The sequence below is a fragment of the Pseudomonas sp. GD03944 genome, from assembly GCF_029839275.1.
In the GTDB taxonomy this organism is placed as follows: Bacteria; Pseudomonadota; Gammaproteobacteria; order Pseudomonadales; family Pseudomonadaceae; genus Aquipseudomonas.
The window spans coordinates 55826-111913 of record NZ_JAOCAH010000012.1 but is presented as its reverse complement, the minus strand read 5'-3'; the positions used below and the strand labels follow the sequence as shown (position 1 = coordinate 111913).

The following is a 56088-nucleotide window of genomic DNA, read 5'->3' as shown; positions in this document are numbered from 1 at the left end:
CAAACGTACGACTCCAACAGTATTAAGGTCTTGAAAGGCCTGGATGCCGTACGCAAGCGACCAGGTATGTACATCGGTGACACTGACGATGGCAGCGGTCTGCATCACATGGTCTTCGAGGTGGTCGATAACTCGATTGACGAAGCCCTGGCTGGTTATTGCAGCGAAATCACCATCACCATCCACCCGGACGAATCCATCAGCGTGCGCGACAACGGCCGCGGTATTCCGGTGGACATCCACAAGGATGAAGGTGTGTCCGCGGCAGAGGTCATCATGACCGTCCTGCACGCCGGTGGTAAGTTCGACGACAACAGCTACAAGGTCTCCGGCGGCCTTCACGGCGTAGGTGTGTCGGTGGTGAACGCCCTGTCCAAGGAGCTCGTTCTGACCATCCGCCGCAGCGGGAAGATTTGGGAGCAGACCTATGTCCATGGCGTGCCTCAGGCGCCTCTCGCGGCCGTGGGCGATACCGAAGGTTCCGGTACCCAGATTCACTTCAAACCGTCCGAAGAAACCTTCGCCAACATTCACTTCAGCTGGGACATTCTGGCCAAGCGCCTGCGTGAGCTGTCCTTCCTGAACTCGGGCGTCGGCATCTTCCTGAAGGACGAGCGCACCGGTAAAGAAGAGCTGTTCAAGTACGAGGGTGGCCTGCGTGCCTTCGTCGAATACCTCAATATGAACAAGAGCACCGTCAACCAGGTGTTCCATTTCAACGTTCAGCGTGATGACGGCGTAGGCGTTGAAATCGCCCTGCAGTGGAACGACAGCTTCAACGAGAACCTATTGTGCTTCACCAACAACATCCCGCAGCGCGACGGTGGTACTCACCTCGCGGGCTTCCGCTCGGCACTGACCCGTAACCTGAACGCCTATATCGAGCAGGAAGGCCTGGCCAAGAAGCACAAGATTTCCACCACCGGCGATGACGCCCGTGAAGGCCTGACCGCGATCATTTCGGTGAAAGTACCCGACCCGAAATTCAGCTCCCAGACCAAGGACAAGCTGGTTTCTTCCGAGGTGAAAACCGCGGTCGAGCAGGAGATGGGCAAGTACTTCTCCGACTTCCTGCTGGAAAACCCGAACGAAGCCAAGGCCGTTGTCGGCAAGATGATCGATGCGGCCCGCGCCCGTGAAGCGGCCCGTAAGGCCCGTGAAATGACCCGCCGCAAAGGCGCATTGGACATCGCAGGCTTGCCGGGCAAACTGGCGGACTGCCAGGAAAAGGACCCTGCCCTATCCGAACTGTACATCGTGGAAGGGGACTCCGCGGGCGGCTCTGCCAAGCAGGGACGTAACCGCAAGACCCAGGCAATCCTGCCGCTCAAGGGCAAGATCCTCAACGTCGAAAAAGCACGCTTCGACAAGATGATTTCCTCCCAGGAAGTCGGCACGCTGATCACCGCCCTGGGCTGTGGCATCGGCCGCGAGGAATACAACATCGACAAGCTGCGCTACCACAACATCATCATCATGACCGATGCTGACGTCGACGGTTCGCACATTCGTACCCTGCTGCTGACCTTCTTCTTCCGTCAGCTGCCGGAGCTGGTCGAGCGCGGCTACATCTACATTGCCCAGCCGCCGCTGTACAAGGTCAAGAAAGGCAAGCAGGAGCAGTACATCAAGGACGACGAGGCCATGGAAGAGTACATGACCCAGTCGGCCCTGGAGGACGCTAGTCTGCACGTCAACGAAAGCGCCCCAGGGCTCGCGGGCGAGGCGCTGGAGCGCTTGGTCGGTGACTACCGCCTGGTGATGAAGACCCTCAGGCGTCTGTCGCGCCTGTACCCGCAGGAGCTGACCGAGCACTTCGTCTACCTGCCGGCCGTCAGCCTGGAGCAGTTGGCCAGCAAGCCGCTGATGGAGAACTGGCTGTCGCTGTTCGACGCCCGTCTGAAGACCATGGAGAAGTCAGGTCTGGTCTACAAGACCAGCCTGCGCGAAGACACCGAGCGCCACCTGTGGCTGCCGGAAGTCGAGTTGATCTCCCACGGCATCTCCAGCTACATCACCTTCAACCGTGATTTCTTCTCCAGCAACGACTACAAGACGGTCACCAGCCTCGGCGATCAGCTCAACAGCCTGCTGGAAGACGGTGCCTATGTGCAGCGTGGCGAACGCAAGAAGCCGGTAAGCACCTTCAAGGAAGGCCTGAACTGGCTGATGACCGAAAGCACCAAGCGCCACAGCATCCAGCGATACAAAGGTCTTGGCGAGATGAACCCGGACCAGCTGTGGGAAACCACCATGGACCCGGAAGTGCGCCGCATGCTCAAGGTGCGTATCGAAGACGCCATTGCCGCTGACCAGATCTTCAACACCCTGATGGGTGACGAAGTCGAACCGCGCCGTGACTTCATCGAAACCAACGCCCTGGCGGTGTCCAACCTGGACGTCTGACGGTCTCGCTCCAATAAAAAACCCGGCCTAGGCCGGGTTTTTTGTTTTTAATCAGTGAGTTACGCAACGTGTCTTCAGGCCCACCAGTAGCGCACCATGTGGAAGAACACCGGGGCGGCGAAACACACCGAATCGAGGCGATCGAGCATGCCGCCGTGGCCCTCGATCATGTGCCCCCAATCCTTCACGCCGCGGTCGCGTTTGATCGCCGACATCACCAGGCCACCGGCAAAGCCGAGCAGGCAGACCAGCAGGGCGAACAGCCCGGCCTGCCAGAAGGCAAACGGCGTGATCCAGCACAGCGACGCGCCAATCAGCGTGGCCAGCGCTACCCCACCGACGAAGCCTTCGACGGTCTTGGAGGGTGACAGGTTGGGCGCGATCTTGGTTTTCCCGGCGAGCTTGCCGCATACGTACTGCAACACGTCCGACAGTTGCACCACGATCACCAGCCAGGCGATCAGCAGCAACTGCCGCCCTTCGTAACCCGGGATCTCCAGGGTCAGCAGCGCCGGTACGGTGGAGATGCAATACACCGCGATCATCAGTCCCCACTGCACCTTGGACGTTCGCTCGAGGAAGCGCGTGGTGTCGCCGCCCAGGGACGACAGGATTGGTAGCAGCAGGAATAGGTAGACCGGGATGAAGATGGCGAACAGGCCGTACCAGCCGATGCCCACCAGCAGGTACTGCATCGGCAGCGCGAAGTAGAAGGCGGCTACCAGCGCCGGGTAGTCACTGCGCCGGGTCGGTGTCAGGGTCATGAACTCGCGCAGGGCGTAGAACGACACGCAGTAGAACAGCACCACCACGCCGACGTTGCCGAACAGAAAGGCGAAGCCGATCACCAGCACCATCACCCACCAGGCGTTGATGCGCGCGTTGAGGTTGTCGATGACCGGGTGGGGTTCGTTGCCTGCGCGGAATTTCAGCACGCGCCCGATGATGCTCGCCAGGAGCAGGATGCCGCCGATACCGGCGAACAGCAGAAGGGTATTGCGATCCATCTCAGACCTCCTCGGGCGCCATGGCCAGCAGCGTATCGCGGGCACGTTCGAGGTACGCCTCTTTGCCCTCCTCTTCACCCATGCCCAGCGGAGCGCCGAAGTTCAGGGTGCACAGCAGCGGCAATGGCAAAGCCCTGCCCTTGGGCATGACGCGGTTGAGGTTGGCAATCCACACCGGGATCACCTCGACATCGGGGCGCGCCCTGGCCAGGTGGTAGAGCCCGCTCTTGAACGGCAGCAAGCCCTCCTCCAGGTTGCGCGTACCCTCCGGGAACACGATCAGTGAATCACCCTGCTCCAGGGCGTCGAGCATGGCCTGCAGTGGATTGTGGTCGGAGGAACTGCGTTGCCGGTCCACCAGCACACCGTTGAACACGCGCTGAATCAGGAAGCTGCGCAGCCCACCCTTCATCCAGTAGTCCGAGCCGGCGACCGGGCGGGTGCGCTGACGCAGCTCGGGAGGCAGCGAAGCCCAGAGCAACACGAAGTCGCCGTGGCTGCTGTGGTTGGCGTAATAGATGCGCTGCACCGGCAGCGGTGTGCTGCCGAGCCACAGCGCGCGGGCGCCGGTGAGCAGACGCGCGCCTGAGGTGATGAGGAATGCAACGAAAGAAGCGAGCATGAGCGTGGTCCTTATCCGTTCGACAGCCAGGGCATCAGCAGCACGGCCGACACCGCGACGAGCAATTGCAGGCCGCACCACAGGGCCTGGCGCCGCAACAAACCCAGTGCGCCCTGGCTGCGTTGTGCCCAGGAGCGTCCGGCATTGGCGGCAGGTTGACCAAGGCCGAGCAGCGCCTGGTCGAGTTCCGCGGTGCGCCGCTCTAGCTGATCGGGCGCCTGGGACAGGTGCTGAAACAGCTCGGCATCGATGGCTACCCGGATGGCATAGAACTTCTGTACGCCACCCAATACCACCAGTGCCGTGCACAGCCCGGCGGCAAGCAGTGATGTTGCTACACCGAGCAATGGCGACAGGCCGATGGCCAGGGCCAGCAAGAGCACAGCGCTGGACAGCCGGTCGATGGCCTTGCCCCGGCGTAACAGGGTCGCCACGAGTTGCAGTTGCAGGTCACTGGCCATGGACGACCTCACCGGTAACAGAAGGCGCCGGAAGCGCCAGCAAGGCCTGCAGAGCGCGTTGGTGAGCCTCTCCCAGGACAACCTGAGGGCGAGCCTGGCGCAGGCGATCGAGCGCCTCTGCGACGCTCGTGCAGCGGTCTGTGTGCAGCAACCAGGCTGCCACCGCGGTGGCGCTGCGCGAATACCCCAGGGCGCAACACACCAGGACCGGCCCATGTTGACGCAGGTCTTCGATGGCCACAGCGGCATCCAGGCAGTGCTGAGGGCTGGGAGCGATCAGGTCCAGGGTTGCCAGTTCCCGGTACACACGCCCTTCGGCCTTGCAGGGCAACTCGGCGCAGAGGTCGGCGATGGCCGCGAATGAATGGCCCTCCCCGGGCGCCGGGATGCGCCCGAGCCAGATGCCGTCGGCGACTTCATCAGGCTGCGGGTGCCGCCGGGTCCAGGCCCGGGAGTTGATCCAGGCGCCGAGCAGGTAGGGCGCCAACAACCAATTGCTGGCCGCGCTCAGGCGGCCATCGGCACGTTTCTGAAACCCCCGGGCATCGAACAGCGCATAGTTCAGCGCCACCAGCAGCAGAGACAGGGCCGGCCACAGCAGCCACAACGCCGCGCCACCGATGTTCACCGCCAGCACGCTGCACAGCGCCGCTCCAAGGCTGTAGCGCAAGGCCAGGCGCCACCGTCCGGAATCGCGCGCCAGGCGCCAGGCCAGCAACGGGCTGCGCCCTTCGCTCGGCCACAGCCACAGGCAGAGGAAGCCGGCGAGCAGGCCGGTGGGCACATCGATGAAGTGGTGCTGCCAGGTGGTCAGCACCGAGAGCCCGATGAGGAAGAACCAGGTATGCAGCACCACACGCCACAGGCCGGTGGCGTAGTGAGCGAAGCAGGCCCAGAGCACCACCAGCAGGGTGATATGCAGCGATGGCGCCTGGTTGAAGGGTTTGTCGAAGCCCATCAGTACGTCGAACATCAGCCCGAACAGGCCGTCCAGTTCCGGCCGTTCGAAGGTGAAGCGCAGGGGCCAGAGCAGGAAGCAGGCGATGCAGATCACCTGGGCGGTGAGCAGGCGCAGGCCATGCCGGTCCATCTCGCCGCGGCTGGCCGGCAGCAGGAACGACAGGCCGTAGAGCAGATCGATCGACCAGTAGGGAATGATCGTCCAGGGCCACAGCGGCATGTGCCGTTCCCAGCCGAACACCAGGCTGCCGACGTCATCGCGCTGGCCGGTGAACCAGTTGGCGAAGCCATAAGTGCTGAAGAACAGCGGGGCGAGCAACAACAGCCAGAGTACGCCGCGCTTCCATAATCCGGCTTCCCGGAGAACCACGGCGGGCGTCATCAGGACACCCGCTGCGCCAGGGACACACTGAAGATGCCCCACTCATCGATGCGCTGGGTCAGCTTGCGGAAGCCGGCGGCTTCCACGAGCTGGTCCATTTCCGCCTGGCTGCGACGGCGCATGACCCAGGCCTGGCCACCGCGGTGGCTGGTGAGGGCGCGGGCGATCAGTTCCAGCTGCGGGTGCCACGGCTGGCCGGTGTAGACCAGGTAGCCACCCTCCTCCACGGCGGCTGCCAGACCGGCCAGGGAGTCACCCACCATCTGGTTGCTGCCGAACAGCTCATACAGGCCGGATACCACCGCCAGTGTCGGCTTGGGATCAAGCGTTGCCAGGTCCGCCTTGTCGAAGGCATCGCCTTTGACGAAACGGGCGATATCGCCCAGGCCCTTCTGGGCGATCAGGGCCGCGCCGTCGCGCACGTTGATATCACTGTAGTCGCGCAGCAGGATCGAATCGGGCTTCTCTGTGCCCTGCTCCAGCGCTTCGAGGATGTAGCGGCCGTGGCCGGCGGCGATATCGACGATGCGCACCCCCTGGCCCTGCTCCCGCAGCCTGGCCATGGCCAGACGCAGCAATTCCTCGGCATGCACCTTGCGCTGGCGGATGCCGCGCCAGCCGATGGAGTTGAGGTAGTTGCGGTCGATCAGCCTGCCGATCGGCGATGTGCCGGTGGGGGTGTTGCGGTACACATAGTCCAGGGTGCTGCCGGAGTCGAAGCCGGTGTCAAAACCCAGTTTCACGCCGGCGGAAAGACCGCTACCGAACTTCATGCTGGCCCGGGTGGCGCGCCAGTAAAGGTCACGCGGCGAGTTCTTCGGCAGCGGAGCGGCCAGCTCCTCGGCTTCTGCGCAGCTCCAGCCCAGTCGGTCGGCATCCAGCAACGAGGGGCGCTGCAGCGGTTCCTCGAAGGTTTTCAGGACGAAACGGCGGATGCGCGCCAGGGCATGTTCCCGATCGCGCTCGCCCAGGGTGTCGTGGAAGAACCCGGGGAGCACATGCAGCTCCTTGCGCAGGCTGCCCAGGCGCGCGAAGAACTGCTCCTGGGGTTTGCGGTGCACCACGAAGTCGCTGCCGGATACCAGCAGCTGGGTAGGGATCTGGATGGCCTGGGCATCGGCCACCACCCGATCGGCGGCTTCGTAGAGGCCCAGCAGCATGTTCACAGAAATAGGGCGGGTGATCAGCGGGTCCGCCTCGAACGACGCGATGCGCTGCGGATCGTGGCTCAGGAACCTGGCCTTGACGTAGCTGTTGACGAAGAAGTTGCCGCGCCAGGCGCGCATCAGCTTCAGGCCGGGGCGAGCGAAGGGCACGTAGAGCTTGACCTTGAAGGCCGGCGAGGCGAGCACCAGGGCGCGGACCTTGGGAGCGTAGTCATGGGCCCAGGTGGACACGATCACCGCGCCGACGCTCTGCGCCAGGACCACCATGTCTTCGGTGGCGAGGCCGTGGGTGGCGGCGATATGGTCGATGAAGGTCTGTACGTCTCGCACGCTGGTGGCGAAACTCGGGCTGTCGCCCCGCTCGCCCGGCGATTCGCCATGGCCGCGAGCGTCCCAGGCGAAGAAGTCGAAACCGCCCAGCTGCAGTTCATCCACCAGGTGGGCCATCCGGCCGCCGTGCTCGTGGCCGCGGTGGAACAGCACGATGGCGCGCCGGGGTGTGCCGGCCGGGGCATCCGTGGCGGCCCAGTGGCGGTAGAACAGGTCGACCCCGTCGTGGGTGGTGAAGTGCTGGGTGGTGGCTTCGCTCATCGGGTTTTCCTTACTCCGAGACAGAGGGGGCAACCGCTTCGGCCAGACCCTGGCGCACGCGGTTGTACAGCGTATAGAGCAGCAGTGCGGTGATCAGCAGCAGCAGCGCATCGATCCAGCCCAGGGGCAGCAGGCCGCTGGCCACGCCGGCGCCGAGCACGCCGAAGCAGAAGGCGCGGTCGCTCTTGCCCATGGGGCCGTCATAGCGGCGCGACACACCAATCATCGGCCCCATCACTCCGGCGTATTCGCTGACAACCGCCAGCAGCACCAGGATCACCACCAGCACCGGCGATACGCCGGGCAGCAGGGCGAAGGGCAGATAGAGCGCGGCGTCGGCGATCACGTCGCTGAGTTCGTTGAGGTAGGCGCCCAGTTTCGACTGCTGGCCGAATTCCCGGGCCAGCATGCCGTCCACCGCGTTGAGCGCCATGCGCAGCAGCATCCACAAAGGAATCAGGGCGAACAGCCAGAGCTGGCTGACGAACACCGCGAGCAGCAGACCCAGCAGCACGGAGACGACGGCAGCGGTGAGGGTGACCTGGTTGGCGGTGACGCCGTGGGTGTAGAGCTGCTGCACCAGGGGGCGCAGCAGCGCCTGAAAGCGGGGTTTGAGCTGGTAGATCGAAAGCATGGCGAACTCCGTTTCATCGCGGCTTAACGACTGGATCGTGCCAGCTTAGCCGTTTGCGCCTCCTGGCGGCTCTACACCGTGCGTGAACTGCGTCATGCAACGGTGCGAAGAAAACTTATGCCCAATTTATCGACAAACAGGGTGCAACATAAAAATTCGTTAAATCAGACAGTTATAAGCTTTTTTTCTAAAGAAAATTAAATTCCTCAACAGGTTATCCACAGCGCGGTCAGGCGACCTCGACCGACTCCACCGGGGCGGTTTCGGGCGGCAGGTGACCGATTTCCCGTTGTGCCTGGCTGACCCAGGCAAATGCCCGGTCGTTGAGTTCGGCAATGGCCCGCGGGCCGGTGCCTTCGGCGTACATCGCCGGGCCGATCACCACCTGCACGGTGCCGGGGTACTTGGCCCAGCCTTCCTTCGGCCAGAACTCGCCGGCGTTGTGAGCGATGGGCAGTACCGGCAGGTTGGCGTTGACCGCCAGGGCGGCGCCACCACGGGAGAACTTGCCGATCTGGCCCGGCGGAATGCGCGTGCCTTCCGGGAAGATCAGTACCCACACGCCCTGCTCCAGGCGCTCATGGCCCTTGCTGGCGAGTTGCTTGAGGGCGGCCTTGGGGTTGTCCCGATCGATGGCGATCGGCCTGAGCATGGCCATGGCCCAGCCGAAGAACGGCACGTACAGCAGCTCGCGCTTGAGCACCTGGGTCATGGGCTCGAACAGCGCCGAGAGGAAGAAGGTTTCCCAGGTGCTCTGGTGCTTGGCGAGGATCACGCAGGGCTTCTGCGGGATGTTTTCCAGGCCGCTGATCTCGTAGCGGATGCCCACCAGGACCTTGGCCAGCCAGATCGCCCAGGCACACCAGGCCTGGTTGACGAAGCGGTAGCGCGCCCGGAACGGCAGGAACGGCGCAACGAACATGCTGATCACGCTCCAGATGCACGCACTGGAGGACAGGAGCAGATAGAAGAGGATGGTTCTGAGGGTCTGCACTGTCGACATGGGCACGTTTACCGTCGCAGGCGGAGCCTGCCTTATGAATGAAGAAGGTGTGCGGCAACTGCCGCCAGATCATCGAATACCAGGGTTCCTGCTGGCAATGCCTTGCCGGCGGTGATCATGCCTTTCCCGGTCTTTACCAGGACTGGCTGACAATCGACGGTGCACGCGGCTTCCAGGTCACCACTGCTGTCGCCGACGAACCATACCCCGTCGAGGGAAACGCCGTAGTGCGCGGCGATCTGCCGGAGCATGCCCGGCTTGGGCTTGCGGCAGTCGCAGCCGTCGTTGGGGCCGTGGGGGCAATGCACGATCAGGCCCACTTCAGCGCCCTGCTCGGCCACCAGCTCGCGCAACCGCGCGTGCATCGCTTCGAGTGCTTCAGGGCCGTAATAGCCGCGGGCCAGACCGGATTGGTTGGTGGCCACGGCCACGGTCCAGCCGGCCTTGGACAGGCGAGCGATCGCCTCGATGGAGCCGGGGATCGGAATCCATTCCTCGAGGGATTTGATGTACGCGTCGGAGTCCTGGTTGATGACACCGTCGCGGTCGAGAATCAGCAGCTTCATAACGACTCCGTGGCGGGCACCCGCCTGGCGGCAGGCCCCCTTACCGGACTAACCGACCGTGGGTTACCCCGACGGCCGGTTATCCGACGATCAGCCCAGCACCGAGATATCGGCGACACCCAGGAACAGACCGCGCAGTTTGGCCAGCAAGGCGTAGCGGTTGGCCCGGACGGACGGGTCCTCGGCATTCACCAGCACCGCCTCGAAGAAGCTGTCCACCGGCTCGCGCAGGCTGGCCAGGTGGGCCAGCGCCGCGCTGTACTCACGGGCCTGGGCCATCGGCTGGACGGCCTGGTCGGCTTGCTGGATCGCGGCGTTGAGGGCGAACTCGGCCGGCGTGTCGAAGTAATGGGCTTCGATGCTCGGCGCGACATTGCCGTCGGCCTTGCTCAGCAGGTTGGACACGCGCTTGTTGGCGGCAGCCAGGGCGTTGGCTTCCGGCAGCTTGCGGAAGACCTGCACGGCCTGCACGCGCTGGTCGAAGTCCAGTGGCGACACCGGGTTGACCGCACGCACCGCCTGGTAGACGGCCACGTCTACGCCTTCGTCTTCGTAACGCGCACGCAGGCGGTCGAAAATGAAATCCTGCACCTGCGGAGCCAGGCCCGCGGCTTTGACCTTGTCGCCGAACTGGGAAATGGCGAAACCGATGGTCGCGACCAGGTCCAGGTCCAGCTGCTTCTCGATCAGGATACGCAGCACACCGAGGGCAGCGCGGCGCAGGGCATAGGGGTCCTTGCTGCCGGTGGGCAGCATGCCGATGCCGAAGATGCCGACCAGGGTGTCGAGCTTGTCGGCCAGGGCCACCGCGGAACCGGTGAGCGTGCTTGGCAGCTCGGCGCCGGCGCCACGGGGCATGTACTGCTCGTTCAGGGCCAGGGCCACGTCGTCGGCTTCGCCGTCATGCTTGGCGTAGTAGTAGCCGGCAATGCCCTGCATCTCCGGGAACTCGCCGACCATCTCGCTGGCCAGGTCGCATTTGCACAGCAGGCCGGCGCGCGCCGCACGGGGGGCGTCGCCGCCAACACGTTCGGCGATGAATGCCGCCAGGCCGGACACGCGTTTGGCCTTGTCGTAGACCGAGCCCAGCTGGGCCTGGAACACCACGTTGGCCAGGCGCTGGTTGAAGGTTTCCAGCTTCTGCTTCTTGTCCTGCTTGAAGAAGAACTCGGCGTCGGTCAGGCGCGGGCGCACGACTTTCTCGTTGCCGTGGATGATCTGCGCCGGGTCCTTGCTCTCGACGTTGGCCACGGTAATGAAACGCGGCAGCAGCTTGCCGTTGGCGTCCAGCAGGCAGAAGTACTTCTGGTTGTCCTGCATGGTAGTGATCAGCGCTTCCTGCGGCACTTCGAGGAAGCGTTCCTCGAAGGAGCAGACCAGCGGCACCGGCCATTCGACCAGGGCGCTGACTTCGTCGAGCAGGGCCGGTGGCACGATGGCACTGCCCTGCTGCTCGGCGGCCAGCTGGTCGACGCGGGCGGAAATCTGCGCGCGACGCTCGGCGAAATCGGCGATCACATAGGCGCTGCGCAGGTCTTCGGCGTAGCTGGCCGGCGCACTGATGCGCACCTCGTGGTTGGCGTGGAAGCGATGGCCGCGCGACACCCGGCCGGCGGTCTGGGCGAGGATCTCGCAGTCGATCACCTCGTCGCCGAACAGCATCACCAGCCACTGGCTCGGGCGGACGAATTCGGTCTTGCGCGCGCCCCAGCGCATGCGCTTGGGAATCGGCAGTTCGTTCAGCGAGGCTTCGACGATGCCTGGCAGCAGGCCGGCAGCGGCCTGGCCCGGGATGTTCTGGCTGAACTTGAGCTTGGGACCGCTGCGGTCGATCTCGGCCAGGTCCACGCCGCACTTCTTGGCGAAGCCCAGGGCGGCCTGGGTCGGGTTACCGTCGGCGTCGAAGGCGGCCTGGATCGGCGGGCCGTCGAGGTTCACGGCGCGGTCCGGCTGCTGGGTGGCCAACTGCTCGACCAGCACGGCCAGGCGGCGCGGGGCGGCGTAGTAGCGGGTGGCGCTGTAGGACAGGCCGGCGGCCTTGAGGCCTTTCTCGATGCCGGCGAGGAACGCCTCGCCCAGGGTCTTCAGGGCCTTGGGTGGCAGCTCTTCGGTGCCCAGCTCTACCAGGAAATCACGTGCACTCATTCTGCTGCCTCCAGCTTGGCCAATACTTCATCACGCAGGTCGGGGGTGGCGAGCGGGAAGCCGAGTTTGCGGCGTGCCTGCAGGTAGCTCTGCGCCACGGCGCGAGCCAGGGTGCGCACGCGCAGGATGTACTGCTGGCGCGCGGTCACCGAGATGGCGCGGCGGGCATCGAGCAGGTTGAAGGTGTGCGACGCCTTGAGGACCATTTCGTAGGTCGGCAGCGGCAACTCCAGTTCGATCAGGCGGTTGGCTTCGGACTCGTAGAAGTCGAACAGCTCGAACAGCTTGTCGACGTTGGCGTGTTCGAAGTTGTAGGTGGACTGCTCCACCTCGTTCTGGTGGAACACGTCGCCGTAGGTGACCTTGCCGAACTGGCCGTCGGTCCAGACCAGGTCGTACACCGAGTCCACGCCCTGCAGGTACATGGCCAGGCGCTCCAGGCCGTAGGTGATCTCACCGGTCACCGGGTAGCACTCGATGCCACCCACTTGCTGGAAGTAGGTGAACTGCGTGACTTCCATGCCGTTCAGCCAGATTTCCCAGCCCAGGCCCCAGGCGCCGAGGGTCGGCGATTCCCAGTTGTCCTCGACGAAACGGATGTCGTGCACCAGCGGGTCGATGCCGATGGCCTTCAGCGAGCCGAGGTACAGCTCCTGAAAGTTTTCCGGGTTCGGCTTGAGCACCACCTGGAACTGGTAGTAGTGCTGCAGGCGGTTGGGGTTCTCGCCATAGCGGCCGTCGGCGGGACGGCGGGACGGCTGCACGTAGGCAGCGTTCCAGGTCTCCGGGCCGATGGCGCGCAGGAACGTGGCGGTGTGGAAGGTGCCGGCGCCCACTTCCATATCGTAGGGCTGCAGCACCACGCAACCTTGCTCGGCCCAGTACTGCTGCAGGGCGAGGATCAAGTCTTGGAAGGTGCGCACGGCAGGCGTAGTCTGGCTCACGGAAAATTCACCTGTTGAGGCTGGCGACGGAAAAGGCGGGAGTATACCCCAATCCGCGCGGCCTCCGCCGCCCTGGAAGGCCCTATGCCCCGCTGTTTCTGGTGTACCGACGACCCGCTGTATCAGACGTATCACGACGAGGAATGGGGCGTGCCGCAACGCGACCCCCAGGCGCTGTTCGAAATGCTCCTGCTGGAAGGCTTCCAGGCCGGCCTGTCGTGGATCACCGTGCTGAAGAAACGCGAGCGCTACCGCCAGGTGCTGTTCGGCTTCGACCCCGAACGCCTGGCGCGCCTGACCGATGAGGAGATCGAGGGGCTGATGCAGGACCCCGGCATCATCCGCAACCGCCTCAAACTCAAGGCCGCCCGGCAGAACGCCCAGGCCTGGCTGAAGCTGGACGACCCGGTGACCCTGCTCTGGTCGTTCGTCGGCGGCCGGCAGAAGGTCAACCACTTCGCCCAGCGCAGCGAGGTGCCCGCCGTCACCCCGGAGGCCGAAGCCATGAGCAAGGCCCTGAAAAAGGCCGGCTTCACCTTCGTCGGCCCGACCATCTGTTACGCCTACATGCAGGCCACGGGCATGGTCATGGACCACACCCGGGACTGTGACCGTTATGCCCTTCTGCAACAGGAACGCCGTGCATGACCACCATTAATACCCTGGAGCAGCTCGACGCCCTGTATGGCCAGCCCCACGAGCGTTCCCTGCGCAAGGAACTCGATCACCTCAGCGCGCCCTACCAGGAACTGGTCAGGGCCGCGCCTTTCGTGGTGCTGGCCACCGCCGGGCCGGACGGTCTGGATTGCTCGCCCCGTGGGGATGCACCGGGTTTCGTCCAGGTGCTCGACGAGCGCACCCTGCTGCTGCCCGACCGCCCGGGCAACAACCGCATCGACAGCCTGCGCAACATCGTCGCCGATCCCCGGATGGCGCTGCTGTTCATGATCCCTGGCGTGGGCGAGAGCCTGCGGGTCAATGGCCGGGCTAGCATTTCGCTGGAGCCCGAGCTGCTGGAAGCCTGCGCCGTGCAGGGCAAATTGCCGCGCAGCGTGCTGCGGATATCGGTGGAGCGCTGCTACTTCCAGTGCTCCAAGGCCATCGTTCGTTCGCGCCTGTGGGACCCGGAGCACCAGGCCGACCGTTCGCAGCTGCCGTCCGCCGCCGACATGATCAAGGCGGTCAGCGATGCGGATTTCGATGCCGTCAGCTACGAGCGCGACCTGCAACTGCGGATCAAGAACGGTCTCTACTGAGCGGAGTTGGTACACTGTCGCCTTTTGCGCTTCGGAGGCGTTCGTGGAAAAACTCAAAGGCGCGCTGGTGGTCGGTTTCCTGCGCTTGTTCGCCCTGCTGCCCTGGCGGGCGGTACAGGGTCTGGGTGCCGCCATCGGCTGGCTGATGTGGAAGCTGCCGAACGGCTCGCGCAATGTCACCAGCATCAACCTGCGCAAGTGCTTCCCGGAGCTGGACGACCAGGCCCATGACCGGCTGCTGGGGCAGACGCTCATGGACATCGGCAAGACCCTGACCGAAAGCGCCTGCGCCTGGATCTGGCCGGCGCAGAAGTCGATCGACCTGGTGCGCGAAGTCGAAGGCCTGCATGTGCTGCAGGAGGCCCTGGCCAGCGGCAAGGGCGTGGTCGGCATCACCAGCCACCTGGGCAACTGGGAAGTGCTCAACCACTTCTACTGCTCGCAGTGCAAACCGATCATTTTCTACCGCCCGCCGAAGCTCAAGGCGGTGGACGACCTGCTGCGCCAGCAGCGGGTGCAGCTGGGCAACCGCGTGGCGCCGTCGACCAAGGAAGGCATCCTCAGCGTCATCAAGGAAGTGCGCAAAGGCGGCGCGGTGGGCATTCCCGCCGACCCGGAGCCGAGCCTGTCGAGTGGCGTGTTCGTGCCGTTCCTTGGCACCACCGCGCTGACCAGCAAGTTCGTGCCGGGCATGCTGGCCGGCGGCAAGGCGGTCGGCGTGTTCCTGCACGCCCTGCGCCTGCCCGACGGCTCCGGCTACAAGGTGATCCTCGAGGCGGCCCCCGAGGCGATGTACAGCGAAGACGCCACCGTCTCCGCCACGGCCATGAGCGGTGTGGTCGAGCGCTACGTGCGCGCCTACCCGAGCCAGTACATGTGGAGCATGAAGCGCTTCAAGAAGCGCCCCGAAGGCGAAGCGCGCTGGTACTGATGGCGGGCTGTCGCGCCCTGTTCGAGGAGTCCCCTGAACGCATCGCCGCTGAAGCGCCTCCCACGGTGTGTGCGTGATCCACCCTACGGAGCTTTTCAAGCCCCTTCTGCGAATCCCGAAAAAGCGCCCGCACCGGCGCTTTTTTCGCTTATGGCTGGGCCTTGGCGAAAATTTGCGCTATTAACGGCACACCACCTGCCAAGGATCGCTTTGTCCATGTCCTCGAATCAGCGCCAACACCCGCGTACGCCGATGAAATGCCGGATCAAGATCTGTCACCCGAGCTTTGGCGAGGTGGTGGCGCAGACGCGTGACCTGTCCGATGGCGGGGTGTACGTCAAACACCCGGATCTGGCGGCGCTGCCCCAGGGCACCTGGGTCACTGGCCAGGTGCAGGACCTGCCGATCGAGGCGCCGGTGCTGCAGATGGAAGTGATGCGGGCCGACGCCGAGGGCGCCGGCCTGCGGTTTCTCCTCGAGGATTGATACGCGCCTCAGTGCGCCTCGTTCACCGCGCTGAGGAAGCTCTGGGTCCGTTCTTCCTGTGGGTTGCCGAACAGTTCGGCGGGCGTGCCCTGTTCGTGGATGCGGCCCTGGTGGAAGAAGCACACCCGGTCGGCGAATTCCTTGGCGAAGCCCATCTGGTGGGTGACCATCAGCATGGTCAGGTTGTGCTCGCTGCCCAGGCGGCGGATCACGTTGAGCACTTCGCCGCACAACTCGGGGTCGAGCGCCGAGGTCACTTCGTCGAACAGCATCACCTTGGGGCGCATGGCCAGGGCCCGGGCAATCGCCACGCGCTGCTGCTGGCCGCCTGAGAGTTGCGAGGGGTAGTGGCCCATCTTCTCGCCCAGGCCGACCAGGTCGAGCAGCTCCTTGGCCCGCTCCGTGGCTTCCTGCTTCTTCATGCCCAGCACCTGGATCGGCGCTTCGATGACGTTCTGCAGCGCGCTCATGTGCGGGAACAGGTTGAAGGATTGGAACACCATGCCGATCTTGCCGCGCACCCGGCGCTGGTGGCTGGCGCTGGCGCGTACCAGTTTGCCGTTGCGTCCGGGCATGTGAGTCAGGGGCTCGGCATCGACCATGATTACCCCTTCGTCGATGGTTTCCAGGGTCATCAATGCACGCAGCAGGGTGGATTTGCCCGAGCCGCTGGGGCCGATGATGGCGACCTTTTCGCCCTCGTTCACCTCCAGGTTGAGGTTGTTCAGGCAGGTGAAGTTGCCGTAACGCTTGGTCACGTTGTCGAAGCGGACGATGGGCTGAGACATGGGCGTACTCCCGGCGTGGGCGGACGAAGTGAGGTCGAAGGTGGGACTGGAGAGTGTGGTCATTGCGGTTTCAACTCCATGCGGTCTTCGAGGCGGCGCACGCACCAGGCCAGGGCCAGGCTGAGCAGCAGGAAGAACAGGCCGACCAGGGTGATGGGTTCGAGGTAGCGGAAGCTCTCGGAGCCGATGTTCTTGGCCTGCTGCATGATTTCCACCACGGTGATGGCCGACAGCACCGGGGTGTCCTTGAGCATGGCCACCAGGTAATTGCCCAGCGCCGGGAGGATCGGCCGCAGCGCCTGGGGCAGGATGATGTCGCGGTACGCGGTGGTCGGCGCCATGTTCAGCGCCGTGACCGCTTCCCACTGGCCGCGTGGCACGGCATCCAGGCCGGCGCGGTAGACCTCGGCGGTGTAGCAGGCGTAATGCAGGGCGATACCGAGGATGCCGGCCTGCAGCGCGGTGAGGTTCAGGCCGTAGTTGGGGAACACGTAGAACAGGAAGTACACCTGGATCAACAGTGGCGTGCTGCGGATGAACTCGATCAGCCCGGCCACCGGCCAGGACAGCCAGGCATGCCGGCTGCGACGGGCGATGGCCAGCAGTAGGCCGAGCACCACGGCGATGGCGAAGCCGGCCAGGGTGATGATCACGGTGTTCAGCGAGGCGCGCAGCAGGTCCGGAAGGATGCTCCAGGCGAACTGCCAGTCGAAGAAATTCATGACAGGCCTCCCTGCATCCGGCCCCGGGCGAGGCGACGCTCCAGCAGGCGCATGCCGAGGTTGATCGCCTGGGCCATGACGAAGTACATCAGCAGGGCCATGGCGAAGATTTCCAGGGTCATGAAGGTTGCCTGGTCCAGTTGCCGGGCGCGGAACGCCAGGTCGGACAGGGTGATCAGCGACACCAGCGAGGTGTTCTTCAGCAGCTCGATCAGCAGGTTGGTGCCGGGCGGGATCGCCGCCAGCAGGGCCTGCGGCAGGATGATCCGGCGAAAGCGCGCCAGGGGCGTCATGTTCAGCGCCAGGGCGGCCTCGTACTGGCCCTTGGGCACCGAGCGGATCGCCCCGCGCATGACTTCGGCACCGTACGCGCCGATGTGCAGGCCAAGGCCGACCACGGCCACCATGAAGGCGCTCATCTCGATGTTGAACGGCGGCATCGGCAGCACGAAGTACAGCCAGAACAGCTGTACCAGCAGCGAGGTGCCACGGAAGATTTCGATGTAGACGATGGACAGCCAGCGCAGCGGACGGATCGGCGACAGCCGTCCGAGGGCGGCGAGCACGGCGGATACGATCGCCAGCAGCGAGCCCCAGAAGGTCACCTGGATGGTGACCCAGGCGCCCTGCAGGAGAAGGGGGATCAATTCATTCATAACTCACACCGATCAGGGCCTCGCGGCCATCTGGTGAACCCGCACGCGTAACCCACCGCGTGCGGGACTGCTCAGCGATTCACTGGCCGCACAGCTCGGCGGCGGTCTTCTCGGTGATGTTCGACTGGTCGAAGCCGAAGGGTTTGACCGTGGCCAGGTGCTCTTCGCTGCCGATCCACTTTTTCAGCTCGGCATTGACCGCGTCGCGCAGGTCCTTGTCTTCCGGGCGGAACGCCAGGGCACCGTAGCCGGTGTGGGCCGGGTCGTCCTTGAAGTCGGCAATAGCTTCGACCTTGTCGCCGCCCTTCTCCGCCAGGCCCTTCATGGTCAGCTGGGTGCCGACCGCGGCATCGGCGCGGCCGCTGCGCACGGCCTGCAGCTGCGCGGTGGTGTCGGGCACCTGGAGGATCTGCGAATCCTTGATCCCTGCGTTGCGGGCGTAGCCCAGGTTCACCGTGCCGGACATGATCGCCACCTTGGCGCCGCTCTTGGCGATGTCGTCATAGCTGCCGAGGTTCTTCGGATTGCCACTGGCCACCAGCAGGGTGTCGGGCAACTGGTAGTGCGGGTCGGTGAACAGCACTTGTTTGCAGCGCTCGGGGGTGATGTACATGCCGGCGGCGATCAGGTCGAAGCGGCTGGCGCGCAGACCAGGGATCAGCGAGCCCCATTCGGTGAGCACCGGGTTGATCTTCTGCGCGCCCATGCGCTCGAAGATCTTGGTGACGATTTCCGGGGACTCGCCAGTGACCTTGCCGTCGAGGGCGGTGTAGGCGAACGGTGTTTCGTTGGCGTAGCCGATGCGTACGCTACCGCTGTCCTTGATCTTGTCCAGGGTCGAGGCCTGGGCCAGGGTGCTGGCGGCGAGCAGACCGCAGGCCAGCGCGAGGTGGCGAAAACGAGGTGGGGTAACGCTACTCATCTTGGTGTTCTCCTGTTTCTTGTAGTCCGCCGTTGGCGGCGTGATGTGTTAGGAGGCAGGTGAATCAAGCGCGTTGGGCGCCGCGTGGCGCCGGGTGGGTAGTTGTTGTGGGGTGCCGAGTGGGCACCTTTTTTTCCACCCTGGGTTCGAGCATACAAAGGCTTTTTTGGCTGCGGCATTGCACTAGGACAATTGAATCGCCGCGCCTCGCGCGGGATGCTGTGCGCTGCCAGCCGCCAGATGGATACCGTCGATGCAGAACTGGAAGAACGCCCTGGGCAATGCGCGTCAGGGTGAATCGAAGTACAAGCTCCTGGTCCAGGCGATCACCACCGACATCGAACAGGGTACCCTGAGCGACGGCCAGCGGCTGCCCCCGCAGCGCCAGGTGTCCGATGCGCTCGGCATCAGCGTGCAGACCGTGACCAACGCCTACAAGGAGCTGGAGCGCCAGGGCCGGGTGCGTTGCGAGGTGGGGCGTGGCAGTTTCGTGTCGCGGCGCACCAGCGAGCGGGTCGCCACCTCGATGCTCGACCGCGACGAGCAAGCGCTGATGGATTTCTCCAATGCGCGCATCCTGCACACCGCCGAGCATGACCGGCTGTGGCGACAGACCTGCCTGGAGCTGGCGCAGGAGCCGGACCAGCCGTGGATTCACGCTTTTCGCCCGATTGCCGGCCTGGAACACCAGCGCGACGCGGCGGTGCGCTGGCTGGCGCGCCTGGGCATGGATGTCGGCATCGAGGACGTGCTGCTGACCAACGGCGCCGCCCATGCGATCTTCCTCGCCCTGGCCACGCTGGCCGGGCCGGATGACGTGGTGCTCTGCGAAGGCCTGACCGACCACGGCGCCATTGGCAGCTCGCAGGTACTCGGCTTCACCCTCAAGGGCCTGGAGATGGACCGCTACGGCCTCAACCCCGAGCACTTCGAGGACATGTGCGGCAACGAGCGGATCACCGCGCTGGTCTGCACACCCAACCTGAATAATCCCACCAGCGCACTGATGCCCGACGAGCGCCGCCGGGAGATCGCCGAGATTGCCCGGCGCTATGGCGTGTACATCATCGAGGATGACGTCTACGGCCCGCTGCTCGCCGGCCAGCAGGCCACGCGGCCGCTGAGCCACTATGCGCCGGAGCTGTCGTTCTACTGCACCAGCATGACCAAGTCGGTGCTTACCGGCCTGCGCATCGGCTACCTGGTGATGCCCAAGCGCCTGGCGTTGCGCACCGAAAGCATCCTGCGGGTGAACAGCTGGATGGCCACCTCGCTGATGGGCGAAGTGGCGGCGCGCTGGATCGACTCCGGCGAAGCCGAGGACCTGGTGCAACTGCAGCGCCAGCTCCTGGCCAACCGTCAGGCGCTGGTGGAGCAGGCGCTGGGCGAACACTTGATCGGCAGCCACCCCTACTCGCTCAACAGCTGGTTGCGGGTGCCCGACGGCTGGGAGATCGACGGCCTGCTGCGCGAACTGCGCCGCCGCAACGTGGCGCTGACCCTGCCCGATCCCTTCATCCCGCCGGGCATGCCCCGGCCCCGCGCCGTGCGCCTGTGCGTGGGCGCCGAGTGCAGTGAAGCGAAAATGCGCCAGGGTGTGCAGGTGGTGCGCGACGTGTTCGGCCAATACCCCAAGGTTCACGACTTCTAGCCTGCCGGCTGCCCCGTGGGAGGCGCTTCAGCGGCGATGCTTTCAAGGCAGTCGCGGCTAAAACTCCTCCCACGGGTGAGGACAGATTCGGGACGCGCTTTAGGGTGGACGTCGCTCTTCACGTCCACCACTTTTTTAGTGGATCGGTAAGCGTGATCACCTAAAGGCACCCGCTTGTGGGAGGCGCTTCAGCGGCGATGCTTTCAAGGCAGTCGCGGCTAAAGCCCCTCCCACAGGTGAGGACAGATTCGGGACGCGCTGTAGGGTGGACGTCGCTCTTCACGTCCACCGCTGCAGTGGATCGGTGAAGCGTGATCCACCCTACGGCACGCGCTTGTGGGAGGCGCTTCAGTGGCGATGCTTTCAAGGCTTTCGCGGCTAAAGCCCCTCCCACGGGCGAGTACAGATTCGGGACGCGCTGTAGGGTGGACGTCGCTCTTCACGTCCACCGCTGCGGTGGATCGGTGAAGCGTGATCCACCCTACGGGCACGCGCTTGCAGCAAGCCGAACAAAAAATCGTCCTAGTACATTCAGCCGCTCAATTTCCCGCTCATACACTCGGTCGCACCTCTTCACGGAATGTGCGCCATGCCCTCCATCCCGTTCGATGACCTGCTCCAGGCTCGCCAGCGTATTGCCGGCCTGGTGCGCCAGACGCCGCTGGAGCATTCGCCCAGCCTGAGCCGTCGGCTCGGTGTGCCGGTGTGGCTCAAGCTGGAATCGCAGCAGACCACCGGTAGCTTCAAGCTGCGCGGTGCGAGCAATGCCATCGCCCAGTTGAGTGCAGAGCAGAAGCGCCTGGGCGTGGTCACCGCGTCCACCGGCAACCACGGCCGCGCGCTGGCCCATGCGGCCGCGCAGCAGGGGGTGAAGGCGATCGTTTGCCTGTCCGAGCTGGTGCCCCAGAACAAGGTGCTGGCGATCCGCGAGCTGGGTGCCGAGGTGCGCATTGTCGGGCGCAGCCAGGACGACGCCCAGGTCGAGGCCGAGCGGATTGCCCGGGAGCAGGGCGCGACCTTCCTGCCTGCCTTCGACCACCCGCACATCATCGCCGGCCAGGGCAGCCTGGGCCTGGAGATTCTCGAACAGTGCCCGGATGTCTGCGAGGTGCTGGTGCCGTTGTCCGGTGGTGGCCTGTTCGCCGGCGTGGCGCTGGCGATCAAGGCGGCCAGCCCGGCGATCCGCACCCACGGCATCAGCATGCGCCGTGGTGCGGCCATGCACGCCAGCCTCGAGGCCGGTGAGCCGGTGGAGGTGGAAGAGCTGGCCACCCTGGCGGACTCCCTCGGCGGCGGCATTGGCCTGGACAACCGCTACACCCTGGCGATCACCCGTGAATGCTGCGACCAGGTGCACCTGCTCGACGAACCGGCCATCGCCGCCGGCATGCGCCACGCCTACCGCGAGGAGCGGCTGGTGGTGGAAGGCGCGGCGGCCGTCGGCATCGCCGCCCTGCTCGACGGCCTGATCGAACCCCGCGGCCCTGTGGTGGTGGTGATCAGCGGCCGCAACGTGGACATCGACCAGCACCTGCGGGTGCTCAACGGCGCAGACGCCTGAGGAAAGCCCGTGACCAAGACCCTGATTCTCAACCAGGCCGACCTGCGCGATTGCGTCGGCCTCGACACCGACAGCCTCGAGACCGTGGAAAACGCCTTTCGCCTGCTGGCCACCGCGGCGGTGGCCATGCCGCCGATCCTGCGTCTGGATGTGCCCGAGCACAACGGCGAGGTGGACGTGAAGACTGCCTACCTGCCGGGGGTGGACCACTTCGCCATCAAGGTCAGCCCCGGTTTCTTCGACAACCCCAGGCTCGGCCTGCCCAGCCTCAATGGCCTGATGATGCTGTTCTCGGCGCGCACCGGCCTGGCCGATGCGCTGCTGCTGGACAACGGCTACCTCACCGCCGTGCGCACCGCCGCCGCGGGTGCCGTGGCCGCCAAGTGGCTGGCGCGCAAGGATGCTGGTGTGGTCGCCATTCTCGGTGCCGGCGAGCAGGCACGGTTGCAGCTGCAGGCCCTGCGCCTGGTGCGTGAGGTGCGCGAGGTGCGCATCTGGGCACGCGAAGCGGGCAAGGCCCGGGCCATGGCCGCCGAGCTGGATGATGCCCGCGCCGTGGACAGCATCGACGCTGCCCTGGACGGCGTCGACATCGCCATCACCACCACACCGAGCCGCGAGCCGCTGATCCAGCCGCAGCACCTGCGCCCCGGCCTGCACATCACCGCCATGGGCTCGGACGCCGAGCACAAGAACGAGATCGCCCCGGCCGTGCTGGCGCAGGTCGATGCCTACGTCGCCGACCGCCTGAGCCAGACCCGGGTGCTGGGCGAGCTGCACCACGCCATCGCCGCCGGCCTGGTCGATACCACCGCCGAGTTCGCCGAACTCGGCCAGGTGATCGCCGGCCAGCGGCCCGGTCGCACCACGGACGAGCAGATCACCCTGTGCGACCTGACCGGCACCGGCGCCCAGGACACCGCCATCGCCAGCCTCGCCTACCAGCGTGCCGTCGCGACGGGCAAAGGCCTCAGCTTCGACTCCTGAATCCGTTCCATCACGAGGGCAACTGCAATGTCCGACATCGTCGTCAACCTCCCTTTCACCCGGGAGGAATATGCCCAGCGCATCGCCAAGACCCGCGTGGCCATGCAGGCCCAGGGCATCGAGCTGCTGATCGTCACCGACCCGTCCAACATGGCCTGGCTCACCGGCTATGACGGCTGGTCGTTCTACGTGCACCAGTGCGTGCTGCTGGCGCTGGACGGCGAGCCGGTGTGGTTCGGCCGGGGCCAGGATGCCAACGGCGCCAAGCGCACGGTGTTCATGGAACCGGACAACATCATCGGTTACCCGGACCACTACGTGCAGTCCCGCGAGCGCCACCCCATGGACTACCTGTCCAGCGCGGTGATCGCCGCCCGCGGCTGGGACCGGCTGAGCGTCGGCGTGGAGATGGACAACTACTACTTCAGCGCCGCGGCCTTCCGCTCGCTGCAGCAGCACCTGCCGGCGGCGCGCTTCGTTGACGCCACCGCGCTGGTCAACTGGCAGCGCGCGGTGAAATCGCCGACCGAGATCCAGTACATGCGCGTGGCGGCGCGCATCGTCGAGCAGATGCACAGCGCGATCCTCGAGCGCATCGAGCCGGGCCTGCGCAAGAACGAGCTGGTGGCCGAGATCTACCGCAGCGGCATCCTCGGGGCCGACGGCCATGGCGGCGACTACCCGGCCATCGTGCCACTGCTGCCGACCGGCGCCGACGCCAGCGCGCCGCACCTGACCTGGGACGACACGCCGTTCGAACGCGGCGCCGGCACCTTCTTCGAGATCGCCGGCTGCTACAAGCGCTACCACTGCCCGCTGTCGCGCACCATCTACCTGGGCAAGCCGCCGCAGCACTTCCTCGACGGCGAGCGGGCCGTGGTCGAAGGCATCGCTGCCGGCCTGGAGGCGGCCAAGCCGGGCAACACCACCGGCGACATCGCCCGGGCGTTCTTCAAGGTCCTGGAGAAGTTCGGCATCCACAAGGACAGTCGCTGCGGCTACCCCATCGGTATCAGTTATCCGCCGGATTGGGGCGAGCGCACCATGAGCCTGCGCCCGAGCGACGACAGCGTGCTGCAACCGGGCATGACCTTCCACTTCATGCCCGGCCTGTGGCTGGACGACTGGGGCCTGGAAATCACCGAGAGCATCCTGATCACCGACAGCGGCGTGGAGACCTTCTGCGACGTGCCGCGCCAGCTATTCGTGAAGGATTGATCCCGTCGTAATCCGTAGGGTGGAAAACCGCGAAGCGTTTTCCACCAGTCTCTGACCTCGACGGCGGACAAGGAGCGTTGGTTATGCGCTCCGGTCCACCCTACGTGGAATTCTGTAATGACCACTCTGCGCGACAACCCCATCAGCCCCACCGTCGACTTCGACCGTGACGGCGTGCAACACGGCTTCCTCAAGCTGCCCTACTCCCGCGACGACTCGGCGTGGGGCGCGGTGATGATTCCGGTCACCGTGGTGAAGAACGGCAGCGGCCCCACCGCGCTGCTCACCGGCGGCAACCACGGCGACGAATATGAAGGCCCGCTGGCCCTGAGCAAACTGGCCCAACGCCTGACGGCGAGCGACGTACAGGGGCGGGTGATCATCATCCCCTTCATGAACACCCCGGCGGTGCATGCCGGCAGCCGCACCTCGCCCATCGACAAGGGCAACCTCAACCGCAGCTTCCCCGGCAAGCCGGACGGCACGGTGACGCAGAAGATCGCCGACTACTTCCAGCGCACCCTGTTGCCCATGGCCGACGTGGTGCTGGACATCCATTCCGGCGGCAAGACCCTGGACTTCCTGCCCTTCGCCGCCTGCCACGTGCTGGACGACAAGCACCAGGATACCCAGTGCGAGGCGGGCATGCGGGCCTTTGCCGCGCCCTACTGCATGCGCATGCTGGAGCTGGACGCGGTGGGCATGTACGACACCGCCGCCGAGGAACAGGGCAAGGTGTTCGTCACCACCGAACTGGGCGGCGGCGGCAGCAGCACGGCGAAAAGCCTGGCGATCGCCGAGCGAGGCGTGCGCAACCTGCTGATCCACTTTGGCCTGCTGAGCGGTGAGATCGACGCCGGCGAGTCGGTGATGCTCGACATGCCCGACGGCGACTGCTTCGTCGCCAGCGAGGAAGACGGCCTGCTGGAGATGTGCCGCGACTTGGGCGAGCGGGTTGAAAAGGGTGAGGTGATCGCCCGGGTACACAGCGCACAGCGCACCGGTGCGGCGCCCAGCGAGTACCGCGCCAAGCGCGACGGCATCCTGGCTGCCCGGCATTTTCCCGGGCTGGTGAAATGCGGTGATACCCTCGCGGTGGTGGCCGTGGTGGTGGACTGAAAACAGTCGCGGCTAAAGCCCCTCCCACAGGGTGCACTGACTGTAGGAGGGACTGGACGGCGCCACGTTAGCCGCGACCATCGTCCCGAATGAATACAACGAGACTGCCGATGCACAAGCTCGACCGCTATGACCTGAAGATCCTGCGCATCCTGTCCGAGGATGGCCGGATCACCAAGTCGGCCCTCGCCGAGGCGATCAACCTCTCGGTGACGCCGGCCTGGGAGCGCGTGCGCAAGCTGGAGGCGGCAGGGCTGGTCAAGGGCTACCGGGCGCAGATCGACTGGGGCGCGCTGTTCAAGACCCAGCAGGTCATGGTCGAGATCACCCTGGCCCGGCATACCGCCCAGGACATGCGACGCTTCGAGGAGCGCCTGCAGCAGGCGGCGGAAGTTGCCTTCTGTTATGCCACCGGTGGCGGGGTGGATTACATGGTGATGATCCGTGCCCGAGACATCGACCATTACCAGCGCTTCATCGACCAGTTGCTGCTGGAAGACCTGGGTATCGAGCGCTACTTCACCTACATCGTCACCAAAACGGTAAAAGCTGATGTGGGTGGTCCGCCTGCCGAGCTCGAAGACCCTTCCTGACCCTCTACCACGCATGTTTCAGCCGACCTTCGTCGGCAGCGGCAGACCGTTCGAGGTCAAACCGTTCGTCGCCTATCTACCTGCATAAATGAACCCGGGCGGTTTTTCGACGGTCCGTCCCTGCGGACGAGCGGAAAGCGCGTCCTCATGTACAAGGCGTTGATTCGAAAAGGATTCACGATGGGCACGTCGTAAACCAGGGTCACTGGATTTGAACAAGTTCGTTGTTTCTCTTTGCATGGGAGGCGCTCTTTTACTCGGTATCGTTGCCGAAGCCTCCGCCACCTTCCGTATTCAGACGCTCCCGGCGGCCACGCGCGCTGCAGAGCAGCCCACCACCCGCGAGGTGCTCGACCGGGCGCTGGCGGCCCTGGGCACGCCCTACCGCTGGGGCGGTGCCAGCCTCAAGCACGGCTTCGATTGCAGCGGGCTGGTGCAGTACGCCTTCAAGCCGTTGGAAGACCTCGACCTGCCGCGCACCTCCCGCGCGTTGTCCCGGGTCGAAGCGCCGTCGGTGCGCCGCGCCGACCTGGAGCCCGGCGACCTGCTGTTCTTCAAGATCCGTAGCCGCTCGGTGGACCACGTGGCCATCTACCTGGGTGACGACCGCTTCATCCACGCCCCGCGCCGCGGCGCCAACGTGCGCATCGATCACCTGACCAACAGATACTGGAAGCGCCATTTCCAATCGGCCAAGCGGGTGGTGCCCACGGCCTAGAGTGCCCATCGCGACTTCGGTGTTCACAGAAGGCAATTTGCCCGTTGTCGTTGACAGTGTCTTCGGTGTCGGTGAAAACTACCTTGTAATACAAGGTAGTCACACCGCTGGAGGGCATATCCATGAGTGTTACCACGGTTCGGTTGCAGCCGGAGCTCGAAGAGCACCTTGGCACGACGGCCGAGAAGCTTCACAGAAGTAAAAGCTGGGTTATCAACCAGGCGCTCAAAGAATTTTTCGAACGTCAGGAACTGGAGCAGAATCGCTGGAAGGAAACCCTGCAGGCCATGGAGTCGGTGGCACAGGGCAATGTGGTGTCGGGTGAAGCCGTAAATGCCTGGCTGAAAAGCTGGGGCTCTTCCGAGGAATTGCCGCCACCCAAGTCTGGCGAATGAGACTGATCTATTCGGCAGAAGCCGTGGCGGACCTTGCCCGCCTGCGCGCTTTCATCGCGCGAAACGATCCGCGGGCAGCCTCACGCGTCGCCACGGATCTGATCGCGCGGCTCGAGCACCTTTGCCTGTTCCCAGACATGGGGCGTCCCGTTCAATCAGCACCCGATCCGGCCTCCATCCGCGACACTGTCGTCGGGAAGTACATCATTCGCTACTCGGTTCATCCCGAGACAGTCGTGATACTTCGACTGTGGCACCACTACGAAGATCGCACGCCAAGCATCTGATGCCCTCTGTTGGCCGGCATCTGATTCGATGGCGTTTTCGGACTCCGATCACGTCGTCCGGAAAACCTATCTCCTGAGTCAACAATACGCTAGACTGCGCGCCGCTCGTGGCCATGTCGGTCGCGGCAATGGGTTCCCTCACCCCATTTCACGAAAAAGGACGCAGACATGACCCTGATTCCCCCGTCGGTCAGCCGCCTGGTGCTGGCTGGACTGATCGCGTTTCACATCCTGATCATCATCGCCAGCAACTACCTGGTGCAGTTGCCGATGACGATCTTCGGCTGGCACACCACCTGGGGGGCGTTCAGCTTTCCGTTCATCTTCCTCGCCACCGACCTCACCGTGCGCCTGATCGGCAAGCACGCGGCGCGGGTGGTGATTGCCCGCGTGATGCTGCCGGCCCTGGTGGCCTCCTATGTGGTGTCGGTGCTGTTCCACGAAGGCGTGTTTGACGGCCTGGCAGCGCTGGGCGAGTTCAACCTCTTCGTGTTCCGCATCGCCCTGGCCAGCTTCCTGGCCTATGTGCTGGGCCAGTTGCTGGATATCCAGGTGTTCGATCGCCTGCGCCAGCTGCGCCAGTGGTGGATCGCGCCGGTGGCGTCCAGCGTGTTCGGCCAGGCCATGGACACCCTGGCGTTCTTCTCCATCGCCTTCTGGCAGAGCAGCGACCCGTTCATGGCGGCCAACTGGGTGGAAATCGCCGTGGTCGACTACGTGATCAAGCTGGCGGTTAGCCTGATGCTGTTCGTGCCGCTGTACGGCATGCTGCTCAGCGCCATCGTGCGGCGCCTGCCGCAGCGCCCCGCCAACGCGGTGTAAACACCGGTAGCCTGGGTTAACCAACGGCGTAACCCAGGGGCCCGGGCACCGCGCACGAAAAATCCCCTGCCCGCCCGGCGCCTTCAGAAAAAACTGAGGTGACGCCGGGGCCGCTTGGAAAAAACGCCAAGCCGTATGCCCCTAGCCTATCTCCATGCCCACCGGCCCGGAGACAGTGCCATGCCCCTCGACCATCCCCTGCTGTTCAAGTCGCTCTGCTACGTCGACGGCCACTGGGTGCACAGTGACGACGGCGCCAGCGTGGCCGTGCAGAACCCTGCCAACCAGAAGGTGATCGGCCATGTGCCGATGCTCGGTCAGGCGCAGATCGTCGCCGCGGTAGACGCTGCCCAGCGCGCCTTCACCACCTGGCGCGATGAAAGCCTGGAGACCCGCGCCGGCCTGCTGCGGCGCTGGGCCGAGCTGATCCTGCTGCACCAGGAAGACCTGGCGCGCATTCTCAGTGAGGAGCAGGGCAAGCCACTGGCCGAGGCCCGGGGCGAGATCCGCTATGCGGCGAGCTTCATTCCCTGGTTCGCCGAGGAAGCCCGGCGCCTGTATGGCCAGACCATTCCCAGCCACATTCCCGGCGCCCAGCTGGCGACCTTCAAGACGCCGGTCGGTGTCTGCGCCCTGCTCACCCCCTGGAACTTCCCCTCGGCAATGATCACCCGCAAGGCCGCTGCAGCCCTGGCCGCCGGCTGCAGCGTGGTGATCAAGCCGGCCCACGAAACGCCCTATTCCGCCTTTGCCCTGGCGCAGCTGGCCGAAGAAGCGGGCTTTCCGGCAGGCGTGTTCAATGTGGTGCTCGGTGAACCGCAGATGGCCATGGAAACCCTGGTGGGCGACGCCCGGGTGCGCGCGGTCAGCTTCACCGGCTCGACCCGGGTCGGCAAGCTGGTGCTGCAGGCCGCCGCCCGCGATGTGAAGAAGGTGGCCCTGGAGCTGGGCGGCAACGCGCCGCTGATCGTCTGTGAAGACGCCAACCTCGACCATGCGGTGCAGTTGGCGCTGGACGCCAAGTTCCAGACCTCTGGCCAGGACTGTTGCGCGGCCAACCGCATCTTGGTGCAGCGCCCGGTCTACGAGGCGTTCCTGCAGCGTTTCGCCAAGGCGGTGCGCGGGCTCAGCGTCGGCCCCGGCCTGGAGGATCGCCACGCCATCGGCCCGTTGATGCACCAGGCGGCGTTCGATGTCACGGCTGCTCGGGTGAACGATGCCATGGCCAAGGGCGCGCGCTTGCTGGCGGGTGGTGAGCCTCACGCGCTGGGCGGCTGGTTCTGGCAGCCGACGCTGCTGGCGGATGTCACGCCGCAGATGCGCATCTACCAGGAAGAGAACTTCGCGCCCATCGCCGGGGTGCTGCCCTTCGACACCCTGGACGAAGCCGTGGCCATGGCCAACGACACCGAGTACGGCCTGGCCGCCTACATTTGCAGCAACCGCCTGGATATCGTCCATCCGCTGACCCGTCGCCTGGCCCACGCCATGGTGGCGGTCAACGGCACCAAGTTCACCGGCCACCCGATCCCGTTCGGCGGGATGAAAGCCTCCGGCCTCGGCCGCGAAGGTGGCAGCGAAGGCTTCGACCCCTTCGTCGAGACCCAGTACGTCTGCCTGCATGCGCAGGGCCAGCGTTACTGACCCTTACCGGCGGCACGGGCTTTCACGGCCCGTCCTGCCCAACACCCTGACCCGATGGAGCTTGCCATGACCGATTACCAAAGCCTGTTCGAACAGGACCGCGCGCACTTCATGCACCCGTCCACCCACGCCCATGATCACGCCAGCGGCGCGCTGCCCGGCAAGATCATCACCGGGGCGTCCGGGGTGCGCATTCGCGACCACCAGGGCCGTGAGTACCTGGATGCGTTCGCCGGGCTGTATTGCGTGAACATCGGCTATGGCCGCACCGAGGTGGCCGAGGCGATCTACAAGCAGGCCAAGGAACTGGCGTACTACCACACCTACGTCGGGCACTCGACCGAGGCGATCATCGAGCTGTCCAGCCGCATCATCGACTGGGCGCCGGCCGGCATGAAAAAGGTCTATTACGGCCTGTCCGGCTCGGACGCCAACGAGACCCAGATCAAGCTGGTGCGCTACTACAACAACGTGCTCGGCCGGCCGCTGAAGAAAAAGATCATCTCGCGCCAGCGCGGTTACCACGGCTCGGGGATCATGACCGGCAGCCTCACCGGCCTGGCCAGCTTCCACCAGCACTTCGACCTGCCGGCCCCGGACATCAAGCACGCAACCTGCCCGCACCTGTACAAGGCGCCGGCGGGTCTCGACGAGGCGGCCTTCGTGCGTTACTGCGCCGAGGACCTGGAAAAGCTGATTCTCGCGGAAGGGCCGGACACCGTGGCGGCGTTCATCGGTGAGCCGGTGATGGGCACCGGCGGCATCATCGTGCCGCCGAAGGGCTACTGGCAGGCGATCCAGGCGGTGCTCGACAAGTACGACATCCTGCTGATCGCCGACGAGGTGGTATGCGCGTTCGGCCGCCTGGGCGACAAGATGGGCAGCCAGCGCTACGGCATGAAGCCGGACCTGATCACCACCGCCAAGGGCCTGACCAGCGCCTACGCGCCGCTGTCTGCGGTGATCGTAGGGGAAAAGGTATGGAACGTGATCGAAACGGCTTCCAGCCGCGACGGTGCCATGGGCCATGGCTGGACCTACTCCGGTCACCCCATTTGCGCGGCGGCGGCCCTGGCCAACCTTGACATCCTGGAGCAGGAAAACCTTACCGCCAACGCGGCGGATGTCGGTGCCTACCTCAACCAGCAGCTGCGTCAGACCTTCGAGGGCCATCCGCTGGTGGGCGAGGTGCGCGGCGACGGCATGCTCGCGGCACTGGAGTTCATGGCCGACAAGGAGGCACGTACGCCCTTCGACCCGGCCCTGAAGGTGGGCCCCAAGGTGTCGGCAGCCTGCCTGGAGCGCGGCATGATCGCCCGGGCCATGCCCCACGGCGACATCCTCGGCTTCGCTCCGCCGCTGGTGCTGACCCGCGCCGAGGCCGACGAAATCGTCGGGATCGCCAAGGCGGCGGTGGATGCGGTGGCCAGTCAGGTGCTTTGAAGCACTTATCCCGTAGGGTGGATGACGCTCTTTTCATCCACCACAAGGGGCGTGGCGATAGCGGGATAAGCCCCCGGGTATCGCTTCGCTCAACCCAGGCGACGTTCGGAGCCGGCCTTCATGGCCGGCTTCGTGTTCAGCGCGGCTGGACGGCCACCACCGGCAACGCCTGCAGGCGTGACAGGTGCAGCGCCACGGCCAGGGCGACCAGCAGCAGGGAGCCGATGAACAGGCCGATGCCGTCCCAGCCCGCCGATTGCCAGAACACCCCGCCCAGGGTGCCGGCGACGCTGGAACCCACGTAGTAGCAGAACAGGTACAGCGACGAGGCCTGGCCCTTCGCCTGAGTCGCACGCCGGCCGATCCAACTGCTGGCCACCGAGTGGGCGCCGAAGAAGCCGAAGGTGAACAGCAGCATGCCGACCAGCACCACCGGCAGGTTGTCCGGCACCGTCAGGGCCAGGCCGCCGAGCATCAGGCCGATCACCGCCCACAACACTTTGCGCCTTCCGAGTTTGTCGGCCAGGGCGCCGATCTGCGCCGAACTGTAGATGCCCGACAGATACACCACCGACAGCAGGCCGATACTGGTCTGGTCGAGGCGGAACGGCGATTCGATCAGGCGGTAGCCGATGTAGTTGAACAGGGTCACGAAGCTGCCCATCAGCAGGAAGCCCAGCAGGAACAGCCACGGCAGGCCGGCATCGCGGAACTGCAGGGTATAGCCTTGCAGCAGGCTGCGCGGGCGCAGCGAGCGCGAGCGGAAATTGCGCGACTCGGGCAGCAGGCGCCAGAACAGCAGCCCGGCCAGCACGCCCAGGCCCCCCAGGGTGCCGAGCACCGCGTGCCAGGACATGTAGTCGACCAGTACGCCGCTGAGCAGGCGGCCGCTCATGCCGCCAATGGCGTTGCCGCCGATGTACACGCCCATGGCCAGGCCGAGGTGCAACGGGTCGATTTCCTCGCTCAGGTAACTCATGGCCACTGCCGCCAGGCCGCTCAGGGCCAGGCCAACCAGGGCACGCATCACCAGCACCCCTTCCCAGGTCGGCATCAGCGCGCTGCCCACGGTGAACAGCGCGGCGGCGATCAGCGAGACCACCATCACAGGCTTGCGCCCGAGTGCGTCGGACAGCGGGCCGGTGATCAGCAGGCCGAACGCCATCGTGATGGTGGAAATGGACAGGATCAGGCTGCTTTCTGCGGCGCTCAGGTCGAACTGCAGCGAGAGCATCGGCATCATCGGTTGCACGCAGTAGAGCAGGGCAAAGGTGGCGAAGCCGCCGGAGCACATGGCGAGAATCGTGCGCAGGAAGGCGCGGGTGCCTTTCTGGATATAGACCGGTTCTGCCACGGCGCTGTTGGGGGCAGGCTCCTCGTCGGCGGGCACGCACTCGTTGGGCGCGTGGGGGATGGGCTGGCTCATGGTGACCTCGTGAACGTGCATTTCTTCAGGCAACAAACGGCCGTCATGCACAGGCGAGCTGGCACGTGGGGCGCGTTGTTGTGATTGGAATGGTCACAAGGATAAATAGGACGGTAAGTTTCATCCAATATAATATTCGACCTGAACGATAGGTTTAACGACTCATGGAGAAGGCATGGAACTGCGTCATCTGCGGTATTTCGTGGCGGTTGCCGAAGAGCTGCACTTCGGCCGCGCGGCCGAGCTGCTGGGTATTTCCCAGCCGCCCTTGAGCCAGCAGATCCAGGCCCTGGAGCAGGAGCTGGGGGTTCGCCTGTTCGAGCGCAGCAACCGGCATGTCGCGCTCACCGATGCCGGCCGCCTGTTTCTTGAGGAGACCCGGCAGACCCTGGCCCAGGTCAGCCACTCGGTGGATGTGGTACGGCGTGCCGAGCAGGGCGAGATCGGCGAATTGCAGATCGGTTTCACCGCCTCGGCGCCCTTCGTCTCGATCATTCCCCGGGCGGTGTTCGCCTTCCGCCAGGCCTTCCCGGCGGTGCACCTCAACCTGCAGGAAATGACCAGCAGCGAGGTCAGCCAGGCGCTGATGGAGCGCAAGCTGCAGATCGGCATGATCCGCCCCCTGGAATTGCCGGCCGAGCTGGATGCGGTGGAGTTGCTGCGCGAGCCGCTGATGGCGCTGCTGCACGCCGACCACCCGCTGGCCGGCGACGAGGACCGCGGCCTGGCGCTGGCGGAGCTGGCGGACGAGCCGTTCGTGTTCTTCCCGCGCAGCTACGGCACCGGCCTGTACGGGCAGTTGCTCGGCCTGGCGCGCCAGGCGGGCTTCAGCCCACGGGTGACCCAGGAGGCGCACGAGGCGCTGACCATCATCGGCCTGGTGGCGGCGGGCCTCGGGGTGTCGGTGCTGCCGTCGTCGTTCCGGCGGGTGCGCATCGATGGCGTGGTGTTCCGCACCCTGCTCGACGCCGACGCCACCACCGCGGTGTGGCTGGTCAAACGCCGCCAGGAACGTTCGCCCCTGGCCCAGGCCTTCATCGACCTGCTGACCCGGGAAGTGCAGGCGATGAAGTAGCACGTAGCCTGGGTCGAGCGAAGCGACACCCGGGAAGGGTTGTCCCGGGTATCGCCGGGCTCAACCCAGGCTACGGAGGGGAGAGGATGTAGGCTTTAGCGCGGCCCCGGGTGGATGAAAAGAGCGTCATCCACCCTACGGCGTGGTGGTGTGTTCGGGCTCAGGCGCTTGTGTTGTTGTCCAGCATGTAGCCTGGGTCGAGCGAAGCGATACCCGGGAAGGGTTGTCCCGGGTATCGCCAGGCTCAACCCAGGCTACGGAGGGGAGAGGATGATGGCTTTGGCGCGGCCCCTGGTGGATGAAAAGAGCTACGGGCAGGTGCTGTGTTCGGGCTCAGGCGCTGGCGTTCTTGTCCAGCTTGCGCAGGAACACGGTCATTTCCTTTTCCGCCTGTTTATCGCCCTTGGCCTGGGCGGCGGTCAGGCCGCTCTGCCAGGCGTGGCGGGCGCCTTTGGTGTCGCCGGCGGCCTGCAGGGCCTTGCCGAGCAGCTTCCAGGCGGCGGAGTAGGCCGGGTCGAAGGTGACGCAGTGTTGCAGGTGGTCGGCGGCGCGGGCAGCGTCGCCCGCGTCCAGGTATCCCTTGCCCAGGCCGAAGCGCAGCAGCGCGTTGTCCATGCCTTTGGCCAGCATCTTCTCCAGGGCTTCGGTGCTCATCCGGCGTCTCCGTTGTGGGCGGCGTCAGGCCTGCAGCCAGGGGTCAGAAGAAGGTCAGGCCGACCTGGAACAGGCGCTCGACATCGCGGATGTGCTTCTTGTCGACCAGGAACAGGATCACGTGGTCGCCGGATTCGATCACCGTAGCGTCGTGGGCGATCAGCACTTCCTCGTCGCGGATGATCGCGCCGATGGTGGTGCCCGGCGGCAGCGAGACATCCTTGATCGCCTTGCCCACCACCTTGCTCGAACGGGAATCGCCATGGGCGATGGCCTCGATGGCTTCGGCGGCGCCGCGGCGCAGGGAGTGCACGCTTTCGATGTCGCCCCGGCGCACGTGGGTCAGCAGGCTGCCGATGGTGGCCAGCTGCGGGCTGATGGCGATGTCGATCTCGCCGCCCTGGATCAGGTCGACGTAGGCCGGGTTGTTGATCAGGGTCATCACCTTGCGCGCGCCCAGGCGCTTGGCCAGCAGCGAGGACATGATGTTGGCCTCGTCGTCGTTGGTCAGGGCGAGGAAGATGTCGGCGTCCTTGATGTTCTCCTCCACCAGCAGGTCGCGGTCGGAGGAACTGCCCTGCAGCACGATGGTGCTTTCCAGGTTCTCCGAGAGGTAGCGGCAGCGGGCCGGGTTCATCTCGATGATCTTCACCTGGTAGCGGCTCTCGATGGCCTCGGCCAGGCGTTCGCCAATGTGGCCACCGCCGGCGATGACCACGCGCTTGTAGCTGTCTTCGAGGCGGCGCATTTCGCTCATCACCGCCCGGATGTCGCCCTTGGCGGCAATGAAGAACACCTCGTCGTCGGCTTCGATCACGGTATCGCCCTGGGGCATGATCGCCCGGTCGCGGCGGAAGATCGCGGCGACCCGGGTGTCGACGTTGGGCATGTGGGCGCGCAGCTGGCGCAGTTGCTGGCCCACCAGAGGGCCGCCGTAGTAGGCCTTGACCGCGACCAGCTGGGCCTTGCCCTCGGCGAAGTCGATGACCTGCAGGGCGCCGGGGTATTCGATCAGGCGGCGGATGTAGTTGGTGACCACCTGCTCGGGGCTGATCAGCACGTCGACCGGAATGGCTTCGTTGTCGAACAGCGCTTCGCGGGTCAGGTAGGCCGCCTCGCGCACCCGGGCGATGCGCGTCGGGGTGTGGAACAGGGTGTAGGCCACCTGGCAGGCAACCATGTTCACTTCGTCGCTGTTGGTCACCGCCACCAGCATGTCGGCGTCATCGGCACCGGCCTGGCGCAACACCGTGGGGAACGAGCCCTTGCCCTGCACGGTACGGATGTCCAGGCGATCACTCAGCTCGCGCAGGCGGTCACCGTCGGTGTCGACCACCGTGATGTCGTTGGCCTCGCTGGCCAGGTGTTCGGCCAACGTGCCGCCGACCTGGCCGGCACCGAGAATGATGATCTTCATGCAGTCCGTTCCTCAGCCACGGGTGGCGGCGATTTTGATCAGCTTGGCATAGTAAAAGCCATCGTGGCCGTCCACCTGCGCGAGCAACTGGCGGCCATGGGGCTGGGGCAGGCCGAAGGGGCCGGCGATCGCCAGCTCCCGGGCGCCCGGCGTGCGGGCCAGGAAGGCCTCGATCACTTCGGTGTTCTCGGTGGGCAGCGTCGAACAGGTGGCGTACACCAGCATGCCGCCCACGGCCAGGGTCGGCCACAGCGCGTCGAGCATCTCGCCCTGCAGCTGGGCCAGGGCGGTAATGTCCTCGGGCTGGCGGGTCAGCTTGATATCCGGATGACGGCGGATCACCCCGGTGGCCGAGCACGGCGCATCGAGCAGGATGCGCTGGAAAGCCTGGCCGTCCCACCACTCGTCCACGGCCCGGGCGTCGGCGGCGATCAGCTCGGCGTCCATGTTCAGGCGCTGCAGGTTGTCGCGGACGCGCAGCAGGCGTTTTTCTTCCAGGTCCACGGCGACCACATGGGCCAGGGCAGGCTCGGCTTCGAGCAGGTGGCAGGTCTTGCCGCCGGGGGCGCAGCAGGCGTCCAGCACGCGCTGCCCGGGAGCCAGCTCGAGCAGGTCGGCGGCCAGCTGCGCGGCTTCGTCCTGCACGCTGACGCGCCCTTCGGCGAAGCCCGGCAGGGTGGTGACGTCGCAGGCTTCGAGCAGGCGAATGCCGTCGCGGCTGAATGGGCAGGCTTCGGCGTCGAAACCGACGCGGCGCAGTTCGTCCAGGTAGGCATCGCGGCTGCCATGGCGACGATTGACCCGCAGGATCAGCGGCGGGTGCGCGTTGTTGGCCGTGCAGATGGCCTGCCAGTGCTCCGGCCAATGCGCCTTCAGCGCCTTCTGCAACCAGCGCGGGTGGGCGGTGTGCAGCACCGGGTCGCGGTCGAGGCTGGCGATGATCGTCTCGCCGTCGCGCTGGGCGTTGCGCAGCACGGCGTTGAGCAGGCCCTTGGCCGACGACTTCTTCAGCTTGTCGGCGCAGCCGACGGTCTCGCCAATCGCCGCGTGTGCCGGAATACGGGTGTAGAACAGCTGGTACAGGCCGATCAGCAGCAGTGCTTCGATGTCGCGGTCGGTCAGGGGCTTCTGCAGCAGTTTGTCGGCCAGCAGGGCCAGGCGTGGTTGCCAGCGCGCGGTACCGAACGCCAGGTCCTGGGCCAGGGCGCGATCGCGGGCATCGACCTTGTCCAGCAGCGGCGGCAGGCTGCTGCCCAGCGACGCCTTGCCGGCGAGCACGGCGGCCAGCGCCTTGGCGGCGGCGAGACGCGGGTTCACTGGCCCAGCACCAGGCCGGTGGCGAACTGCTCGCGGCGGCTGTTGTACAGGTCGCTGAAGTTCAGGGCCTTGCCGCCGGGCAGCTGCAGGCGGGTCAGGCGCAATGCACCTTCGCCGCAGGCCACGGTAAGGCCGGTCTTGTCGGCGGCGAGCACGGTGCCCGGCGTGCCCCGGCCTTCGCCCAGCGTGGCGGCATGCACCTTGAGGGCTTCGCCGCTCAGGGTGCTGTGGCAGATCGGCCAGGGGTGGAAGGCGCGAACCAGGCGCTCCAGCTCCGCGGCCGGGCGAGTCCAGTCGAGACGGGCTTCGTCCTTGTTCAGCTTGTGCGCGTAGGTGGCGAGGGCATCGTCCTGCACCTCGCCCACCAGGGTCCCGGCGGCCAGGCCGGCGATCGCCTCGATCACCGCTTGGGGGCCGAGACCGGCCAGGCGATCGTGCAGGCTGCCGCCGGTGTCGTCCGCGCTGATCGGGGTGCTGACCTTGAGCAGCATCGGCCCGGTGTCCAGGCCGGCTTCCATCTGCATCACGGTCACGCCGCTCTCGGCATCGCCGGCTTCCACCGCGCGCTGGATCGGCGCCGCACCGCGCCAGCGCGGCAGCAGCGAAGCATGACTGTTGATGCAGCCCAGGCGCGGGGTGTCGAGCACCACCTGCGGCAGGATCAGGCCGTAGGCCACCACCACCATGAGGTCCGGTGCGAGCGCCGCCAGCTCGGCCTGGGCCTCCGGGTCGCGCAGGGTCTGCGGCTGGTACACGGCGATGCCGTGCTCCAGGGCGAGCTGCTTCACCGGGCTGGGCGTGAGCTTCTGTCCACGACCGGCCGGGCGATCCGGCTGGCTGTACACGGCGATGATCTGGTGGGGCGTGTCGAGCAGGGCCTTGAGGTGCTCGGCGGCGAACTCGGGGGTGCCGGCGAAGACGATGCGCAGTGCTTCGGTCATGGGGACTCGCTAAAGAAAAAGGCTTGCCTTCAGGCTAAGTGAGAACTGCTGCGCTCGGTTATGCCGCGTCAAAAACAGGCTCAGAATGCTCATGTACAACTCGTACACTCCGCTTCTTCGCCTGTTTTTTCCTTGCCTAACCTTCGCTCGCGACGTTCTCACTTAGCCTGGAGCAAGCCTTTATATAGATGTTGTGGCTCAAGCTCGCTGGCGGTGCTGCTTTTCCAGCTTTTTCTTGATGCGATCACGCTTCAGGTTAGACAGGTAATCGACGAACAGCTTGCCGTTGAGGTGATCGCACTCGTGCTGGATGCACACGGCCAGCAGGCCTTCGGCGATCAGTTCGTAGGGCTTGCCGTCCCGATCCAGGGCCTTGATCCTGACTTTCTGCGGGCGGTCCACATTCTCGTAGAACCCCGGCACGGACAGGCAGCCTTCCTGGTATTGGTCCATCTCGTCGGTCAGCGACTCGAACTCGGGGTTGATGAAGACCCGCGGCTCGGACTTGTCCTCGGACAGGTCCATGACCACCACGCGCTTGTGCACGTTGACCTGGGTCGCTGCCAGGCCGATCCCGGGCGCGTCATACATGGTTTCGAACATGTCATCGATCAACTGACGCAATTCGTCGTCGACCACATCCACCGGTTTGGCGATGGTGCGCAGCCGTGGATCGGGAAATTCGAGGATGTTTAAGATCGCCATAAGGGTTTGTGATGCACTTGTGGAATAAAGTCAAAATCCGCTGCTAAGATGATGAGCAGCATTGAAAAACGGCTTCACGCCGCGGCCCTACTGGGTTTTAGTCGCGGCGCTAGGGCGCTCCACGTGAAGACACATAATAAAGGGATTCACCGCATGAGGAAATCACTACTCGCCCTGCTGCTGCTCGCCGCAAGCGGCTTGGCCCAGGCCGAAGTGCAGCTCAAGGAAGGTCACCCCGACCGTTATACGGTAGTCAAGGGCGACACTCTCTGGGACATTTCCGGAAAATTTCTCAGCCAGCCATGGAAGTGGCCGGAAATCTGGCACGCCAACCCTCAGGTTGAAAACCCGCACCTGATCTACCCAGGCGACCAACTGAGCCTGGTCTATGTCGACGGCCAGCCGCGCTTGATGCTCAACCGTGGTGAGTCCCGCGGCACCATCAAGCTGTCGCCGAAAGTGCGCAGCACGCCGATGGCCGAAGCGATTCCGACCATTCCGCTGGACGCCATCAACAGCTTCCTGCTGAGCAACCGCATCGCCAATTCGCCGGAAGAGTTCCAGGCCGCCCCGTACATCGTCGCCGGTAACAACGAAGGCGTGATCAGTGGTGCCGGTGACCGTGTGTATGCCCGTGGCAGTTTCGACGAGAACGCACCGGTGTACGGCATCTTCCGCCAGGGCAAGACCTACATCGACCCGGATACCCAGGAATTCCTGGGCATCAACGCCGATGACATCGGCGGTGGCGAGATCATCGCTGAGGAAGGCGACATCGGTACCATGAACCTGACGCGCACCACCCAGGAAGTTCGCTTGGGCGACCGTCTGTTCCATACCGAAGAACGCGCGATCAACTCGACCTTCATGCCCAGCGAGCCGACCACCGAGATCAACGGCCTGATCCTCGACGTGCCGCGCGGCGTGACCCAGATCGGTCAGTTCGATGTGGTGACCCTGAACAAGGGCACCCGCGATGGCCTGATCGAAGGCAACGTGCTGGCCATCTACAAGACCGGTGAAACCGTCCGTGACCGCATCACCGGTGAGTCGGTGAAGATCCCGGACGAGCGTGCCGGCCTGGTCATGGTTTTCCGCACCTATGAAAAGCTCAGCTACGGCCTGGTCCTGGGGGCCAACCGTTCGCTGGCGCTGATGGACAAGGTGCGCAACCCGTAATACCGGCAAGCCCCGTGGACCAGGGTGCGTGATGCATGCGCCCTGGTCCACGGGGCTTTGTCTTTTCAGCCCCCCCAGCGACCACGGATCGGTCATCGGGTGTACCACGATCAAGGACGATCGCCATGCCGCCATCCCCGCGTTATTGCATTTCCCCCGCCGAACTCGAAGCCCGCCTGCGTCTGCACAGCCTGCCTGAACTGGGGCCACGGCGTTTTCGTACCCTGCTCACTGCCTTCGACTCCGCCTCGGCCGCATTGAGTGCGCCGGCTGCCGCCTGGCGTTCCCTGGGCTTGCCAAGCGCGTGCGCCGATGCCCGGCGCAGTGTCGAGGTGCGCGAATGCGCCGGCCACGCCTTGGCCTGGCTGGAGCAGCCCGGCCATTCACTGTTGATGTGGGATGACCCGAGCTATCCGGGTCTGCTCGCCGAACTGAGCGATGCGCCGCCGCTGCTGTTCGTCGACGGCGACCCCGCCCTGCTGGAGCAACCGCAGCTGGCCATGGTCGGCAGTCGGCGCGCCTCCCGCCCCGGCCTGGATACGGCGCAACGCTTCGCCCGCAGTCTGGCGGCCGGAGGCTTCGTCATCACCAGCGGGCTGGCCCTGGGCATCGACGGCGCGGCCCATCAGGGGGCCCTGGATGCCGGGGGCAAGACCATCGCCGTGCTGGGCACCGGCTTGTGTTGCCTGTATCCGGCGCGGCACAAGGCACTGGCGGCGAACATCGTCGCCGGGGGCGGTGCCCTTATTTCCGAGTTGCCGCTGTCCAGTCCGCCCCATGCCAGCAACTTTCCGCGGCGCAACCGCATCATCAGCGGACTGTCCCTCGGGGTGCTGGTGGTCGAGGCCAGCCCGTCCAGCGGCTCGCTGATCACCGCGCGCCTGGCTGCCGAGCAGGGGCGCGAGGTGTATGCGATCCCCGGCTCGATCCACCACCCAGGCGCCCGTGGTTGTCACCAGTTGATCCGTGATGGCGCCACGTTGGTGGAAAGCATCGAGCACATCCTCGAAGCCCTGCGGGGCTGGCAGGCCGTGCCGCTGCAGCGCGAGGCCGACAGCCCGCCCGAGCGGCCGGCCCATCCGCTGCTCGACCTGCTGCACGCGGCGCCGCACAGCAGCGAAGCCCTTGCGGTGGCGAGCGGCTGGTCACTGTCGGAGGTGTTGGTGGCGCTGACCGAGCTGGAGCTGGAGGGGCGTGTGGCCTGTGAGGCCGGGCGCTGGGTCGGGCGCTGAGCGCGACAGGGTTTCGCAAGCGCCATCGAGCTTGGATACACTGCCGTCAGCCTTTATCGGGAGCGTCATTCATGGTCAGCAGTTGGCAGGTGCAACACGCAGCGCGGGTAGTGAGTCAGGGTGGGGTGATTGCCTACCCGACCGAAGCGGTCTGGGGACTGGGGTGTGATCCCTGGGATGAACTGGCCGTGGACCGGCTCCTGGCGCTGAAGAACCGCCCGATGCACAAGGGGTTGATCGTGGTGGCCGACGACATCCGCCAGTTCGACTTCCTCCTGGAGGACCTGCCTGATGTCTGGCAGGAGCGCCTGGCCGGCAGCTGGCCGGGCCCGAACACCTGGCTGGTGCCGCACCAGGGACGACTGCCCGAATGGATCACCGGCGAGCACGACAGTGTGGCGCTGCGGGTCACCGATCACCCGCTGGTGCAGGCGCTGTGCGCCCTCACCGGCCCGCTGGTGTCCACCTCGGCGAATCCGGCCGGCCGCCCCTCGGCGCGCTCCCGCCTGCGGGTGGAGCAGTACTTCCCTGGCCAACTGGACAAGGTGCTGGGCGGCGCTTTGGGTGGGCGCAAGAACCCCAGCCTGATCCGCGACCTGCGCACCGGCGATGTGATTCGGCCTTCCTGAGCCCCGCGACGCCAGAGCCAAAGCTCGCCGCTAAAGCGCCTCTCACAGGGGCACACCGGCTCGTGGGAGGCGCTTAAGCCGCGATGACCGGTTACGGCAATAGGATGGTGGAACCGGTGGTCTGCCGGCCGCTGAGGGCGGTCTGGGCGGCAGCGGCGTCCTTGAGCGCGTAGCGGTTGCTGATGTCCACCTGCAGCTTGCCGCTGGCGATCATGCCGAACAGGTCATCGGCCATGGCCTGCAGGCGCTCCGGGGTGTCGGCGTAGCTGGCCAGGGTGGGACGGGTGACGTACAGCGAGCCCTTCTGCGCCAGGATCCCCAGGTTGACGCCGCTCACCGCGCCGGAGGCGTTGCCGAAGCTCACCAGCAAGCCGCGGGGCGCCACGCAGTCCAGCGACGTTTCCCAGGTGTCCTTGCCCACGCCGTCATAAACCACCGGGCACTTCTTGCCATCGGTCAGCTCCAGCACGCGCTGGGCGACGTTCTCGTGGCTGTAGTCGATGGTGGCCCAGGCGCCCTGCTCCTTGGCCCGTGCAGCCTTCTCCGCCGAACTGACCGTGCCGATCAATTTGACCCCAAGGGCCTTGGCCCATTGGCAGGCCAGCGAGCCGACACCGCCGGCCGCCGCGTGGAACAGGATGGTCTCGCCGCCTTGCAGGTCATAGGTCTGGCGCAGCAGGTACTGCACGGTGAGGCCCTTGAGCATCACCGCGGCTGCTTGTTCGAAGCTGATGGCGTCGGGCAGTTTCACCAGCTTGCTGGCCGGCAGCACGTGCAGCTCGCTGTAGCTGCCCAAAGGGCCGGTGGCATAGGCCACGCGGTCGCCGACCTGGAACTGGCTGACGCCCTCGCCCACCGCCTCGACGATGCCGGCACCTTCAGTGCCCAGGCTCGATGGCAGGGACGGCGGCTGATAGAGGCCGCTGCGGAAATAGGTTTCGATGAAGTTCAGGCCGATGGCCTGGTTCTGCACGCGAACTTCCCCGGCGCCAGGTGCTGCCGGCTGGTAGTCGGTGTACTCGAGGACTTCTGGGCCGCCGTGCTGGCTGAACTGAATTCGCTTGGCCATTTCAGGCTCCTGTACGGATGAGGATCGAAGGCGGAGCATGCCCGCCCGGGGCGATGAAAGGCACCTATCCAACCGTCCTGATTGATCCGCGTCAACTGCGGTGTGCCGGTTGCTAGTGCTATGCTGCCCGTCGATTTTTGCGGCAGGCCAGACGCCCTGCCGCCCCGACCGTGTTCAAGGTGCCGCCGTGAGTGAACGTACTGAGGCCGTGAAGGCCTACCTGCTCGACCTGCAAGACCGTATCTGTTCCGCCCTGCAAGACGAAGACGGCAGCGCCCGTTTCGTCGAGGATGCCTGGCAGCGTCCGGCAGGGGGCGGCGGCAGGACGCGGGTCATCGAGAACGGCGGGCTGATCGAGAAAGGCGGGGTCAATTTCTCCCACGTCTTCGGCAGCGGCCTGCCGCCCTCGGCCAGTGCCCACCGTCCGGAATTGGCCGGTCGCGGCTTCGAAGCGCTGGGCGTGTCGCTGGTGATCCACCCGCACAACCCCCATGTGCCGACCTCCCACGCCAACGTGCGCTTCTTCATCGCCGAGAAGGAAGGCGAGGAGCCGGTGTGGTGGTTCGGCGGCGGTTTCGACCTCACGCCGTACTACGGCAACGAAGAAGACTGCGTGCACTGGCACCGCGTCGCCGAGCAGGCCTGCGCGCCGTTCGGCGCCGACGTCTACCCGCGCTACAAGGCCTGGTGCGATCGCTACTTCCACATCAAGCACCGCAACGAGCCGCGCGGTGTGGGCGGCCTGTTCTTCGACGACCTGAACGAGTGGGACTTCGACACCAGCTTCGCCTTCCTGCGCGCCATCGGCGATGCCTACCTGGAGGCCTACCTGCCGATTGTCCAGCGCCGCAAGGCCCTGCCCTACACCGAGCAGCAGCGCGAGTTTCAGGCGTTCCGCCGGGGTCGCTACGTCGAGTTCAACCTGGTCTATGACCGTGGCACGCTGTTCGGCCTGCAGTCCGGTGGCCGCACCGAGTCGATCCTCATGTCGCTGCCGCCGCACGTGCGCTGGGGCTACGACTGGAAGGCCGAGCCAGGCACGGAAGAAGCGCGCCTGACCGAGTACTTCCTGACCGACCGCGACTGGCTGGCCGAGTCGTAATCCACGGGGCGGGCCGTCCAGGGTGACGGCCCCGCTCTGCACGCCATCGCGATGCCATGCCGGCGCAGGCATTGGCCTGTATGATCCTCCCGCGCGCGTCGGGTGCCCCACACCCCGACTTCTCCAGCTACGCTGCAACCGTTCAACGCTAAGGATGTTCCATGGACCGCTACGGTGTGTTTGGTAACCCCATCGGCCACAGCAAGTCGCCGCTGATCCACCGTATGTTCGCCGAGCAGACCGGCGAGCCGCTCAGCTACGAGGCGTTGTTGGCGCCGCTGGATGATTTCCGCGGGTTCGCCCAGGCGTTCTTTCGTGACGGCAAGGGCGGCAACGTCACGGTGCCGTTCAAGGAACAGGCCTTCGAGCTGGCGGACGAACTGACGGCCCGGGCTCGCCTGGCCGGCGCGGTGAACACCCTGAAAAAGGGCGATGACGGCCGCCTGCTGGGCGATAACACCGACGGCGCCGGCCTGGTCCGCGACCTCACGGTCAACGCCGGGATCGACCTGCGCGGCAAGCGCATCCTGCTGGTAGGCGCCGGCGGCGCCGTGCGCGGCGTGATCGAGCCGCTGCTGGCGCAGCAGCCGGCCAGCCTGGTCATCGCCAACCGCACGGTGGAGAAGGCCGAACACCTGGCCCAGGTGTTCGACAGCCTGGGGCCGGTGGTCGCCAGCGGTTTCGACTGGATCGACGCCCCGGTCGACCTGATCATCAACGGCACCTCCGCCAGCCTGGCGGGCGAGCTGCCGGCCATCGCGCCGAGCCTGATCGAGCCGGGCCACACGGTCTGCTACGACATGATGTACGGCAAAGGCCTCACCGCCTTCAACCGCTGGGCCGAAGAACACGGCGCCGCGCGGACCCTGGATGGCCTGGGCATGCTGGTCGAGCAGGCAGCCGAGGCGTTCTTCCTGTGGCGCGGCGTGCGCCCGGACAGCGTACCGGTGCTGGCCGAGCTGCGCCGCCAACTGGCGGCCTGATCGGCCATGGATGACGCCAGCCTGCCGCGTATCCAGGGCTACCACGCCCACGTCTACTTCGATGCTCAGACGCTGGACCAGGCCCGGGCGCTGTGCGAGGAAGCGGCGCAACGCTTCCCGCTGAAGATGGGCCGGGTGTACGAGCGGCCGGTGGGGCCGCACCCGGACTGGAGCTGCCAGCTGGCGTTCCGTCCCGAGCTGTTTGGCGAGCTGATTCCCTGGCTTGCCCTCAAGCGCGACGGGCTGGTGGTGTTGGTGCACCCGATCACCGGCAACGACCTGCTCGACCACCGCGACCGCGCCCTGTGGATGGGCGCCGTGCGGCCGCTGAACCTCAGCGTGCTGCGGGACGACCCGCTGTCGCCCGAAGCCTGACCGCGGTCAATCCTCGAAGCGGATCGGGCAGCCTTCGCTGCCCTCGAGCTTGTGAATCTCCTCGATGACATGGGGCCGTGCGCGACGCAGGGTCAGGCTGCGCTGCTGGCTGTGCAGGCGGCGGGCTTCCTGGTGCAGCATTTCCACGCCGGCGTAGTCGATGAAATTCACGTGGTGGGCGTCGATCACCACCCGCTCGCCTTTGCTGCGCTGGATGATCTGCTGCAGATAGTGGCAGGCGCCGAAGAAGATCGAGCCCTCGACCCGCAGCACCTCCTCGTCCCCATCCTTGAAGAATTTCACCCGGGGTTGCGAGGTGCGCTTGAGGTAGAAGAACAGCGAGGCCAGGACCCCGGCGTAGATCGCCGTCTGCAGTTCCAGCAGCAAGGTGGCGAGCAGGGTCAGCAGCATCACCAGCGACTCCGAGCGGCTGACCCGGCGCAACGCGCGCACGCCGGCAATGTCCACCAGCCCCCAGCAGATCAGCAGGATACCCGCCGCCATGCACGGCAAGGGGATATGAGCGATCAGCTCGGCGCCGAACAACGCGAACAGGGCCACCAGCAGCGCGGAAAACACCCCGGCCAGGGGCGAGCGGGCGCCTGCCTGCAGGTTCAGCGCCGAGCGGGTGAAGGAGCCGGCCGACAGGGTGCCGGAGAACCAGGGGCCGAGCATGTTCGACAGGCCCTGGGCGCGCACGTCCTGGTTGGCATCGAGGAACTGCTGCGACTTGCTCGCCAGGGCCCGGGCGATCGACAGGCTGGTGACCAGCCCGAGCATGCCGCAGGCCACCGCTGCCGGCAGTAGCTGGAGGACTGTGGACAGCTGGAACTCCAGGGGCACGAACGGCGGCAGCCGGCCTTCGAAGGCGCTGACCAGGGTGATACCGCCCAGCTGCGCTGGCCAGGCCATCACCAGCAGGCTGCCGAGCACGATACCCAGCAGCAGGGCCGGCGCCCGGGGCCAGAGGCGCCGGATCAGCAGGGTGACGCCGAGGGTGAACGCCGCCAGCAGCAACGCGCGCCAGTCGCTTTCCCCCAGGTGCTGGCCGATGCCGAGCAGGGTGGTCAGGGCCGTGGCCTGGCTGGGGACGCTGATGCCCAGAAAATTGGGCAACTGGCCGATGGCGATCACCAGCGCCGCGCCGAGGGTGAAGCCGAGCACCACCGAGTGCGAGACGAAGTTGACCAGCGCGCCGAAGCGCAACAACCCCAGCAGCCACTGGAACAGCCCGGCGAGGAAGGTCAGCAGCAGCACCCGCGCCACGAACTCATCGCTGCCCGGGGTGGCGAGCTGGCTGACGCTGGTGAACAGGACGATGGAAATGGCCGCCGTCGGCCCGCTGATCAGGTGCCAGGAGGAACCCCACAGGCAGGCGATGATCACCGGCACGATGGCCGCGTACAGGCCGTACTCCGGCGGCAGGCCGGCGATCAGGGCATAGGCGATGGATTGCGGCAGGGCCAGGATCGCGCCGCTCAGCCCCACCAGCAGGTCGTTGCCCAGGCTGCGGCGTTTGACGCCCGGCAGCCAGCGCAGGAAGGGGAACAGGCTGTAGCGGCTGGGTAACGGCATGCGGTCGCTCGGGGTGGAGTAGACGGATGGCGCAGGTGAACAGGGTCATTCGACCAGACCCGGCAGGCAGGAACAACCCGCCCGCCCTGTCTGGTGCGCTGGCAGCCGCCGGCGTGTTACAGCTTGGCCTTCACCGCTGCCGCGCCATCGCCACCGTCGCGGGTGGTGACGCCTTGCAGCCAGCCGTCGATAACCTGGGGGTTGGCCTTGAGCCAGGCCTGGATCGCCTGGGCGTTGCTGGCCTGCTTGCTCAGCACCTGGTCCATGATGGCGTTCTCCATGTCCTGGGTGAACGTCAGGTTGGCCAGCAGCTTGCCCACGTTGGGGCACTGCGCCGCGTAGCCCTTGCGGGCCAGGGTGTTGACGGTGCCGCTCTCGCCGAAATATTTCTCGCCGCCCTTGAGGTACTTCATGTCGTGCTGCACGTTCATCGGGTGCGGGGTCCAGCCGAGGAACACCACGAACTCGTCGCGGCGCACCGCGCGGCCCACCTGCACCAGCATGGCCTGCTCGCTGGACTCCACCAGGGTCCAGTCCTTCAGGCCGAATTCGTTGGCGGCGATCATTTCCTTGATCGACTCGTTGGCCGGCGCGCCCGAGGCGATGCCGTAGATCTTCTTGTCGAATTTGTCGGCGTGCTTCTGCAAGTCGTCGAAGGTTTTCACACCGGCGTCATAGGCGTAGGTCGGCACCGCCAGGGTGTATTCGGTGCCCGTGAGGTTTTCCGCCACCTTGTCGACCTCGCCGCTGGCGACGAACTTGTCGTAGTTGCTCTGCTGCGCCGGCATCCAGTTGCCGAGGAACACATCGACCTGGCCCTTCTGCAGCCCGGCGAAGATGATCGGTACGCCGAGGGTCTGGCTCTGCACCTTGTAGCCCAGGCCGTCGAGTAGGAAGCTGGCGATGCCATTGGTCACGGCGATGTCGCTCCAGCCCGGGTCGCCCAGTTTCACCGTGGCGCAGCTGGCGTCCTCGGCGTGAGCCTGGAATGCGGTGGTGGCCAGTAGCAGGCCACCGGCGAACAGTACGTGTCGTGTGTTCATGCCTTTCTCTCCCCTCAGCTTCTTTGGTTATGGATACAGCGTGGATCATCCGCCGTCGGTGTGCTCCGCGGTCAGGGTTGTGGATAACGGGCGCGGCGCTCGAGGTCATCGAGGTCGATGTGGTTGCGCATGTATTGCTGGCTGGCGTCGACCATCGGCTGGTGATCCCAGCTTTTCAGCTGGCCGCGGGTCAGGGCCTCGGCCACGAAGCGGCGCCGGCGCTGGCTGGCCAGCGTGGCCTGGTGGATGGCCGGAATGTTCCAGCGCTGCCGGGCCTCTTCGACGAAGTCGGCCAGCAGTGCCTGGTGATCGGGACTGGCGGCCAGGTTCTCGCGCTCTTGCGGGTCGTTGCGCAGGTCGAACAGCAGCAGCGGGTCCTGTTCGGAGTAGATGAATTTCCAGTCGCCGCGGCGAATCATCATCAGCGGGCTGACGGTGCCTTCGGCCATGTATTCACCGATCACTTCGTCGTGGCCACCGCGACCGTCGAGGTGCGGCACCAGGGAGCGGCCGTCCAGGTCGAGGCCAGGCTGGAGTTCGCCACCCGCCAGCTCGACGAAGGTCGGCAGCAGGTCCATGGTCGACACCGACTGGCCGACTCGGCGCGGGGCGAAGCGCTTGGGCGCGTGCACCAGCATCGGCACCCGGGCGGCCATTTCGAACCAGTGCATTTTGTACCAGAGGCCGCGCTCGCCCAGCATGTCGCCGTGGTCGCCGGAGAAGACGATGAGGGTGTCCTGGTCCAGTTTGCAGTCCTTGAGTGTCTTCAACAGTTTTCCGATGTTGGCGTCGATGTAGCTGCAGGCGCCGAAGTAGGCACGGCGTGCATCCCTGATCTTGTGTTCCGGCAACGGCTTGTCCCACAGGTCGATGACCTTCATCAGCCGCTGCGAGTGCGGGTCCTGGTCGGCCTGGTCGATGACGTGGCCCGGAAGTGGGATGTCTTCGTCACGGTAAAGGTTCCAGAATTCCTCGGGAATGGTGTACGGGTCGTGAGGGTGGGTCATCGACACGGTGAGGCAGAACGGCTGGTCGGCATTCACCCGCACGTGGTCGTAGAGGTACTGCTGGGCCTTGAACACCACCTCCTCGTCGAAGTCCAGCTGGTTGGTGCGCACGCAGGGCCCGGCCTGCAGCACCGAGGACATGTTGTGGTACCAGCTCAGGCGCTCGTCGGGTGCATCCCAGTTCACCGCCCAGCCATAGTCCGCCGGGTAGATGTCGCTGGTCAGGCGCTCCTCGTAGCCGTGCAACTGGTCCGGGCCGCAGAAGTGCATCTTGCCGGACAGCGCCGTGCGGTAGCCGAGGCGGCGCAGGTAATGGGCGTAGGTCGGCACGTCGGCGGGAAAGTCGGCGGCGTTGTCGTAGGCGCCGATCTTGCTCGGCAATTGGCCGCTGACCAGGGTGAAGCGCGACGGCGCGCAGAGCGGGCTGTTGCAGTACGCCGAGTCGAACACCACGCCTTCTTCTGCCAGGCGGGCGAGGTGCGGCATCTTGATCGGCGAGGCGGCGTCGTGGATGGGCAGGAGGGGCGCGGCCATCTGGTCGGCCATGATGAAGAGGATGTTCGGGCGTTTCATGGCAGCCTGTATTCCATATAGTAGATTTATGCGACAGTGCTGGCTCGATCATCCGGTCGCTGAAGGCACCAGTAAACCCGTTGCTGGCGCATATCTCGGATAACCACAACTTATGTTTGAGCGCATCGAAGGGCTGTCCCTCGACGTGTTGCGGGTGTTCGAGTCCGCCGCGCGTCACCTGAGCTTCACCGCCGCCGCCACCGAACTGGGCACCAGCCAGCCGGCGATCAGCCAGCAGATCAAGCGCCTGGAGCAGCACCTGGCGGTGCGCCTGTTCGACCGCGTGTACCGCGGCATCGCCCTGACCGAGGCCGGCGAGTTGCTGCTGCGTTACGTGCAGGACGGCCTGGAGACCCTGGATGCCGGCGTGCTTGCGGTTACCGCCCGGCAACAGCACGAGGTGCTGCAGGTCGCCACCGACTTCGCCTTCGCCGCCTATTGGCTGATGCCGCGCCTGCAGCGTTTTCACCAGCGCCACCCGGAGGTGGATGTCAGCCTGATCACCAGCGAGCGCGACCTGGGCAGTTTGTCTTCGGAGATCGACGTGGCGATCAGCTTCGGTGACGGCCGCTTCAAGCACGGCGAAGCGCACCTGCTGTTCGGCGAGGAAGTGTTCCCGGTGTGCAGCCCGCAACTGCTCAGGGACCTGCCCGCGGGCGAGGTGCTGCTGAACCTGCCGCTGCTGCACCTGCGTCCCGAAAGCCGTTCGAAGTGGTTCGACTGGAACGGGCTGTTCCGCGCCCTGAACATCGACGGCACTCCTGGCTCCGGCAGCCTGCGCTTCGACAACTACACCCTGCTGATCCAGGCGGCGATCGCCGGCCAGGGTGTGGCCATCGGCTGGCGCCACCTGGTGGACGAGCTGCTCGGCCAGGGCTTGCTGAGCCGCGTCGACGGCCGCTCGATCAGCTCCAGTTTCGGCTATTACGTGGTGCTGCCCGAGCGCAAGCGCCGTGTCCGCCTGGTGCAGCATTTCGTTGAGTGGGTGGCGGACGAGCTGCAGCGCGACGCCCAGCCCGCGTCGGGCATCACCCGGGGCGGCATCGCCATCTGAGCCGATGGTGAGCTGCGCAACCGACGGGCAGGCGCGGTATGATCCGCGCCTGGTTTTTCGAGAGCCCGCCACATGCCCTACCTGCTCGCCGTCACCGTCCTCTGGGCGTTTTCCTTCAGCCTGATCGGCGAGTACCTGGCCGGCCAGGTGGACAGCGATTTCGCGGTGCTGGCGCGGGTCGCGGTGGCGGCGCTGGTGTTCCTGCCCTTTACCCTCTGGCGCGGCTTGCCGTTGCGCCTGCTGGCCGGTTTCTGGCTGGCGGGGGCGCTGCAGTTCGGCATCACCTACCTGTGCCTGTACCGCAGCTTCAGCGTACTGACGGTGCCGGAGGTGCTGCTGTTCACCGTGCTCACGCCGATCTACGTGACCCTGCTCGATGACGCCCTGGCGCGGCGCTTCAACCCCTGGGCACTGGTCGCCGCGCTGGTGGCGGTGGGCGGCGGGGTGATAATTCGCTTCGAGCGCCTGGAAGGCGAATACCTGGTGGGCTTCTTGCTGCTGCAGTTGGCCAACGTGACCTTCGCCGCCGGTCAGGTGCTGTGCCGCCAGTTGCTCATGCGCTACCCGACCGAGCAGCCGCTGCACCGTTTCTTCGGGCATTTCTTCCTGGGTGCGATGGTGCTGGTGGTGCCGTCGTTCCTGCTGTTCGGCAACCCCGACAAGCTGCCGCAGACGGCCGTGCAGTGGGGCGTGCTGTTGTGGATGGGCCTGTTCGCCACGGCGCTGGGGCTGTACTGGTGGGTCAAGGGTAGCGTGCTGGTGGACGCCGGCACCCTGGCGGTGCTCAACGAGCTGCACGTACCGGCCGGGCTGGTGGTCAACCTGCTGATCTGGAACCGCGATGCCGATCTGCCGCGCCTGGCCCTGGGCGGTGCGGTGATTCTCGCCTCGCTGTGGCTCAGTCGTCTGGGCCGCCGGCCGCCGGCCCATTCATCCGGTACTGCGCAGGGCGCTTGACGCTAACTCAGATAAAACCTTCAATTACCGGCGCAATCAGCTGTTTTTCAAGCCATATATCCACGGATGACGTTTTTTCACCGGCATGGAGTGCCTTTTCAGCCACCCCTTGTTCAGTGATCGCTATCGTGAATATTCGTCGCCCCTTCGCCAGCCTTGCCCTGGCCTGCCTGGTCTTCACCGCCTCCGTCCAGGCCCAGACCCCTACGCCCAAACAGCAGGAGCTGGCCTCCGGTAGTGCGCTGCTGGTGGACCTGAGCACCGATAAGGTGCTGTATTCCAGCCACCCCGACCTGGTGGTGCCGATCGCCTCGGTCACCAAGCTGATGACCGCCATGGTCGCCCTCGACGCCAAGCTGCCCCTCGACCAGCAGCTGCCGGTGATCATCCGTGACGTCGACGACATGCGCGGTGTGTTTTCCCGGGTGCGCATCGGCAGCGAAATCAGCCGCCGCGAGATGCTCCTGCTGACCCTGATGTCCTCCGAGAACCGTGCCGCCTCCAGCCTTGCCCACCATTACCCGGGCGGCGTCACGGCGTTCGTCGCGGCGATGAACGCCAAGGCCCGCGCCCTGGGCATGACCCAGACCCGTTATGTCGAGCCAACCGGGCTGTCCGAGCACAACGTGTCCAGCGCCAACGACCTGGTGAAGCTGCTCAAGGCCACCCGCTCCTATCCGCTGATTGGCCAGCTCAGTTCCACCCCGGAAAAGACCGTGGCCTTCCGCAAGCCCAACTACACCCTGGGTTTCCGCAATACCAACGCCCTGACCCGCAAGGCCGACTGGAGCGTGCAACTGAGCAAGACCGGCTTCACCAACAGCGCCGGGCATTGCCTGGTGATGCGCACCACCATGGCCGGCAAGCCAGTGGCCTTCGTGGTGCTGGACGCCTTCGGCAAATACACCCACATGGCCGATGCCAGCCGCCTGCGCAAATGGGTCGAGACCGGCAAGATCACCCCGGTGGCACCCGCCGCCCTGGCCTACAAACAGCAAAAGACGGCGCAGCGCCAGCTGCAGGCGGCGCAATAAGCGCACGCTGTCCGGTGTGACGCCCACACGCCCGCGCTCTGCCGCGGGCGTGTTCGTTTCAGGCCCTCGGAAAGCGCTGCAGGCAGCGGCCCGTCGCGGTTCGTAGCGTCTTGATATCTATGTGCTTTTCGTTGGGTTTCGACGTCTTCACAAGGTATGCTCCGATGCAATTACCCACGTACATGCACGGATACATTCATCTGGATTCACGGCGCTGGAGTGCTTTTTGCTTACAGCCACCGTGCGGTGCCGTGTCTCTGGTTTCTACCCTGGTGGCGGTTATCCGTGCCGATCGGAAAGAGGATTCTTGATGGAACATAACATCCCCTTGATCACGACCCTGGCGGGTGGCTTCGGCCTGGCGCTGATATTCGGTTTCATCGCGGAAAAACTGAAGCTGCCCGCGCTGATCGGCTACCTGTGCGCCGGCATCATGCTCGGCCCCTTCACGCCGGGTTTCGTTGCCGACATCAAACTGGCACAGGAACTGTCCGAGATCGGCGTCATGCTGCTGATGTTCGGGGTCGGTCTGCACTTTTCCCTCGGCGACCTGATGTCGGTGAAAAAAATCGCCGTACCCGGGGCCGTGGTGCAGATGTCCCTGGCCACGGTGCTCGGCCTGGGGATCGCCTACTGGTGGGGCTGGAGTTTTGGCGGCGCATTGGTGTTCGGCCTGTCGCTGTCCTGCGCCAGTACCGTGGTCCTGCTCAAGGCCTTGGAATCGCGGGGCATTCTGGATTCGATGAATGGCCGTATCGCGGTCGGCTGGCTGGTGGTCGAGGACCTCGCCACCGTCATGGTGCTGGTACTGCTGCCGCCGCTGGCCGGTGTGCTCGGGGGCAACGTGGATGCGGCCGGTGGCAGCGACCCGCTGTGGTACACCATTGGCATTACCCTGTTGCAGGTGGCCGGCTTTCTGGTGGTGATGCTGGTGGCGGGCCGTCGCGTGCTGCCGTGGTTGCTGCTGCAGGTGGCCAAGACCGGTTCGCGTGAGCTGTTCACCCTGTCGGTGATCGCCGCCGCCATCGGCATCGCCTACGGCGCGGCCATGCTGTTCCATGTGTCGTTCGCCCTGGGCGCGTTCTTCGCCGGCATGGTGATGCGCGAGTCCGACCTCAGCCATCGCGCCGCCGAAGAATCCCTGCCGCTGCGTGACGCGTTCGCGGTGCTGTTCTTCGTCTCCGTCGGCATGCTGTTCGATCCGATGGTGATCGTCGAGGAGCCGCTGCACGTGCTGGCGGTGGTGGCGATCATCGTGGTCGGCAAGTCGATCGCCGCGGCGGCCCTGGTCATGGCCTTCCGGTATCCGCTGAACACCGCCCTGACCGTCGCGGCCAGCCTGGCGCAGATCGGCGAGTTCTCCTTCATCCTGGCGGGCCTGGGTATCTCGCTCGGGTTGATGCCGCAGGAGGGACTCAGTCTGGTGCTGGCCGGGGCGCTGATCTCCATCGCCCTCAATCCGGTGGTGTTCGGCCTGATCAAGCCGCTCAAGGCGATGGCGCTCAAGCGCTCGGCCCTGGCTCGCCGTCTGGAGCACCGCGAAGACCCGCTCTCGGTGCTGCCGATGAGCACCGAGAAGAAATACCTCGAAGGCCAGGTGGTGCTGGTCGGTTACGGCCGCGTGGGCCGGCGCATCAGCCGCGCGCTGCAGGAGCGCAACATCCCGTTCGTGGTGGTCGAGCAGAACCGCGAGCGCGTGGAGCAGATCCGTGCCCAGGGCGTGGCGGCGGTCAGTGGTGACTCGGCCGAGCCGGGCACGCTGATCCAGGCCCACATCATGAAAGCGGCAATGCTGGTGATCGCCACCCCGGACCCGCTCAATGTGCAGCGCATGACCGAAACCGCCCGTGCCCTGAACCCGGGAATCGAGATCGTGATCCGCACCCACAGCGCCGACGCCGTGGAAATCTTCCGCCGCGACAACCTGGGCCAGGTGTTCTTCGACGAGGAAGAGCTGGCGCGCGGGATGAAGAGCTACATCCTGTCGAAGTTCGGACCGGACGAGCACAAGGCGCAAGCAGCACACGGTGGCCACTGAGGACTACCGGAAATGAAAAAGGCCGCGACAGATGTCGCGGCCTTTTTCATTGGCTCGGTACAGCGTCCGGCTGCCCTGGCCAAGGCCAGGACCACCGGTCTTGCATCAGCCCAGCATTTCCAGGCCGAGCTGGATGGCGACCCAGATGGCCAGCACGGTGGACAGGCCCAGGGCAATGTTCTCGAACCAGTTGTTGCGGTACTGACCCAGCAGCTTCTTCTGGTTGGACATGATCAGCAGGCCCAGGGAAATGATCGGCAGGCCGACGATGTTCAGGGCGTTGACCGCGATGGTCAGGGTCACGAAGTCCGGCATGCCGGGCAGCGACCACACCAGCGGGGTGACCAGGATGAAGATCATGAACCACTTGTGCAGCGGGTCCTTCTGGAGCTGGTCGCCGTACTTGGCGCGACGCTCCGGACGGGTGTGGTGCAGGGCGTCGGTGATCAGCATCGGGAAGGCGGTGGTTTTGCCCACGACGCTGGCGAACAGGGTGGCGGACACACCGACGAAGAAGATGTACCAGCCGGTCGGGCCGAAGAACATTTCCAGGGCGGCGCCCAGGTCGTTCAGGGTTTCCACCTTCAGGCCGTTCGGACGCAGGATTTCCGCACCGACCACCCAGATCGCCAGGTTGATCACGATGCCGACGAAGACCGCGAACAGCAAGTCATTGCGCTGGATGCGCTTGTGCTCGGGACCGGTCCAGCCCTTCTGTTTCATGACGTAGGGGTGGACGAAGTTGGCGATCGAGCCGGCGACCGCGCCGATGATCGATACGGCCACCAGCAGCGCGCCATGCACGCCTTCATCGCTCGGGATACTGAAGCCGAAGGTGCCGGACACGATGCCGCCCACGTCCGGACCGGACATCACGGCCAGGGACAGGAAGGCCAGGGTCATGATCGCCAGCAGTCCTTTCATCACGCCTTCGATGAGGCTGTAGATGCTGCGGCCGACCAGCAGCCAGACGCCCAGTACCACGGCGAAGGCGCACAGCAACGGGCGGTCCAGGTGCAGCAGTGTGGACAGCGCCTCGCCGGCGCCCTTGATCATGTAGGCGTTCATCAGGTGGCCCATGAACAGCGCGTAGCCGAACAGGAACCAGGCGAAACTCGGGTGCAGCTGTGCATAGCCGCCGAGGATGGACATCCCCTGGTTATTGCAGAGCTGGAAGCGGGCGATGATGTTGACGATGAGGAAGCGCAGCAGCAGCGAAACGGCCAGTACCCACATCATCGCGTAGCCGTAGTTGGCGCCCGCGACGGAGGAGGTGATCAGGTCGCCTGCACCGAGCCAGGACAGCACCGCGATGATGCCGGGGCCGAGCAGTTTGATCATTTTGGTGAACGGGTTTGTAGAAGCCGAGCCGGCAGCAACGCCGTTCTCGGCCACGTCTGTACGAGCCATGGGTGGAAATCTCCATCTTGTTTTTGTTTGGAGCAGCGAACTAACGGAGATAAGACATCATACAAATCATTTTGTTGCAAATGCTCGATGAGAGCTTTGTGCGAGCCGTCGACAAGCGGTTTAGGCGCTCTGGCACAGTGCTATTGCGGATTTTTGCTTGTCGCCGGAAACCGGTTCTTGAGATCAGGCAGTGATGTAGATGTAGGA

The 56088-nt window shown here is 65.4% G+C and carries 53 protein-coding genes (1 of these 53 running past the window's edge); 28 read left to right on the top strand and 25 right to left on the bottom strand.

The features are described 5' to 3' along the window. Positions 1–2406: the 3' portion of a DNA topoisomerase (ATP-hydrolyzing) subunit B gene (gyrB, locus tag N5C28_RS18305; RefSeq protein WP_279824549.1), read on the top strand. The gene continues 12 nt to the left of window position 1, outside the view; the window shows 2406 of its 2418 coding nt (coding positions 13–2418); the start codon falls outside the window, past its left edge; the stop codon is at positions 2404–2406. A 74-nt stretch (positions 2407–2480) separates the two neighbouring features. Here the strand turns inward: gyrB and N5C28_RS18300 are convergent, their stop codons facing one another. From N5C28_RS18300 to glyQ, 10 genes are all read right to left on the bottom strand, one after another. After that, entirely contained in the window at positions 2481–3413 is a 933-nt protein-coding gene (locus N5C28_RS18300; RefSeq protein ID WP_279824547.1) for a phosphatidate cytidylyltransferase, read from the bottom strand. Position 3414: 1 nt separating this feature from the next. Further along, on the bottom strand, positions 3415–4035 hold the full coding sequence (locus N5C28_RS18295; protein WP_279824546.1) for a lysophospholipid acyltransferase family protein: 621 nt from the start codon (positions 4033–4035) through the stop codon (positions 3415–3417). Between the two features lie 11 nt (positions 4036–4046). Next, positions 4047–4496, bottom strand: a complete 450-nt coding sequence (locus N5C28_RS18290; RefSeq protein ID WP_279824544.1) for a hypothetical protein — start codon at positions 4494–4496, stop codon at positions 4047–4049. Beyond that, entirely contained in the window at positions 4486–5838 is a 1353-nt protein-coding gene (locus N5C28_RS18285) for a phosphatase PAP2/dual specificity phosphatase family protein (protein WP_279824543.1), read from the bottom strand. The genes N5C28_RS18290 and N5C28_RS18285 overlap by 11 nt, the downstream gene beginning before the upstream one ends. Continuing rightward, positions 5838–7595, bottom strand: coding sequence for a bifunctional alpha/beta hydrolase/class I SAM-dependent methyltransferase (locus N5C28_RS18280; protein WP_279824541.1), 1758 nt, complete (start codon positions 7593–7595; stop codon positions 5838–5840). Before N5C28_RS18280 ends, N5C28_RS18285 begins: the two co-directional genes overlap by 1 nt. A gap of 10 nt (positions 7596–7605) precedes the next feature. Continuing rightward, positions 7606–8229, bottom strand: a complete 624-nt coding sequence (locus N5C28_RS18275) for a CDP-alcohol phosphatidyltransferase family protein (RefSeq protein ID WP_279824539.1) — start codon at positions 8227–8229, stop codon at positions 7606–7608. Positions 8230–8458: 229 nt separating this feature from the next. Further along, positions 8459–9232 (bottom strand): lysophospholipid acyltransferase family protein, encoded by a 774-nt coding sequence (locus tag N5C28_RS18270; protein ID WP_279824538.1) that lies wholly within the window; start codon positions 9230–9232, stop codon positions 8459–8461. Positions 9233–9264: 32 nt separating this feature from the next. Continuing rightward, positions 9265–9798, bottom strand: a complete 534-nt coding sequence (gmhB, locus tag N5C28_RS18265; protein WP_279824537.1) for a D-glycero-beta-D-manno-heptose 1,7-bisphosphate 7-phosphatase — start codon at positions 9796–9798, stop codon at positions 9265–9267. Positions 9799–9888: 90 nt separating this feature from the next. Continuing rightward, the gene (gene glyS / locus N5C28_RS18260) at positions 9889–11943 is read right to left on the bottom strand and encodes a glycine--tRNA ligase subunit beta (protein WP_279824536.1); all 2055 of its coding nucleotides are present in this window, start codon (positions 11941–11943) and stop codon (positions 9889–9891) included. Beyond that, entirely contained in the window at positions 11940–12887 is a 948-nt protein-coding gene (gene glyQ, locus N5C28_RS18255; protein WP_279824535.1) for a glycine--tRNA ligase subunit alpha, read from the bottom strand. The genes glyS and glyQ overlap by 4 nt, the downstream gene beginning before the upstream one ends. An 84-nt stretch (positions 12888–12971) precedes the next feature. Between glyQ and N5C28_RS18250 the strand changes: the two genes are divergently transcribed. The 4 genes from N5C28_RS18250 to N5C28_RS18235 all read left to right on the top strand — a co-directional run bounded on the left by N5C28_RS18250 (position 12972) and on the right by N5C28_RS18235 (position 15560). Then, positions 12972–13535 (top strand): DNA-3-methyladenine glycosylase I, encoded by a 564-nt coding sequence (locus tag N5C28_RS18250; RefSeq protein WP_279824534.1) that lies wholly within the window; start codon positions 12972–12974, stop codon positions 13533–13535. Beyond that, on the top strand, positions 13532–14143 hold the full coding sequence (locus N5C28_RS18245) for a pyridoxamine 5'-phosphate oxidase family protein (protein WP_279824533.1): 612 nt from the start codon (positions 13532–13534) through the stop codon (positions 14141–14143). Before N5C28_RS18250 ends, N5C28_RS18245 begins: the two co-directional genes overlap by 4 nt. 43 nt (positions 14144–14186) lie before the next feature. Beyond that, positions 14187–15074: a lysophospholipid acyltransferase gene (locus tag N5C28_RS18240; protein WP_279824532.1), complete on the top strand. Its 888-nt coding sequence runs from the start codon at positions 14187–14189 to the stop codon at positions 15072–15074. Positions 15075–15290: 216 nt separating this feature from the next. Then, positions 15291–15560 carry a PilZ domain-containing protein gene (locus N5C28_RS18235; RefSeq protein ID WP_279824531.1) on the top strand — a complete coding sequence of 90 codons (270 nt, stop codon included), beginning with the start codon at positions 15291–15293 and terminating at the stop codon, positions 15558–15560. Positions 15561–15568: 8 nt separating this feature from the next. On the opposite strand, the gene ehuA is transcribed toward N5C28_RS18235, so the two are convergent. From ehuA to ehuB, 4 genes are all read right to left on the bottom strand, one after another. Further along, positions 15569–16348, bottom strand: a complete 780-nt coding sequence (ehuA, locus tag N5C28_RS18230; RefSeq protein ID WP_279824530.1) for an ectoine/hydroxyectoine ABC transporter ATP-binding protein EhuA — start codon at positions 16346–16348, stop codon at positions 15569–15571. Between the two features lie 59 nt (positions 16349–16407). Next, positions 16408–17070 (bottom strand): ectoine/hydroxyectoine ABC transporter permease subunit EhuD, encoded by a 663-nt coding sequence (gene ehuD, locus N5C28_RS18225; RefSeq protein ID WP_279824529.1) that lies wholly within the window; start codon positions 17068–17070, stop codon positions 16408–16410. Continuing rightward, positions 17067–17726 (bottom strand): ectoine/hydroxyectoine ABC transporter permease subunit EhuC, encoded by a 660-nt coding sequence (gene ehuC / locus N5C28_RS18220; RefSeq protein ID WP_279824528.1) that lies wholly within the window; start codon positions 17724–17726, stop codon positions 17067–17069. The genes ehuD and ehuC overlap by 4 nt, the downstream gene beginning before the upstream one ends. Before the next feature lie 79 nt (positions 17727–17805). Continuing rightward, positions 17806–18648: an ectoine/hydroxyectoine ABC transporter substrate-binding protein EhuB gene (gene ehuB / locus N5C28_RS18215; protein WP_279824527.1), complete on the bottom strand. Its 843-nt coding sequence runs from the start codon at positions 18646–18648 to the stop codon at positions 17806–17808. Positions 18649–18901: 253 nt separating this feature from the next. On the opposite strand from ehuB, the gene N5C28_RS18210 reads away from it, so the two are divergent. The 12 genes from N5C28_RS18210 to N5C28_RS18155 all read left to right on the top strand — a co-directional run bounded on the left by N5C28_RS18210 (position 18902) and on the right by N5C28_RS18155 (position 31086). Beyond that, entirely contained in the window at positions 18902–20299 is a 1398-nt protein-coding gene (locus tag N5C28_RS18210; protein WP_279824526.1) for a PLP-dependent aminotransferase family protein, read from the top strand. Between the two features lie 589 nt (positions 20300–20888). Further along, entirely contained in the window at positions 20889–21860 is a 972-nt protein-coding gene (eutB, locus tag N5C28_RS18205; protein ID WP_279824525.1) for a hydroxyectoine utilization dehydratase EutB, read from the top strand. A gap of 9 nt (positions 21861–21869) precedes the next feature. Further along, positions 21870–22847 (top strand): ectoine utilization protein EutC, encoded by a 978-nt coding sequence (eutC, locus tag N5C28_RS18200; protein ID WP_279824524.1) that lies wholly within the window; start codon positions 21870–21872, stop codon positions 22845–22847. A gap of 27 nt (positions 22848–22874) precedes the next feature. Next, positions 22875–24065: an ectoine hydrolase DoeA gene (doeA, locus tag N5C28_RS18195; protein WP_279824523.1), complete on the top strand. Its 1191-nt coding sequence runs from the start codon at positions 22875–22877 to the stop codon at positions 24063–24065. A gap of 117 nt (positions 24066–24182) precedes the next feature. Continuing rightward, entirely contained in the window at positions 24183–25184 is a 1002-nt protein-coding gene (gene doeB / locus N5C28_RS18190) for a N(2)-acetyl-L-2,4-diaminobutanoate deacetylase DoeB (RefSeq protein ID WP_279824522.1), read from the top strand. Between the two features lie 110 nt (positions 25185–25294). Beyond that, on the top strand, positions 25295–25777 hold the full coding sequence (locus tag N5C28_RS18185; protein ID WP_279824521.1) for an Lrp/AsnC family transcriptional regulator: 483 nt from the start codon (positions 25295–25297) through the stop codon (positions 25775–25777). Positions 25778–26015: 238 nt separating this feature from the next. Next, a complete protein-coding gene (locus N5C28_RS18180) occupies positions 26016–26495 on the top strand; it encodes a C40 family peptidase (protein WP_279824520.1) in 480 nt (159 codons plus the stop codon). Positions 26496–26617: 122 nt separating this feature from the next. Further along, the gene (locus tag N5C28_RS18175; protein WP_279824519.1) at positions 26618–26890 is read left to right on the top strand and encodes a transcriptional regulator; all 273 of its coding nucleotides are present in this window, start codon (positions 26618–26620) and stop codon (positions 26888–26890) included. Then, positions 26887–27177, top strand: coding sequence for a type II toxin-antitoxin system RelE/ParE family toxin (locus N5C28_RS18170; protein WP_279824518.1), 291 nt, complete (start codon positions 26887–26889; stop codon positions 27175–27177). The genes N5C28_RS18175 and N5C28_RS18170 overlap by 4 nt, the downstream gene beginning before the upstream one ends. Before the next feature lie 168 nt (positions 27178–27345). Continuing rightward, positions 27346–27999 (top strand): 7-cyano-7-deazaguanine/7-aminomethyl-7-deazaguanine transporter, encoded by a 654-nt coding sequence (locus tag N5C28_RS18165; protein ID WP_279824517.1) that lies wholly within the window; start codon positions 27346–27348, stop codon positions 27997–27999. Positions 28000–28179: 180 nt separating this feature from the next. Beyond that, on the top strand, positions 28180–29643 hold the full coding sequence (locus N5C28_RS18160) for an NAD-dependent succinate-semialdehyde dehydrogenase (protein WP_279824516.1): 1464 nt from the start codon (positions 28180–28182) through the stop codon (positions 29641–29643). Between the two features lie 66 nt (positions 29644–29709). Then, positions 29710–31086, top strand: coding sequence for an aspartate aminotransferase family protein (locus N5C28_RS18155; protein ID WP_279824515.1), 1377 nt, complete (start codon positions 29710–29712; stop codon positions 31084–31086). 136 nt (positions 31087–31222) lie between these two features. On the opposite strand, the gene N5C28_RS18150 is transcribed toward N5C28_RS18155, so the two are convergent. Beyond that, positions 31223–32380 carry an MFS transporter gene (locus N5C28_RS18150; RefSeq protein ID WP_279824602.1) on the bottom strand — a complete coding sequence of 386 codons (1158 nt, stop codon included), beginning with the start codon at positions 32378–32380 and terminating at the stop codon, positions 31223–31225. A gap of 307 nt (positions 32381–32687) precedes the next feature. On the opposite strand from N5C28_RS18150, the gene N5C28_RS18145 reads away from it, so the two are divergent. Continuing rightward, the gene (locus tag N5C28_RS18145) at positions 32688–33587 is read left to right on the top strand and encodes a LysR family transcriptional regulator (RefSeq protein WP_279824514.1); all 900 of its coding nucleotides are present in this window, start codon (positions 32688–32690) and stop codon (positions 33585–33587) included. A gap of 333 nt (positions 33588–33920) precedes the next feature. Here N5C28_RS18145 and N5C28_RS18140 read toward each other — a convergent pair whose 3' ends face one another. From N5C28_RS18140 to def, 5 genes are all read right to left on the bottom strand, one after another. Further along, a complete protein-coding gene (locus N5C28_RS18140) occupies positions 33921–34241 on the bottom strand; it encodes a tetratricopeptide repeat protein (protein WP_279824513.1) in 321 nt (106 codons plus the stop codon). A gap of 43 nt (positions 34242–34284) precedes the next feature. Beyond that, complete coding sequence (trkA, locus tag N5C28_RS18135) at positions 34285–35658, bottom strand: Trk system potassium transporter TrkA (RefSeq protein WP_279824512.1); 1374 nt, start codon at positions 35656–35658, stop codon at positions 34285–34287. Between the two features lie 12 nt (positions 35659–35670). After that, positions 35671–36975, bottom strand: coding sequence for a 16S rRNA (cytosine(967)-C(5))-methyltransferase RsmB (rsmB, locus tag N5C28_RS18130; RefSeq protein WP_279824511.1), 1305 nt, complete (start codon positions 36973–36975; stop codon positions 35671–35673). Continuing rightward, positions 36972–37916 carry a methionyl-tRNA formyltransferase gene (gene fmt, locus N5C28_RS18125; RefSeq protein WP_279824510.1) on the bottom strand — a complete coding sequence of 315 codons (945 nt, stop codon included), beginning with the start codon at positions 37914–37916 and terminating at the stop codon, positions 36972–36974. Before fmt ends, rsmB begins: the two co-directional genes overlap by 4 nt. Before the next feature lie 198 nt (positions 37917–38114). Then, a complete protein-coding gene (gene def / locus N5C28_RS18120) occupies positions 38115–38621 on the bottom strand; it encodes a peptide deformylase (RefSeq protein ID WP_279824509.1) in 507 nt (168 codons plus the stop codon). 153 nt (positions 38622–38774) lie between these two features. Here def and N5C28_RS18115 point away from each other — a divergent pair, with 153 nt between their 5' ends. From N5C28_RS18115 to N5C28_RS18105, 3 genes are all read left to right on the top strand, one after another. Further along, on the top strand, positions 38775–39800 hold the full coding sequence (locus N5C28_RS18115) for a LysM peptidoglycan-binding domain-containing protein (protein WP_279824507.1): 1026 nt from the start codon (positions 38775–38777) through the stop codon (positions 39798–39800). A 125-nt stretch (positions 39801–39925) separates the two neighbouring features. Next, entirely contained in the window at positions 39926–41032 is a 1107-nt protein-coding gene (gene dprA / locus N5C28_RS18110) for a DNA-processing protein DprA (RefSeq protein ID WP_279824506.1), read from the top strand. A 71-nt stretch (positions 41033–41103) separates the two neighbouring features. Continuing rightward, complete coding sequence (locus N5C28_RS18105; RefSeq protein WP_279824505.1) at positions 41104–41661, top strand: Sua5/YciO/YrdC/YwlC family protein; 558 nt, start codon at positions 41104–41106, stop codon at positions 41659–41661. A 91-nt stretch (positions 41662–41752) separates the two neighbouring features. Here the strand turns inward: N5C28_RS18105 and N5C28_RS18100 are convergent, their stop codons facing one another. Next, positions 41753–42730 (bottom strand): NADPH:quinone reductase, encoded by a 978-nt coding sequence (locus N5C28_RS18100; protein WP_279824503.1) that lies wholly within the window; start codon positions 42728–42730, stop codon positions 41753–41755. Positions 42731–42917: 187 nt separating this feature from the next. Between N5C28_RS18100 and hemF the strand changes: the two genes are divergently transcribed. The 3 genes from hemF to N5C28_RS18085 all read left to right on the top strand — a co-directional run bounded on the left by hemF (position 42918) and on the right by N5C28_RS18085 (position 45190). Next, positions 42918–43832 carry an oxygen-dependent coproporphyrinogen oxidase gene (hemF, locus tag N5C28_RS18095; protein ID WP_279824502.1) on the top strand — a complete coding sequence of 305 codons (915 nt, stop codon included), beginning with the start codon at positions 42918–42920 and terminating at the stop codon, positions 43830–43832. Positions 43833–43993: 161 nt separating this feature from the next. Next, positions 43994–44815 carry a shikimate dehydrogenase gene (aroE, locus tag N5C28_RS18090; RefSeq protein WP_279824500.1) on the top strand — a complete coding sequence of 274 codons (822 nt, stop codon included), beginning with the start codon at positions 43994–43996 and terminating at the stop codon, positions 44813–44815. A 6-nt stretch (positions 44816–44821) separates the two neighbouring features. Beyond that, positions 44822–45190, top strand: a complete 369-nt coding sequence (locus N5C28_RS18085; protein ID WP_279824499.1) for a DOPA 4,5-dioxygenase family protein — start codon at positions 44822–44824, stop codon at positions 45188–45190. Positions 45191–45196: 6 nt separating this feature from the next. Here N5C28_RS18085 and N5C28_RS18080 read toward each other — a convergent pair whose 3' ends face one another. From N5C28_RS18080 to betC, 3 genes are all read right to left on the bottom strand, one after another. Then, positions 45197–46765: a SulP family inorganic anion transporter gene (locus tag N5C28_RS18080; RefSeq protein WP_279824498.1), complete on the bottom strand. Its 1569-nt coding sequence runs from the start codon at positions 46763–46765 to the stop codon at positions 45197–45199. A gap of 116 nt (positions 46766–46881) precedes the next feature. Then, complete coding sequence (locus N5C28_RS18075; RefSeq protein WP_279824497.1) at positions 46882–47808, bottom strand: choline ABC transporter substrate-binding protein; 927 nt, start codon at positions 47806–47808, stop codon at positions 46882–46884. Positions 47809–47879: 71 nt separating this feature from the next. Next, the gene (gene betC / locus N5C28_RS18070) at positions 47880–49388 is read right to left on the bottom strand and encodes a choline-sulfatase (protein ID WP_279824496.1); all 1509 of its coding nucleotides are present in this window, start codon (positions 49386–49388) and stop codon (positions 47880–47882) included. A 112-nt stretch (positions 49389–49500) separates the two neighbouring features. On the opposite strand from betC, the gene N5C28_RS18065 reads away from it, so the two are divergent. The 4 genes from N5C28_RS18065 to ybaL all read left to right on the top strand — a co-directional run bounded on the left by N5C28_RS18065 (position 49501) and on the right by ybaL (position 54471). Beyond that, positions 49501–50442 (top strand): LysR substrate-binding domain-containing protein, encoded by a 942-nt coding sequence (locus N5C28_RS18065; RefSeq protein WP_279824495.1) that lies wholly within the window; start codon positions 49501–49503, stop codon positions 50440–50442. Positions 50443–50514: 72 nt separating this feature from the next. Further along, a complete protein-coding gene (locus tag N5C28_RS18060) occupies positions 50515–51399 on the top strand; it encodes an EamA family transporter (protein WP_279824493.1) in 885 nt (294 codons plus the stop codon). Positions 51400–51527: 128 nt separating this feature from the next. Beyond that, on the top strand, positions 51528–52433 hold the full coding sequence (pbpG, locus tag N5C28_RS18055) for a D-alanyl-D-alanine endopeptidase (protein ID WP_279824492.1): 906 nt from the start codon (positions 51528–51530) through the stop codon (positions 52431–52433). 310 nt (positions 52434–52743) lie between these two features. Then, on the top strand, positions 52744–54471 hold the full coding sequence (gene ybaL, locus N5C28_RS18050) for a YbaL family putative K(+) efflux transporter (protein WP_279824491.1): 1728 nt from the start codon (positions 52744–52746) through the stop codon (positions 54469–54471). A 105-nt stretch (positions 54472–54576) separates the two neighbouring features. On the opposite strand, the gene N5C28_RS18045 is transcribed toward ybaL, so the two are convergent. After that, entirely contained in the window at positions 54577–55881 is a 1305-nt protein-coding gene (locus N5C28_RS18045) for an Nramp family divalent metal transporter (RefSeq protein ID WP_279824490.1), read from the bottom strand. Positions 55882–56088 lie beyond the last annotated feature (207 nt).

Bases quoted from the DNA above. Each gene is read 5' to 3' on its own strand.
- N5C28_RS18300 (WP_279824547.1), bottom strand. From the start codon at position 3,413: ATGGATCGCAATACCCTTCTGCTGTTCGCCGGTATCGGCGGCATCCTG.
- N5C28_RS18295 (WP_279824546.1), bottom strand. From the start codon at position 4,035: ATGCTCGCTTCTTTCGTTGCATTCCTCATCACCTCAGGCGCGCGTCTG.
- N5C28_RS18290 (WP_279824544.1), bottom strand. From the start codon at position 4,496: ATGGCCAGTGACCTGCAACTGCAACTCGTGGCGACCCTGTTACGCCGG.
- N5C28_RS18285 (WP_279824543.1), bottom strand. From the start codon at position 5,838: ATGACGCCCGCCGTGGTTCTCCGGGAAGCCGGATTATGGAAGCGCGGC.
- N5C28_RS18280 (WP_279824541.1), bottom strand. From the start codon at position 7,595: ATGAGCGAAGCCACCACCCAGCACTTCACCACCCACGACGGGGTCGAC.
- N5C28_RS18275 (WP_279824539.1), bottom strand. From the start codon at position 8,229: ATGCTTTCGATCTACCAGCTCAAACCCCGCTTTCAGGCGCTGCTGCGC.
- N5C28_RS18270 (WP_279824538.1), bottom strand. From the start codon at position 9,232: ATGTCGACAGTGCAGACCCTCAGAACCATCCTCTTCTATCTGCTCCTG.
- gmhB (WP_279824537.1), bottom strand. From the start codon at position 9,798: ATGAAGCTGCTGATTCTCGACCGCGACGGTGTCATCAACCAGGACTCC.
- glyS (WP_279824536.1), bottom strand. From the start codon at position 11,943: ATGAGTGCACGTGATTTCCTGGTAGAGCTGGGCACCGAAGAGCTGCCA.
- N5C28_RS18250 (WP_279824534.1), top strand. From the start codon at position 12,972: ATGCCCCGCTGTTTCTGGTGTACCGACGACCCGCTGTATCAGACGTAT.
- N5C28_RS18245 (WP_279824533.1), top strand. From the start codon at position 13,532: ATGACCACCATTAATACCCTGGAGCAGCTCGACGCCCTGTATGGCCAG.
- N5C28_RS18235 (WP_279824531.1), top strand. From the start codon at position 15,291: ATGTCCTCGAATCAGCGCCAACACCCGCGTACGCCGATGAAATGCCGG.
- ehuA (WP_279824530.1), bottom strand. From the start codon at position 16,348: ATGTCTCAGCCCATCGTCCGCTTCGACAACGTGACCAAGCGTTACGGC.
- ehuD (WP_279824529.1), bottom strand. From the start codon at position 17,070: ATGAATTTCTTCGACTGGCAGTTCGCCTGGAGCATCCTTCCGGACCTG.
- ehuC (WP_279824528.1), bottom strand. From the start codon at position 17,726: ATGAATGAATTGATCCCCCTTCTCCTGCAGGGCGCCTGGGTCACCATC.
- ehuB (WP_279824527.1), bottom strand. From the start codon at position 18,648: ATGAGTAGCGTTACCCCACCTCGTTTTCGCCACCTCGCGCTGGCCTGC.
- N5C28_RS18210 (WP_279824526.1), top strand. From the start codon at position 18,902: ATGCAGAACTGGAAGAACGCCCTGGGCAATGCGCGTCAGGGTGAATCG.
- eutB (WP_279824525.1), top strand. From the start codon at position 20,889: ATGCCCTCCATCCCGTTCGATGACCTGCTCCAGGCTCGCCAGCGTATT.
- doeA (WP_279824523.1), top strand. From the start codon at position 22,875: ATGTCCGACATCGTCGTCAACCTCCCTTTCACCCGGGAGGAATATGCC.
- doeB (WP_279824522.1), top strand. From the start codon at position 24,183: ATGACCACTCTGCGCGACAACCCCATCAGCCCCACCGTCGACTTCGAC.
- N5C28_RS18185 (WP_279824521.1), top strand. From the start codon at position 25,295: ATGCACAAGCTCGACCGCTATGACCTGAAGATCCTGCGCATCCTGTCC.
- N5C28_RS18180 (WP_279824520.1), top strand. From the start codon at position 26,016: ATGGGAGGCGCTCTTTTACTCGGTATCGTTGCCGAAGCCTCCGCCACC.
- N5C28_RS18175 (WP_279824519.1), top strand. From the start codon at position 26,618: ATGAGTGTTACCACGGTTCGGTTGCAGCCGGAGCTCGAAGAGCACCTT.
- N5C28_RS18170 (WP_279824518.1), top strand. From the start codon at position 26,887: ATGAGACTGATCTATTCGGCAGAAGCCGTGGCGGACCTTGCCCGCCTG.
- N5C28_RS18165 (WP_279824517.1), top strand. From the start codon at position 27,346: ATGACCCTGATTCCCCCGTCGGTCAGCCGCCTGGTGCTGGCTGGACTG.
- N5C28_RS18160 (WP_279824516.1), top strand. From the start codon at position 28,180: ATGCCCCTCGACCATCCCCTGCTGTTCAAGTCGCTCTGCTACGTCGAC.
- N5C28_RS18155 (WP_279824515.1), top strand. From the start codon at position 29,710: ATGACCGATTACCAAAGCCTGTTCGAACAGGACCGCGCGCACTTCATG.
- N5C28_RS18150 (WP_279824602.1), bottom strand. From the start codon at position 32,380: ATGTGCTCCGGCGGCTTCGCCACCTTTGCCCTGCTCTACTGCGTGCAA.
- N5C28_RS18145 (WP_279824514.1), top strand. From the start codon at position 32,688: ATGGAACTGCGTCATCTGCGGTATTTCGTGGCGGTTGCCGAAGAGCTG.
- N5C28_RS18140 (WP_279824513.1), bottom strand. From the start codon at position 34,241: ATGAGCACCGAAGCCCTGGAGAAGATGCTGGCCAAAGGCATGGACAAC.
- trkA (WP_279824512.1), bottom strand. From the start codon at position 35,658: ATGAAGATCATCATTCTCGGTGCCGGCCAGGTCGGCGGCACGTTGGCC.
- fmt (WP_279824510.1), bottom strand. From the start codon at position 37,916: ATGACCGAAGCACTGCGCATCGTCTTCGCCGGCACCCCCGAGTTCGCC.
- def (WP_279824509.1), bottom strand. From the start codon at position 38,621: ATGGCGATCTTAAACATCCTCGAATTTCCCGATCCACGGCTGCGCACC.
- N5C28_RS18115 (WP_279824507.1), top strand. From the start codon at position 38,775: ATGAGGAAATCACTACTCGCCCTGCTGCTGCTCGCCGCAAGCGGCTTG.
- dprA (WP_279824506.1), top strand. From the start codon at position 39,926: ATGCCGCCATCCCCGCGTTATTGCATTTCCCCCGCCGAACTCGAAGCC.
- N5C28_RS18105 (WP_279824505.1), top strand. From the start codon at position 41,104: ATGGTCAGCAGTTGGCAGGTGCAACACGCAGCGCGGGTAGTGAGTCAG.
- N5C28_RS18100 (WP_279824503.1), bottom strand. From the start codon at position 42,730: ATGGCCAAGCGAATTCAGTTCAGCCAGCACGGCGGCCCAGAAGTCCTC.
- aroE (WP_279824500.1), top strand. From the start codon at position 43,994: ATGGACCGCTACGGTGTGTTTGGTAACCCCATCGGCCACAGCAAGTCG.
- N5C28_RS18085 (WP_279824499.1), top strand. From the start codon at position 44,822: ATGGATGACGCCAGCCTGCCGCGTATCCAGGGCTACCACGCCCACGTC.
- N5C28_RS18080 (WP_279824498.1), bottom strand. From the start codon at position 46,765: ATGCCGTTACCCAGCCGCTACAGCCTGTTCCCCTTCCTGCGCTGGCTG.
- N5C28_RS18075 (WP_279824497.1), bottom strand. From the start codon at position 47,808: ATGAACACACGACACGTACTGTTCGCCGGTGGCCTGCTACTGGCCACC.
- betC (WP_279824496.1), bottom strand. From the start codon at position 49,388: ATGAAACGCCCGAACATCCTCTTCATCATGGCCGACCAGATGGCCGCG.
- N5C28_RS18065 (WP_279824495.1), top strand. From the start codon at position 49,501: ATGTTTGAGCGCATCGAAGGGCTGTCCCTCGACGTGTTGCGGGTGTTC.
- N5C28_RS18060 (WP_279824493.1), top strand. From the start codon at position 50,515: ATGCCCTACCTGCTCGCCGTCACCGTCCTCTGGGCGTTTTCCTTCAGC.
- ybaL (WP_279824491.1), top strand. From the start codon at position 52,744: ATGGAACATAACATCCCCTTGATCACGACCCTGGCGGGTGGCTTCGGC.
- N5C28_RS18045 (WP_279824490.1), bottom strand. From the start codon at position 55,881: ATGGCTCGTACAGACGTGGCCGAGAACGGCGTTGCTGCCGGCTCGGCT.